We start from the raw sequence: 57,671 nt of genomic DNA, 5'->3' as shown, positions 1-57,671 counted from the left end.
GGTACGAAGGTGCAGAATGAGTTATACTATCACGCCATTTCACTTACGTAATGCAAAGCGAAAAGCTCACCGCTGATAGCTCATAGCTGGTTTTTGGCAAGGTTATTGGAAATTACACTTCATTATTCACCATTTAAAAACACAGCATTATGAGTATGAAGTTAATTTTTGCCTGCGTAGCGGCAGGTGCAGCTGTTGGTATGCTGATGGCACCTGAAAGTGGAAGCTCTATTCGCAACACGATCAATGAAAAATTCAATGATCTGAAAGAACGTCTTTACAAAGTGAGAGGCAGCAGTTCCGAAATAGAAGAACTGAAAGAAGTATTTAAGCATGAAATTGCCGGTTTGAAAGAGGATACACGTAAACGTGTGCTTGAAATTCTGCAGGCAACAAAGCTAACCGGTAATCATATAAAGGAGCAACTGGTTTCTTAAGTTGGTACCGGATGCAAATAAAGGGAGTCGGTTACCGGCTCCTTTTGTATTTTACCCAAGTATTATGTGTATCTCTACCCATTCTTCACCTGTAAAAAGTAATATGTATGTGGATATTCCGGGTCAATCGATTATTCAGAAGTATTATACGTCTCATCAGCATTGTGTTGATCATTTGCAAACATGGTTTGCGGAATGGCATCAATAACAATCGCTTTTTGAGAAGAATAGTTGATCCGAAAGGAAAAAATCTTACCACACGTGCAGAACGTTTGCGTTTAATGATCGAAGACCTCGGACCTACGTTTGTGAAGTTTGGACAGATCGTTGCCGACCGGCCTGATCTTGTAAGCGAACAATTAAGGAATGAATTAAAAAAACTGCAAACATCGGCCAAGCCATTTGATAATGCACAGGCATGGCGTATCATGGAAGAAGAGTTAGGCGATCCCATTCACGAAGTATTTGAACAACTTGATCATACCCCTATTGCCTCTGCTTCCATTGCACAAGTGTACAGAGGCAAATTACGAAGCGGTGAAACAGTGGCGGTAAAAGTGCAGCGGCCGCATATCAAACAAAAAATTACGGTCGATCTTGTATTAATGAAAGTACTGGCTGAGCAGGTGGTGAAGTCATATCCTGAATTAGCCAGTTTTAACGTGATCGAGTTTGTAGAAGATTTCGGGAACATCATGAAGAAGGAATTGGATTTTTCCAATGAAGCTTCCAACATGATGCGGTTTTCGGAAATGTTTAAATACGATGACTACTGTTACATACCAAAAGTGTTTAGTGAGTTCAGTACGCAAAAAATTCTGGTGATGGAATTTGTAACAGGTGTTGAACCCGATGCCAAAGAGGAATTGATCGCAAAAGGATTCGATACAAAACAAATTGCATTGAACGGTACACAGATCATTTTAAAAATGATCATGAAGCATGGTTTTTTCCATGCCGATCCGCATGCAGGAAATTTATTGATCCGGGATAACAACCAGGTGGTGTTGCTCGATCATGGAATGACGGCCAGTTTAAAACCGGCGCAGATACAGGCACTCATCAACTTTATGCTGGGCTTTGCAAGGCAGGATACACACCGCATTACAAAAGCATTGCTGGCATTACTGAATATCAATTTTTATAAAGAACATCTTGACCTTGAATTTGAAATAGGTGAACTGATCCATAAGTACAGTTATATTCCGTATGAAAAAGTTGATATCTCTAATTTGATGGCCGATACGTTCAAAGTGATCTTACGCCACGGATTAAAAGTACCCACCAATCTTTACATGTTATTAAAAACACTGGGTACTATTCAGAAATTTGCAGAAGCACTGGAAGCTGATATTTCGCTCATCAATATGATCGAACCATTTGCAAAAGAAAAGATCAAAGAGAAATTCAGCTTCGATGCCATTGTAAACAAAGTGATGAATTCAGCAGAGGATTATCTCTACATTGTTGATCGCCTGCCAACCGACATTAAAGAGATCGTTAATAATCTTCGCACCGGCGTATTGAAACATGAGATCAACTTCAGAGAGGATAGTTTTACCAACAAAGCACTGCGGCAGAACTTCAATCGTCTTGCCTATGTGTTTATTCTTGGTTTGCTGATGATCTGCGCAACATTGCTCATGATCTATCAACCGGAGAGCGGCGGTATTAAAGTATTATTTTACAGTACAGCAGCTATTCTTATCTGGACAGGGTTTAAACTGTTGTTCAATACGAAATTCAAATGATGAGTGATGAGTAATGAGTTGGTTCATGAACTATGAACATGTGATGGTCTGTGGTCTATCATCATCTCATCAAAATGCGCCACTCCTTCGGATAATAATTATTGATACGGTTTCCGAGTAATTTCATCCAGCCAAGTGGAAAGTTGTTGTACACTGCCAATGCCCAACCTTTATGCGGGCTATCGATGTTGATCTCATTTTTACGCAGGTAGTCTAATGATTGTTCAAGTGTAAGCTCCACTTTTACAACATCATCTTTAAGAATAGTTGATACAGCCAATGCATGTTCAGGAAGCAGATCATTCTTTGCAATGGTTCCTAACTCTACCCCTGCATAACGCACTTTCAATTCCTGCATGAGGTATTGGATAGTTTCGTTCCATTGTGATGGAATGGCTGCAATATTTTGCCCTTGTTTGATGAAGGTTAAACCTTCCTTCTTCTTCAACCAATTTACTGCAATCACTGCTTCCTGCTTTGAAGCAAGTTGTGTGTTTTTTATTTTCAAACGTAATGCATCCGGCGATTCTTTTTTCCGAAAGGCGGCAATAAAGAACCCCTCGCCTTTTACTTTGTATGGCCAGAAACGATAACCATAAGCACCTGCTGTTGATTCTACTTCATCAATACTCCACTCTTCTTCCACTTCCAATTTTATACTTTCCACTTTGCAGTTTGTTTCTATCCAATCCAGTATTTCTTCATCTTCTTCTGATGAATAGGAACAAGTGGAATAAATAAGTACGCCATCTTCTTTCAAACAATTCCATGCATCTGCTAAGATGCGTTGCTGGCGCTGACTGCAAAGCTGTACATTATCTTCACTCCATTCTTTGATGGCTTCTGCATCACGACGAAACAAACCACTACCGCTGCAAGGTGCATCGATCACCAACACATCAAACAAACCATGCAGTTTTGAAAAACTGCCCGGGTCATTATTCGTGACCATTACATTTCCCGCACCCCACTTGATAATATTTTCTTTGAGAATATTTACTCTTGTTTGAATCACTTCATTACTCACCAATAAACTTTCGTTGCTGATGATAGATTGCAGCAAGGTGGATTTGCCGCCGGGCGCAGCACACAGATCCAATACCAGCAGCGGTTGAGTAAGATCAACACTTTGTTTCAACGCCTGTTCTAAAAACATGCTGCTTGCTTCCTGCACATAATATGCACCGGCATGTAATAACGGATCAAGTGTAAACGAAGGACGTTGGCTGAGATAGTAGCCGGATGAGGACCAGGGAACCTGAGAGTGAATTGAGAATGCTGAATAGTGAATAAGTTCCTGATGATTGAAGTCTGCTGACTTTTCATTGCCCATCGACAACTTCAACGGATTCAGTCTCACAGACACCACCTGCTCCCCACTTGTATGCACTTCTTCAAAAGCAGTTTTGTCAAACCCTTTTGTGTGTTCGATCGATTGTAAAAGTAAAGCAGGAAGTTGCATGTTGCGAAAGTACAAACTATATGCTCTTGATCTCAGCGATCAGATCCTGCAATACTTTTTTCGCATCACCAAACAACATCGAGGTTTTGGGATGAAAGAACAACTCGTTCTCAATACCTGCATAACCGGGTTTCATGCTGCGTTTTACTACTACCACATTCTTTGCAAGTCCAACATCAAGAATGGGCATTCCATATATGGGTGAAGAAGGATCAGATTTTGCAGCCGGGTTCACCACATCGTTGGCACCAAGTATCAATACCAGGTCAACTGATGGAAATTCCTCGTTGCTCTGTTCCATTTCCAATAGTTTTTCATAACTCACATCCGCTTCTGCAAGCAATACATTCATGTGTCCTGGCATACGTCCGGCAACAGGATGAATCGCATATTTTACATCCACTCCTTTTGCCTCCAACATTTTTTGTAACTCATGACAAGTATGTTGCGCCTGCGCCACAGCTAACCCATAACCCGGCACGATCATTACTTTACTTGCGTAACTCATTACAACTGCTGAATCGTTTAAACTGATCTCTTTATATGCTCCCTGTTCTTTATTTCCCGCTGCTGCTTTGCTTCCACCAAACGAGCCGATCAATACATTGGTCAATGAGCGGTTCATAGCCTTACACATCAACACAGTAAGAATTGTACCGGCAGCACCAACGAGGATACCACCCGTAAAAACAACTTTATTATCGAACAGGAAACCGCCACAAGCTGCACTTAATCCACTCAATGAATTCAGTAATGAGATCACCACGGGCATATCTGCACCGCCAATAGGCATCACGAATAATACACCGTAAACAAGTGATAAAAGAAATACAGCAGCAAATAACACGGTTGTATTTTCTGATTGCAGATCGGAACTGATATAAACTGACAAGACAATACTTGCAAGCAGTAACAGGATGTTTACAATATGTTGTCCCTGGAATGCAAAGTCTTTTAGCTTACCACTAAGTTTAGCCCATGCAATTAAACTACCGGAGAATGTAATATTGCCGAGAATAATTCCGGAGAAAAGAATAGCCATTGTACCGGGTGTTGATAATTCAGCCGGAAAATTCAGTTCCGCTAAATGATTGAATTCAACTACCGAGATCAATGTAGCACTTGCGCCACCCAATCCATTAAACAAGCTCACCATTTCAGGCATACCTGTCATCTTTACTTTTCTTGCAGCGATCACACCATACAATGTGCCGATCACAATTGCACCAAATATCCAAAGATGATTTTGTAAGCCTGTACCGTCTTCATTTTTGTATAAAAAAATGGTACCGAGAATAGCTGCAAGCATTCCTGCACCTGCAATCATGTTTCCTTTGCGTGCCGAATCAGGATGCGACATCATTTTCAATCCAATGATAAAGGTGATGGCACCAACAATATAAATGATACTTAAAATTGAAACTCCCATTATTCAGTCAGTTTGTATGAATTACTCCGGAACGGATTATTTTTTCTTTTTAAACATTTCCAGCATGCGGTCGGTTACAACAAATCCACCCACTACGTTAATGGCACCTAACACCACGGCAAGGAAACCAAGGATCAATGCGGCATAATTATCAGCATCGGCACGGCCCATTACAATGATGGCTCCAATAATTACCACACCGCTGATGGCGTTTGCATGACTCATCAATGGCGTATGCAATACAGCAGGCACACGACTGATGACAATAAAGCCAAGAAAAATAACCAGCATCAGAATGTAGATCATCTGCTCGTTTGCTGAAATAAAATTGAGAACACTTTCCATACTCGTTGAATGATGTGTGAGTGAATTATTTTAATCGTTCGTGAACCAGTTCGTTGTTGTGTGTAATACAAGAGCCTTCTACCAGATCATCTTCCCAATTGAGATTGATCGTTGCTTCTTTGGTGATGATGAGTTGTAAAAAGTTGAGAACATTTTTTCCGTACAGTTTACTTGCATCTGACGGCATTGTTGCCTGCAGATTTGAATTACCTACAATGCTTACTCCGTTTACAACAACTGTTTCATTATTTTTCGTGAAGGGTGTATTACCACCAGTTGACGCTGCCAGATCAATAATAACTGAACCATTTTGCATCAGTTGCAACATTTCCTCCGTGATCAATATCGGTGCTTTACGACCGGGTATCTGTGCAGTAGTAATAATGATATCTGCTTTTGCAACACTCTCCGAAATTTTTTGCTGTTGCTTTTGTTTGTATTCTTCTGTTTGTTCAACTGCATAACCACCTGCTTTACTTGCATCGGCCGCACCTTCTACTTCTACAAATTTTGCACCGAGGCTCATTACTTCTTCTTTCACCGCTGGCCGTGTATCAAACACTTCCACCACCGCACCTAAACGTTTGGCAGTTGCAATGGCCTGTAATCCTGCAACACCGGCACCAAGTATTAACACTTTAGCAGGCTTGATACTTCCTGCAGCCGTCATAAACATGGGAAAATAACGGGAATAAAAATTCGCTGCTGTCAAGACTGCTTTATATCCGGCAATATTTGCCTGTGAACTCAACACGTCCATTGCCTGTGCACGGGTAGTACGTGGCAACATATCCAATGAAAAGGAAGTTATATTTTTTGTTGCCCAGTTTTTCATGGCATCCACATGCATCAATGGCTGATACACACCAATAAGAATCTTTGCTGACAGTTGATCGATCTCAGCCGGAGTTGGCGCATGGATTGACAGAATAATGTCTGCATCACCGATCACTTCCTGCCGGGTTTTGATATGTGCACCTGCTGCTTCATATGCTGCGTGATTACAAAACGACAGATTGCCTGCTCCGTTTTCCACAAATACTGTGATTCCTTTTTTCACCAATGCCGCAACAGATTCGGCAATCATTGATACTCTTGTTTCGTGTGCCGGTTCTTTTAAAACACCAATAACCATAATAAATCGGGATTAAGCAAGTTTTGCAGTGAGGATGTGAAGTTATTGATTTTTATCAAAGCCAAAATTTTGAAATAAGAATATATCCCGATAAAATTCAGAACCTGATCACAAAATGCTCTTTCGCCTTTTGTTCTTTTCGTAAGAACACCAGTCCAATAAAAAACAGATCAATCGTTAATGTAACCGATGCATGTTGCTTCAAATGCTCCCATGCTTCTTCCATTTCCTTACTCCAGTGAATATCGTCAAAAACAAATACCGTATTACTATCAGCCTTTGCAAGTAACTGTTCAAAATAACGGAGCGTTGGTTCTTTGCGATGATTACCATCGATAAACACAAAGTTGAAAGACTGAGATGCTGAAGCAATTGTTGATGCCAGCGTTTCATCAAAATTGCCGGTAACGATGCGTATATTTTGGAGCAACAGCCTTTGAAAATTCTCTTCAGCAATTTTAGCAATCGTATAAGATCCCTCCATGGTTGTAACAACAGCAGTTGGTTTAGCTTTGGCAAGATAAGCAGTGGTGATACCTAACGATGTTCCCAGCTCCAGTATTTGTGTTGGTTGAAAATAATTTACGAACCTGTACAACAATTGAGCATATTTTTTTGGCTTTAGTGAAGTAGCTGCTATCTGCTGCACCACCCGTTGTTTCGTTAATCCTTTGGTTGAACCTGCACCAAAATCTTCAACGGTGATGATCGTTTCATTGCCTAACAATAAACTCCGTTGTAATTCAATTTCTTTATAGGCAGCATAATTCGTTTTATCATTCAGCACATTTACAACCAGATCAAACACAAACGGCGAATGAATACCGTGCCCTTTGCCGTTAGCAGCAGTGAAATAATAGTTGAGATACTTTTTACCGAGCTGGAAAGATGAATACATCAGGAAATGGAATTAGGAATTTGTAGTTAGGAATTGGGAAATGTAAGCACTCATCATTCATTACTCATCCCTCATTATTTCCTATCCCATTGTTGAATGGAGAATGAGTATGCATGCTTTTCATTCGCTTCAAAATCACTGTTGCGGGTTAAGTTCCACTCGTCAAGAGGAAAAGGAGGAAAGAACGCATCGGCTTCTAAATGCACATGCACTCTTGTTAAATAAATGCGGTTTGAAATGGGCAATGCCTGTTCGTAGATCTGCGCACCACCTGCGATCATGATCTCTTTTGTCTCGAGTTTTTTTGCCTGTTCAATTGCTTCATCAAGCGAAGCAGCAAACCATACATTATCATATTGTGATGTCAAACCTTCCTGTCTTGAAACAATAATATTGGTTCTCCCTGTTAACGGTTTACTGCCAACTGATTCAAACGTTTTTCGCCCCATAATCACAGGTAACGCCCAGGTTGTGTTTTTGAAAAACTTCAGATCGATCGGTAAATGCCATAGTAATTCGTTGTTACGACCGATGGCGTTGTTGGAACTTGCTGCGACGATTAAACTTATAATCACATTTCAGATTTTAGAATGACGATTGCAGATTGCGAACAAATCTAAAATTGAACATCTGCAATCTGAAATCAAACAGCTACCGGCGCTTTAATCGCTCCATGACTTTGGTAATTCTCCAACGTAAAATCGTCGAACTTAAATTCGAAAATATCTTTTACCTCCGGATTCAACTTCATGGATGGTAATTGAAACGGTGTGCGGCTTAATTGCAGATTCACTTGTTCCATATGGTTGCTGTAAATGTGCACATCACCAAACGTATGCACAAAATCACCGGGCTTGAGATCACACACCTGTGCGATCATCATCGTCAGTAATGCATACGATGCAATATTGAAGGGAACACCGAGAAACACATCGGCACTGCGTTGGTATAACTGACAACTTAATTTTCCTTCCGCAACATAGAATTGAAAAATGGTGTGACAAGGCATCAACGCCATCTTTGGCAGATCAGCTACATTCCATGCACTAATAATTAAACGACGGCTATCCGGATTTTTTTTGATCTGATCAATCAAGTCTTTTACCTGATCGATCTCTACTCCATTCGCTCCTTCCCAGCTACGCCACTGTTTGCCGTATACCGGACCAAGCTCTCCATTTTCATTTGCCCACTCGTCCCAGATGCTCACATTGTTTTCTTTGAGATAAGCAATATTTGTTTCTCCTTTCAGGAACCAAAGCAGTTCATGAATTATGCTGCGCATGTGTACTTTCTTGGTCGTGACCAAAGGGAATCCTTCGCTCAGATCAAAACGCATCTGGTAGCCAAACACACTTTTAGTACCTGTGCCTGTACGATCGGTTTTTTCAACACCGTTATCCAATATATGCTGCAGTAAAGAGAGGTATTGTTGCATGGGTGCAAGGTAAAGAAAAGCCACTAGCCATTAGCCGGTGGCCGATAGGTGTGGATTGATTGTGTACAGAGAGAGGCACTGGTGATTTACTTCACTCCTCTTCTAGCCATTTCCTTTTTGATCAAGAGCAGCTCCCGTCCCATTTGTCCGTTCATGGAGCTGTTTTCCTGTGCACGGCGCATCAGATAAGGCACCACATCTTCAAGAGGACCAAACGGCAAATACTTGCTGACTGAATACCCTTGTTTGGCAAGGTTGAACGTGATATGATCGCTCATACCATAAAGCTGACTGAAGTGCACATGCGGATGATTGTGCGGCAAACCTTTGCTATGGAGTAATTCGGCAGCCAACTGATTGCTATGTTCGTTGTGCGATGCAACAATGGTGGCAACACGATCTACATGCTGAATGCAAAACTCAACGGCGGCGTCATAATCACGGTCGCTGCTTTCTTTATCGGGCTGAATCGGTGATTCATAATTCATGTCCTGTGCACGCTTGCGCTCTTTTTCCATGTAGGCACCACGCACAATTTTGATTCCGAGAATAAAATTGCGTTGCTCCGCTGCTTCAAAACAGTCATGAATAAACTGATAACGATCGTGACGATACATTTGCGCTGTGTTGTACACCACAGCGCTTGTTTTGTTATACTGATCCATCATCAACATCGTTAATGCATCCACCGGATCCTGTATCCAGGTTTCTTCAGCATCGATCAGCACCCCAACTTTTTTTGTTGCGGCGGCTGAACATATTTTTTCCATGCGGTTGCATACACGCTGCCATTCTTCCCGCTCTTCTTTTGTTAACTGTTCCAATGCCTGCTCGTAACGGCGAATCAATGTGCCTGTTCCGTTATGCATCAACTCATCCATTTTTTCCAACAGTGCAAACCGTGCAACACCTGTTACTTTCACACTCATGAATGGAATGTTGGCCTGCGTGGCTGCATAGTCGATCACTTTAATAAACTCATCGCAAGCATGGTCTTTTTCATCTTCGCCATAATCACCACCCTCTACACCATAATCAAGGATCACCTGCACATGAAATTTCTCCAGCATATCGGCCACTTTTGCCGTTTGCTGCAAAGTTTCGCCTCCCACAAATTGATCAAATAATGTACTGCGGATAAGACCCTTCACCGGCAAACCGGCTTTAATGGCCCAAGGAGTAAGACGGGTACCAATATTTACCAACCAATTAAACCCCATCGATGAAAAAAGAAAATGGGCTTTCTTCAGTTGCTGGTCGTTCTTATATTCAAATGCGTTAGCTGTATTCTCGAAAGAAACTTTGGAATTGTTCGGCATGCTATCTACGATTAGAGGGAGCAAATATAACTGAAAAACGTTCCTGCCATCATTCCTGTTTTCGATGGAAAAACAACAGCTCATTGCGGGTATAGCCTGGCTGCAGGGTAAATTGCAGCGACTTGCCCTGGAATTTTACATCAAGACGGATGCTTAACTTTTTTTGCGCAACCGATTGACTGATCACGACTACATCATTGGCCCCTGGTGCCAGTTCTTTAAGCCGAACACGGAGTGGAGCTTTTATAAAATTATGATCGGCCGAGATGAGGTTGCCGTTAAAGAACACAGCAATTGAATCATGTACGCTTGCTGAATCAACTGAAAAATCAAGCACAATATCGCCACTGTCAACATAGATATCAGCGACCTTATTACTCATGCGATCTACTACCGGTAACAACACATTGTTCTCTTCGTACATGCGGTACGTTTCTTCAACGTATGCTGTAATTTCATCTTTGGTAACTTCAGAAACACTGTCCTGCGATTTAACTGCCATAAACTGATCGGCTTCCTCGCTCATCCAAACCCACACGCCTTTCAATTGTTCAACGGCGTTTGCTTTTTGTAAACGGAGATCAAGTTCCTGAAACCAAAAACATTCTTCGTTACTCATTCCTACTCCACGCCGTACACTTTTTCGCTTAAGGTTAAGTGTTTGTCCATTTACAGAACCTGTTACCAGGTAATCACAACCATACACTGTATTCTTATCAAACCCTCTTGTATTAATAATGCCGACAAATCCACCTTCCTGTTCCATCAACTCGATCCGCACATTCATTTTTTGCTTTTTATTTCCGTTCACCAAAAAACTACCCTCCCACACACCGGCAGGTGTTTGCCCAAACATGGTTGAACAAAAAAGAAAAGTAAGCAGGAATAAAGAAGCCCGTAATTGCATACTTCCTCAAGATACAATTACGGGCTTAATAGAAAAATAAAGACTGATCTAATTCTGTTAATCCAAACCAAAAATTCCTTTATTCAATATCTGCAAGGTTTGTGTTTTGTATGATGCAGGCACCAACAAGGAAACGTTGTGCGGACTGCCACCGTAGCTCACCATCCGTACAGGAATATCGGCAATACTTTCGAATAATTTGGAAAGGATATGTTCTGTTTTGCCAATTTCATTTCCAACAATACTTACAATGGCCTGGTCTTTATCCAGCTCAACTGTACCGAATGGTTCCAGTTCACGGATAATTTCATCGAGATGTGTGCTGTTATCAATGGTCAACGAAACAGCTACTTCAGAAGTAGTGATCATATCGATCGATGTGCGGTATTTCTCAAACACTTCAAACACTTTGCGTAAGAAACCATACGCCAACAACATGCGGCTGCTCTTGATCTTAATAGCAGTAATGCCATCTTTCGCAGCAACCGCTTTTACACCAACGCTTCCTGCTTCTTCTGTAATGAGTGTGCCTTTAGCATCGGGCTGCATCGTGTTCAACAACTTCACAGGAATTTTATAATGCTGTGCCGGCCAGATGGATGCAGGATGTAAAATTTTTGCACCGAAGTAAGCTAACTCTGCCGCTTCATCAAAACTCAACTGCTCAATGGCAACTGTTTTCTTAACAATACGTGGATCGTTGTTGTGCATGCCGTCAATATCTGTCCATATTTCACATACAGATGCGTTGATAGCAGCGCCGATCAATGAAGCACTGTAATCACTACCACCACGTTTTAAATTATCCACTTCACCTCTTGCATTGCGGCTGATGTATCCTTGTGTAATAAATATTTTTTTGTCTTTGTTCTGATTCAACAACTGGCTCAGCTTTACTTTGATGCTGCCGATCTGCGGTTCTTCATAACTATCAATGGTCATGAAATCCAATGCAGGCAAAAGCATATGATTGATCCCTTTTTCTTCGAGGTAACAGCTGAACATTTTTGTGCTCATCAATTCACCTTGCGCCAGAATATCTTTATTTAATGCTTCGTTGAACGAAATTTTGAGAATGATATTCAGGAATTCAAAATGCTCGGCAATAATTGCACGACATTTTGTTTGTGCTTCTTCTGTCGCAAGCAGATTGCTGATGAAAGTTTGGTAATGTGCATCCAGTTTATCAATTACCTGTTTGGCAGCAGCTCTGTCGCCACTTGCCATGGCCGCACCAATTTCAACCAACGAATTGGTTGTGCCGCTCAATGCACTTAATACCACAATTTTTTCTTCTTCATCACGAGTAATCAGGGTTGCTACATCGTGCATTCTTTCAGGCTTTCCCACTGAGGTACCGCCAAACTTCATCACTTTCATTACCGTAGGTTTATTTATGTTTTAATTTGGTCCACAGTCGATAGACGACAGACGACCAGTTGTTCATTGTTCATGGTTCATAGCTGATAGATGACTACTCATCACTGATCATTCATCACTCATCTTCCTACATCACCTCCCCGACGAATTTCTTCATCATTCCCCCCACCGTCTTATTAAAGTTGAAATAATCTTTAACAGCCGAAGTGCAACAACCTCATTTCAATGCTCAGGTAAAAGAAACACCCGCACAGCAAACCATATTCGAACGGGTTGCAAAATTAAAGAGAGAGATTGAATTTCTGTCCAACTTTTGCTAAATCTTCTGCAACTGTTTCCAATAAAGGGATACCGTCTTTCATTCGTTGAATTTCAAACAAACGTTCGGGATCACCGGGAATGAGCACCTGATCGTATCCTTCAATGGTTTTGGCAGAACGGAAACGTTGGATCCAGTTGTCCATGTCTTTCTTAAAATCATCGGCTTTGCGGAATGCATCGATACGCATCGCCCCAAGAAAATGACCCAATCCTTTGCCCGGTTGATTCTCCGGCATGGGCACGTAAGCCGGGAAGGGCGGCACCCACGGACCATAATTGGCACCGCTCAATACAGCTGAAAAAATATCAACAATACTTCCCAGTGCATAGCCTTTATGACTGCCATGTTCTTTATCGCTTCCCAAAGGCAATAATGCGCCTTTGTTTTTTAGTGCATGTGCATCCGTTGTTGCTTCACCATCTGCATCCTGAATCCAACCGATTGGTGCTTCAAGATTTTTGCGTTGCAGAATTTCAAGTTTACCGTTTGCAGCAGTTGTTGTTGCCATGTCTGCAACAAAAGGCGGTTCGTTTCCACTTGGCACTGCTACAGCAATTGGATTGGTGCCCAGCATACGTTCAGTAGAAAACGTTGGTGCAACTAATGCAGATGCATTGGTCATGGCCATACCGATCATATCATATTGCAAGGCCATCATTGCATGATAACCTGCAATACCAAAGTGATTACTGTTTTGTACACTCACCCATCCGCTGCCAACATTCGTTGCTTTTTCAATAGCCACCTTCATTGCAAACGGCGCAACCACCAAACCCAATCCACTGTCGCCATCAACAACTGCGGTTGATGGTGTTTCATGAATTATTTTGATGTTGGGTGTTGCATTGATCCGCTTTGCTTCCCACAAACGCACATAACCGCTCAGCCTTGCCACACCATGCGAATCGATACCACGCAGATCGGCCGACAGCAATACCGTAGTTGCAATCGTTGCATCAGCTTCGCTGCAACCCATTGAAAGGAATACATTCTTCGTAAATGAAAATAAATGCGGATAAGAAAACACTTGCTCCATATTGCTACACGAAAAGAAATCAACAATTAATGATACAATTCAACATGCGAACGAATGATGATAATTGCATTACAGACGAAGTGATTGCGACGCAACAAATGATGCCATGAAAACCAATGCCGGTATTCATCCACTCATCACTTATTCTACGCTTGCGCAGTTGGCCCACCAAAATTCAACGGTATCTGCATTTCTTCCAGGTCACGGATAGCACCATTCGCAGCTTCAAAGCGATGTATATTTTCCGTGAGCGCTTTCATAAAACGCTTGGCATGTTGCGGTGTAAAAATAATCCTTGATTTTACTTTGCTTTTGGGTGTGCCGGGCATAACGTTTACAAAGTCGATCACAAATTCTGCATGACTGTGTGTAATGATGGCGAGGTTGGCATAAGAACCTTCCGCTACTTCTTCTGTGATCTCGATGTTGAGCTGATTAGGATTTGCTTGTTGTTCGTCCATAAAAATAATTGAGCAGCAAATATACAACAGATAAGCCCTGTAACGAAGGAAAGAAAATCAGAGCTTATCAGTACAATTCCTGCAAATTGAAACGGCGTTTTACCAAAGATGATGCACCGATTGTTTGATATACTTTTCATAAACAGCCTGCACCTGTTGCAACTGCTCGCTGCTGAGTGATGGTTCATTCAATGCCTCAAGATTTCGTGAAACCTGTTCCGGTTTTGAAGCACCAGGGATAACTGTGCTCACCGCATCAAAATCCAATATCCACTTTAATGCCAACGCAGCTAAGGTTTTGCCGGCGGGCACAATTTGTTTTAATTCCTCAACTGCCTGCAAACCTGTTGCATAATCAATACCTGAAAAGGTTTCGCCTTTGTCAAACGCCTCACCATTTCGGTTAAACTGTCGATGATCGCCGCTTTCAAAAACTGTTTGCGAAGTATAGTTTCCGGTTAATAAGCCACTTGCTAACGGCACACGTACAATCACACCAATATTTTTCTTCTTCGCCTGTTCAAAAAATAATTCAGCAGGTCGCTGACGAAACATATTGAAGATAATCTGCACCGTTGTTACATTATCAAACTCAATCGCCTTTAATGCTTCTTCAACTTTCTCTACACTTACACCTAAGTGCCGGATCTTACCTTCTTTTTTCAAGTCGTCAAACAAACCGAAAATTTCCGGACGATAATACACAGCTGTCGGCGGGCAATGTAACTGGATCAGATCAATTGTTTCGATTTGCAAACGTTGCAAACTGTCTTCTACATACTTGCGTAACACGGAAGGCGTATAACCTTCGTTTACGTGTGGTTGAATTTGTCGTCCGCACTTCGTAGCTACAAATAATTTTTCCTTTCTTGTTTTCAGGAAACGGCCAATGGCTTTTTCGCTTTCGCCATCGCTGTATACATCGGCTGTATCAATAAAGTTGACACCGTTATCAACAGCAGTATTTAAAATAGCATCCGCATTCTTTTCATCAAATGTACTACCCCATTTACCACCTACCTGCCAGGTACCAAGGCTGATGGCTGATATATTCATTCCTGTTTTGCCGAGTGTTCTGTATTGCATATATCCTTTCTTGTGATTGTTTAAAATTTATGCGAAGTTACAGCTCCGCCATTGCTTTGATCACTCCATTCTTTGGATCGAGCCAATTTTTGAAATTATCTTTCACTTCATCAAATTGCACTTGATGCGGTATGTAGGTGGCAGGATCAGCCAATTTGTTGCGCATACACATCATCACATGATCAAAATCTTCCTGCGTTCCAGTACATCTTCATTCAATGGGTTGATGGTATGCTGCACTTTCGACTTGTCCTTACAAAAATTTAAACGTGTATCATTTACATCCATGGCAATTATCTGTCCGCCTGCAATACGACCAAATTCCATAATGCCCCCATCTACATGCAAACTAAATACATTGATGGCTGTACAACCTTTAGGTAACCCATTGCGACAGGCAGTGCATTCATAAAACCAATTTTCAAATATTGTTACGATTCCTGAACAATGAAATCTCTTGTTTTTCCTGCTAAAATATTTACCACAGCGAATCCAGAGGATTTGCAAAGCGCTTATGAATAGCAAATCGTCATTTCGTTATCTGTAATTTAACAGCTATTGCCGAATCCACCCATTCACCTGCAATGATTTGACAAAGTAAAGTAAAGATGAGTTTCAATAACTTGATTTTTAAATTACCAACTTTTGAACACATTACACTGGGAAACCGAAAAATTCATTTACTTCGACTTGACGCAAAAAACCACCCATTGCTGAGTGGTTTTTGATACTAAAAATTCAGGAAAAAGTTATCGAAGCTGTTTCTAAAGGTTTTGTATGTTAAACTACTTGTACTTATTCTGCATCTCATCATAGAACGCTTTTAACACATGGAATGCTTTTTTCTTTTTACCGGTTTCAGAAATTAATCCTTTGCGATTCCAATAGTCCTGGAAGTACGGATGTTGACGACGGGGCGAACGGAAGTCGGTTAAGATCCAAGGCGTCATTCCACGAAGTCCGCTGATAGCAGTCAGCATGGCAAATTGATTTTTGTACAACAGTTCCTGGTACTCTTCACTCCATCTTGTTTCATCATCTGCATGATAACCCCCCAACGCATCTGCACCAAACTCAGTGATCACAACAGGTTTGTTATACTTAATGTCGAATTTATAATTCAACATATCTTTTGTATTGCTCCAATACCAACCTGCATATTCATTAAAACTTACAAGATCAAGTTTATCGCCCAACGGATCTTCCACTACTACATTACTTCCATTTCGATGAATTTCTAATGCAGCTGCAACCAATCTTGTATCATCCAATGAACGTGCAGTTGTTACCAGCTTACCCATAAATAAATTACGTGGATCGCTTAAAGGCGTTTCATTTCCTACAGACCAGATAATAACGCTTGAACGGTTCTTATCCCGAATGACGAGATCACTCAATTGTTGCTGTGCATTCGCAAACGTTGCAGGGTTTTCCCAAGAGATGGTCCAATACACAGGCACTTCGGCCCACACCATCAAACCCATTTCATCTGCAAGACGAACCATTTCTTCACTATGCGGATAATGTGCAAGACGCACATAGTTACAATTGAGTTCTTTTGCCCACTGCAACATCATACGCATATCACCTTGCCCTCTTAAGCGACCGGGGATCAATGGATTTTCATCATGCAATGAAATACCACGCAGGAAAACAGATTTACCATTTAATAAAATGTCTTGCCCTTTTGTTTCAATTGTGCGAAAACCAATACGGTCTGTTATCTTATCAGCTGCACTTGAAATTTCAACGTTATACAGTTTTGGATTTTCAGGTGTCCAGTAATTTAATTTCTTTACAGGAATCGTTACTACTGCTCTTCCCTTTGCATCAGTAGTAACCGATTGCTTAATACCTGCTTCAGGAATACTGATGGTCACAGTTTGTGCAGTTTCAACGCCGGCGAGTTGTACAAATCCTTCAATACGATTTAAGTTTCCTTTTGCCAGCTGAATTTTATAATCAGCGATGTAGGAAGTGGGTACTTCAGCCAGCAATACATCACGGGTAATGCCACCATAATTCCACCAATCTGTATTAACAGTTGGTATTTCATCCTGGTGTCGGGTATTATCTGCTTTCACCACCACAAAGTTTTCTCCCTTTGTAAGTTTCCCTGTTACATCAAACTGAAACGGAGTAAATCCTCCTTTGTGAATGCCTAATTTTTTTCCGTTGAGATACACATGTGCTTCATAATTCACTGCACCGAAGTAGAGAAAATATTTCTTATCTGCTTTTGGATCTGCTTTGAATTTTTGACGAAGCCAGATGGTGCCTTCATAAAATTCCAGTTTATCAGCTTGTGAATTCCAATCGCCGGGAATTTTCATGTTAGGCGATAAGGTGAAATCGTATTCGATCAATTCACCTTTATCTTTTTGCTGACGATCATCATAAAAACCGCCTTTGCCTGTTGCTGATTGATCAAAAGGTGTATGGCGGTAATCGTAATAACCCATTTCATAAGGATCAATGATGTAATTCCATCGCCCATTCAAACTGAGATGTGTACGGCCATAAATATTCTGCAGCATATTGTTTTGGCTCATACCCTCAAACAAAAAAGAGCACAAAACAATAGCTGTCAGAAATAAATTCGAAATGCTGTTCTTTCTATTCATAATAAATAATATTATCGCTGTTAATTATTTGCACAAGTGTGCTTGCTTTTTTGCATGACGATAACATCAGCAACACAACGATTGCATAAATAACTCGATTGATTGAATTAAATTTTAGTAACCCGTGTTCTGAATAAGTGCAGGTTGACGGTTAATATCATTTTGCGAAAACGGATAGAGATAATTCCTTGGAAGGAACACTCTGTTCTCTACCTGTAAACGTTCGTATTGCAATACATTGTTTGCATCTTTTGTAATACGCATACCGGTTACAGGAGTATTCAATAACGCTTCACCCAATTTCCAGCGACGAACATCAAAAAAACGATGCCCTTCAAAACACAATTCAATTCGGCGTTCGTTTTGAATACGTATACGCATCTGATCTTTCGTTAAACCGGCGGGCAATGCAGGCATGGCCACACCTGTACGTGCACGAACACGATTTACATTTGTATAAACATCTGCTACCGGCCCCTGCGCTTCATTGAGTGCTTCTGCATAGTTGAGTAACACTTCTGCATAGCGAAACACAACCCACGGACGTCTTGCACTGGTATTCGATGCCTGGTTCCATGTTACCGCTTCACTTAAAAACTTACGCATGTAATAACCTGTGCGTGTAGCATTGGTATTCCTGTTCAATCCATCATTACCTCCAACAAATGTTTCCACTGCACGACCTTTAAAAACACGTGTATTATAATTAACTGTTAATGCAAGACGTGGATCACGTGCATTGTAAGGATTATTGGCATTATATCCTGAAGTTGGATCGGTGATCGCTCTGCCATTCGTCATTTCAAAAGCATCGATAAATTCCTGGATAGGATTTGTACGGCCTCTTGCACCATCGTAGCTGATGGGTGCGTTATTGATCTCAATATCATTTCTGTTAGATGCCTGTGTGGCAAAGATCACTTCGTTGTTATATGCCGCTGCTCCGAAATTGAAGATGTTGGTATAAGGAGAAATGATTTGGTGTTTATTTGAATCGATCAATGCTTTGGCAGCATTAGCCGCCAGTTGCCATTTGCTTGCATCATTCGTTGTATTATACAACGGACTTGCAGCATACAATAACATTCTTGCACGCAATGCCAATGCCGCCGTTTTTGTTGCTCTTCCACGATTGGCAGCATTCCACGATTGAGTCCAGGTTGGAAGTAATACAATTGCAGAATCGCAATCCCTTACCACCTGTGCCACACATTCTTCAAATGTATTCTTTGGCAAATTGAGGTCTTCTGTACGTTCAAAAACTCTTGTGGCCAATGTTACAGCACCGTAACGTTTTACCAATTCAAAATGAAACATTGCACGCAGGAAATAAGCTTCGCCCTGTAATCTTTTTATCTGCGCAACAAATCCTGTATCAGCATTTGTCATGGTGGTTAACTCAGCTGTAGGAATAATTACTGCTGTGGGAATCTTTATCAGAAACAAATTTACTTTTCGTAAACCATCATACATGCTACTGTACACGTTATCGAACGTACGCAGCGAACTCCATGTACCGTTATTGATAATATTGATCGATGAATTTGCATTAGAGTTTACTGCCTCATCACTTGCTGAAGCTAACATAGCACCGTCACCATCCAGATCAAAACCTGAAGGCACATTGAAATAGGCATTGTTCAAGAATCCTCTGGCATAGCTATCATTACCCCACACCTGTTCTTCAGTAATTTCTCCTTCTGTTGTACTGCCGTCCTGTAAAAAATTCTTCTTACAACCTGCTGATAAAGCAAGCAGGATGATGAGACTGAATTGGAAAATATATTTATTCATAATTGACAACGTATTAGTCTTGTTTAGAAATTAACAGTTACACCCGCTGCAAATGTTTTGATGTAAGGATAGTTTGAACCGTAACCTGATGTAGGGATTTCCGGATCGATCGGCAGATCATTCACTTTGCTAAAGGTGAAGATGTTGAATCCTGTTACATAAAAACGACAGTTGGTTAATCGTAAACGTTTCAATAATTGCGGATTCAGTGTATAACCAAGCTCTGCTGTTTTCAAACGCAGGTAATCGCCGGAGCGTAACCAGAAAGTAGAGTTGGCTGTATTATTCCCTCTGTCAACAATCGTTAAGCGTGGATATAGCGCAGTTGATTTATTTGCTTCAGTCCATGCATCCACTCCAAACTGGTTGATGAACCCTGTGTTTACACTTCCTGAATTCACCAAATCGTTGATCTGTATTGTACGACCCATCACACCCTGGAATTGAAGCGCCAGATCAAAGCCACCTGCACTTAACTGTGCACCAAAGCCATAATAGGTGTCAGGAATATCTGAATAATCTGTCATCACGAAATCAAGATTATCAATTACGCCATCATTATTCACATCTTTATAGCGAATATCACCCGGCTTCACACTACCTGCCAATTTTTGTACAGGTGCTGCTGCAATTTCCTGCTCCGTTTGAAAAATGCCTTCTGCAATCAACATTGAACGTACGAGTCCACTGCCCTGTATAACACCACCAATGATGCTGCCCAATTGCTTTTGATAAGCAGGCAAACCCGCTTCTTCATTAATGGCCAACACTTTATTGGTTACATGCGTGTAATTCGCATTAACTGATAAGTGCACTTTGCCAAATGATTTGTGATAAGCAAGCGAACCTTCATATCCTTTGTATTGTGCCGACCCTTCGTTTACACGTACCAGGTCCTGACCGAGAATATTCGGCAACAATGCATTTGTAAGAAGATCAGTGCTCTTCTCATAAAAATATTCGAACGACACATTCAATGACTGGTTGAATAATCTGCTGTCGAAACCAACACTCATCTTTTGAAACCTCTCCCATGTAAGATCTGCATTTGCCAAACTAACCTGTGTAGTATTCGACACTGCATTGTATCCGGTTCCGAATACGTATTGTGCACCACCTCTTGAAAAATAATCTCTGTAAGCATAACGACGTTCATTCACCGCATCATTGCCAGTTAAACCGATCGATCCTCTGAGTTTAAAATAGTCGAGGAACTTAACGGAGCGTAAGAATTTTTCATCGGAAATGATCCAGCCTGCTGATGCTGCGGGGAACCAACCAAATTGTTTGCCGGGTGCAAAGCTTTGCGAGCCGGAATAGGAAGCAACAACATCAGCAAAGTAGCGCTGCCTGTAATTATAAGAAATACGATTGGCAAAATTGGTGCGTGTATTATCGAGCCTTCCCGGTTGGGCACTCACAAAACTTTGCACTCTCGAAGAAATATTGAAACTGTGATTACCGAATGTACGATCGTAATCAAGTCCGCCCCAGAATTCATTGTTACGGAGGTTACCGCTGAAAGTCGTTGATCTGTAATTCAAAGGAACTGCATTACCAAAACGTGTTGCAGTACCTGAAGACGACACTTCATACACTTCATACGATTGTGTAAATCCTGATTGAAACAATCCGGTAATATCATACGTATAAAACGCATTTGCCGATAATCCTTTTGTAATAAAATCAAGTTTATGTTTTACGTTGAGTGTAGCCAATAACGTACGATAGAGATCTGTATAATTTCCATTCTCTGATAACATTGCTTTTGGATTATTACGGAACAATGCACTGCCGCCATAAGTACCATCCGCATTGTAAACAGGAAAGGCGTTAGGTGGCGTACCGAAAATAGTTGACAGGAATGTGGCATTACCTGAGTTGGGATAACGGAGATTCTCCACACGTCCGCCAATATCCATTTGTACATCCAGTGATTTATTGATGTGGATGTCGAGATTGGTTCTGAAATTATAACGAGTGTAATTTGTATTACCGCTGTACTGACTGTTATCAGCTCCTTTATACAAACCATCCTGGTTGTAATAACTAAGCAGGGTAAAATATCGTGCAAAGGCATTACCACCGCTGATGGTTGCAACATAACGTTGTACCGGTGCAGCAGGCTTGATAAAATCTTTTACAAAATTATTACTCGGGTAACGATATAAATCCGTACCGGCTTTGTAGCCATCAAGATCAGCCAGACTATAACGTGGCGTATTCCCATCATTACTTAAAGCCTGGTTATACAATGTTCCGTAGGTATAAGAATTTAATGGACTGGTCATATCCTGTGGTGTTTGCACACCACCCTGCACATCAAACGAAACTTTTGTTGAAGAAGCACTTCCTCTTTTTGTTGTAACATAGATCACTCCATTTGCACCAGCCATTCCATACCATGCTAAAGAAGCTGCATCTTTTAAAATACTGATTCCTTCGATTTCTTTGAGATCCATATTTACAAAATCACGCTCCACACCATCAACCAATACCAATGGCGTTTGACTGCTGTTGTAAGAAGAACGGCCTCTGATTAAAAATGTAGCATCATCGCTACCCGGTCTTGTACCTGTTTGTTTTACATATAAACCCGGAATACGACCTGATAATACATTGTTCAATGTAGAAAGCGGCAACTGCGGTAATTCATCTCCTTTAACAGTACTGATAGAACCTGTAACAGCTCTCTTTTTTCGAATACCAAAAGGGATAAACACATCATCTTTATCAGTTGCCTCAATTAAACTTGGTGTCAATGAAATATTGATACCTGTAATGTCCATTGCAAGTTTTGAAATAGTATTAAAGCCTTGCTTTTTAAAAATAAGAATATCGTTACTGGAACATTCAATGCTGAACGAACCATCTGTTGCTGATTCAACACCTGAAGTTTTTTCCTGAACAAGAATTGAAACACCGGGAACTGGTTTGTTATTTTGATCAACCAGTACACCTGTTGCTTTGATTGGTGTACCCGGCACTTGTGCATAACTGTTTGTTCCCAACAGAACAAAACAGAAGATTGTATATAGAACGTAATATAATTTCATTTGTAGTAGTTGAATGGGGTTACAGCAAAATATTACCATCCCGTGTTTTGCAATAAGATGCCTTTGCTCTTGAATATCTCGTTGCGTGGAATGGGATAACGATGCATATAATCTAAGTACACCTTCTGCATGTTGGCAGGTAACAACTCTTTGTTATACGTAAATGTGCCGTTGCTGTTACGCACTACATTCATTCCATACATGGGTTGCGCAACAATTTCGGGACCTGCTTTCCAACGCATGATATCATACCAACGGAAATCTTCAAATGCAAGTTCCACTGCACGTTCATTACGGATACGTTGACGCATCTGTGCCTGTGTTAAACCTGCAGGCAAAGGCGGCATGGCCACACTTGCTCTTGCACGTATCTGATTAATGACATCGTACACTGAAGCATCAGGGCCTACTGCTTCATTTTGCGCTTCTGCATAATTCAATAAAATTTCTGCATAACGGAAATGAATGTAATTAAGCACAGCAGTACCGGCTACATTTCTGATATAAGGCTCGGGCCATAATTTTCTGCTGTAATAACGGGTAGCAGTGTACGTAACGTTACCGGTAAGATAATCTCTGCCACCGCTCCACATTTGTATTCTTCTTCCCTGCCATGGTGCATCGTTGTATAAGATATTGGCATAAAAACGGGGATCACGGTTGGCATACGGATTTTGCGGATCGTAACCCGATGCAGGATCAGCAGGAAGCAAACCTGTTGGTTTCATTTCGTACAGATCAACATGATTCTGTGTTGGGTTCAATTGACCCTGTGCACCACCGGAACCAGGCGACATTGCAAAGTCTAACAGAAATCCATCAATTGTTCTTGGTCCCCTGATCTTGATCATGATGTATTCAGGAGATGTTGTTACGTTGAGAATATCTGTATACGTTGCCTGTAATGAATAACGATTCAAATCAATCAATGATTTAGCAGCAGCTGCCGCAGCAGCCCACTTTGTGAGATCATTTGTTTCATTATTCAAACGGCTTGCAGCGAATAACAATAAACGGGAACGAAGTGCTTTTGCAGCGCCATTCGTTGCACGACCATAATTTGACTGCGGATAATCATCCGGCAACAATGGCTCTGCCTTTTCAAGATCAGATAAAATAAAATTCACACATTCAGTGTAAGTATTTCTCGGAACATCAATATCCTCATTCGGACCATACACTTTGTCGACAATGATCACACCACCAAAACGCTTGATCAATTCAAAATAAAGAAAGGCACGGATAAAATACATTTCACCTTTAATTCGATCGGGTGATTGATTCACTGTCCATGGCACATTATCCATCTTCGCCAACATATTATTTGTAACACGGATACCGGCATACGCTCTTGACCAAACATCACCTATATCATTCAGCGATGCGCCTCCTCTTTCGTAATGATCATGATATGTTCCGTTCGTTAATGTGCGGATGGAAATTTCATTATTGCCGGAAACAGCTTCATCAGCAGCTTGACCGGTAATCCCACGATGTGCATTAAAACGTGCATATTCATCTATTAAATGATTGTAAGCATTATCAGCATATTGTGATGCCAACACAGGGTCAGCAAATGTTTTTTCTTCCGACAGGTTTACACTTGGTGCCCTGTCGAGAAAATTCTTGGTACAGGAAGCAGAGCAACACAAGAACAAAATGTTCAATGATATATATATAGCAGCTTTCATTTGAACTCGTTTTAAAGTTGAAGATTAACCCCGAAGTTGTAAATTCTTGATGTGGGGTAAATTGACTGTTTAGAAAAATCAGTATTCGAAAGATTGATATTCTCAGGATCTAAGTACATTTTGTACTTGGTCCATGTAAACAGGTTTTGTCCTGTTACATATACACGCAACCCTTCGATCTTCATGGCACTTAACCAACTCTTAGGTAAGCTCCATGACAACTCGATATTCCTGATCTTTAAATACGATGCATCCTGTAAAATAAAATCGTTCAACCGATAACTGATATATGCATTTCCTCTTGAGTGCAATGCAGGCCAGGTGGCTTGTGCTGCTTTATCAGCAGTCCAACGTCCTTGCTGGAATTCATACATCTGTTGACCATTGTTCTGTTCAGATAAAATCACATCCGAACTTACATTAGCTACACCCTGAAACAACACATTTAATGTAAAACCTTTGTAACCGATCGAAGGAGAGAAACTATAAATATATTCCGGCGTACGTGAATAGCCAATTGGCACTACATCATCTGCATCGATCTTGCCATCATTATTGTAATCCTTGTATTTAAGATCACCTGGTATTGGACGACCCAAAGTATTGGTGGGTGAGTTGTTTATATCATCCTGTGATTGATAAAATCCTTCAGTGAGAAACCCAAAGAATTGGCCAACAGGTTTGCCTTCCTGTTTCAAATAATCAGGACGACCCGGTGGCTCATCACGACTGATGATTTTATTTCTTGCATACGAGATTTGTGCAGAAATGCCCCAACTGATGTTGCGTGTATTCCTACGATAATCCACTTCTACTTCATAGCCTCTATTATATACACGTCCGATATTTAATGCCGGATACGTTTGTCCGTATGTTTGAAGACCTGATGAACGATTCGTTAAGATATCAACTCGGTTTTCATCAAACACATCCACGACAATTGAAAGTGCTGAATTAAATAAACTGGCTTCAAAACCAATATTTCGTTTTGTTCCTTTTTCCCATGTTACATCCGGATTACCGAATGAAGTTGGAACAACTACCTGATAATTCACCAACGATGTTGGTAAACCAAACTGTACACCTGTACCGGGTCTTGAAAACACAGGATCGGTTGACAAACCACCTGTAATTTGTGAGTAGTTATCGAGGAATAAAAAACGTGTATTCAGTTTATCATTTCCTACAATACCGTACGAACCACGTATTTTCAAATTGGTAACCCACATTACGTTTTGCATGAATTTTTCATTGCTCAACGTCCAACCTGCAGAGACTGCAGGGAAGAAACCATATTGCTTTCCTTTTGCAAACTGTTCTGATCCGTTATACGCTGCATTGAATTCAACGAAATATTTTTTGCTGAGGTTATAGGTTACTCTTCCCACCAAACCTTGTGATGCTCTTGGTGGCGCATTTAAACCTGAACCCTGTTGATTGATCAATTGACGTGTAGCCAGCAGCAAACCTGTAAATGCGTGCTCACCAAATGTGCGATCGTAATTAAATCCGGTTTGTAAGTTTGAACTGATCAACCCATCATACGAAGAAATTAAGCCACTCAATGGTTCATCTCGTGGTCTGTCGGGCGACAATGTAACTTCTTTCGTTTGACGATTGATGACATAAGCTGCCCAAACTGCGTTTCTTCTTACATTACTGGAGAAATAAGAATCGTAGCCAAACACTGTTTTAAAACTCAAGCCTTTGGTAATTGCATCCAGTTTATAATTTAAGTTGAATGTACTTTCCAATGTATTGCTGTCATCTTCACGTGTTCCCCAGCGGGTGATCACTGCATACGGATTCCAGATATTTGTACCAACGTTTGGATTTTGTGCAATACGTCCATCTGGTAATGTTACAGGATACGCAAACGAAGGTGTCTGCAAAATGCGTGAAATCATCGCCTCAATATTATCATACGAGAACGAACCGGAACCTGAACGTAAGCCAGCCGGTTGATAACGACTGCCGAGCTTCCCACCAAGCCGAACACCGATCTGCAGATCTTTACTCAATGTAAAGTCAACATTGGTTCGGAAATTATAACGGCTGTAAGAAGGTGTTGTTTTAAAACCAAATGGTGATTGAAATTTTTTGAAGATGCCATCTTCAAACAAGTAACCGATCGATGCGAAATACTTGATCACCTTTGTACCACCGCTGATACTCAGATTATGTTGTGTTTGCGGAAATACTTTACGTGTTAAATAATCGAACCAATTGATATCCGGATAACCCAATGGATCAGAACCATCTTTAAACTTTTGCAGTTCATCCTGTGTCCATGTTTCAGTTAAACCATCATTACGGTTGGCTTCATTAATGAGCAATGCATTATCGTATGCACTCATTGCCTTTGGAATACCGGTGTATGTTTGAAAACTTACGTTGCCGCTGTAAGAGATCCGTGGTTTCCCTTCTCTACCTGTTTTGGTAGTGATCACAATTACACCATTCGCACCTTTGATACCAAATACCGCTGTTGAAGCAGCATCTTTCAATACAGTAACCGTTTCAATTTCGTTTGGATCGATATCACCGAAACCTGCACGCTCTACACCATCAACCACAACAATCGCTGCGTTGTTATTGTAGGTGGCAGAACCACGGATATTAATGAGCGCTTCATTGTTACCCGGCTGACCGCTGCGTTGCACAGCTGATAAACCTGTAAGCCGGCCGATTAAACTATTGGTAACGTTTGAAGTGGGTGAACGAAGAATTTCTCTGCCCGATACCGTTGTAACCGCACCCGTTATGGATGCTTTTCGTTGCGAACCGTATCCAACTACCACCACATCATTTAATGTTGAAGGAAGAAGTTTCAAGGTTACATTAATCGCATTCGCATCTTTCACTGTTACATCTCTTGTTTCGAAACCAACAAAACTGAAACGAAGTACTGCGCCTATTGCCACCTGTATACTAAAATTTCCAGTAGCGTTTGTTGCTGTTCCAATGTTTGCACCAACAACAATTACAGATACACCCACAATTGGATTGCTCTCCGCATCTCTTACTGTACCTGTAATGTCAATTTGAGGAATTGGTTTAGGTGCTGGAAAACCTGCCCCATCTGCACGTTTAATTGCAATGGTCCGATCAATGATCTCGTACGTAAGTCCCTGCCCTGCTAAACAGGAATCAAGCACTTGTGTAATGCTTGCATTTTTAAGATTAACCGATACTTTACCGGCTTTTTCAATGAGCACATTCTCATAGAAAAAACCGTAGCCGCTTTGCTTTTTAATAAGCTTGAAGATTTTCTCCAACGGCACGTTCTGTTCTGAGATGTTGATCTTTTGCCCATAGCCGGTGGCACTCACCTGCAAGGCAACAGCAATCATTAATACAATCGTCAGCTTCATAATCAGAAGTAGTTTTGGCGGAATGACCCATGATCTGGGCATGGCATTACTACATACAAAGTTTTGCATACTTTTGTAAGGTTTAGGGTTTGTTAAGCAATCCTGGTCGATTGAGAATGAATACCTAAGCATATTCTCCAGGGGCGTTCCACCGCTCCTGGTTTTTTATGTATACACTCCCGGTTTTATACTTCGTTGCAGTTAGTAAATAACTGATAATTTATTCTGTTCAATTTTAAATTGTATATCTGCTGCATTCAACAATTTCAACACCTGCGACAAACTCATATTCCTCGACATTTCTACAGAGAAATAACGTTTTTTCTCTACTCCGCTATAAGCAACTTCAATATTATACCAACGCTCAAACTGACGCATGATGGTGGTTAAACTTGTGTTGTCGAAATTAAAATTTCCGTTTTTCCAGGCGACCGCTTCATCCACATTACCCGGTCCAGTTTTCATTGCGCCTGTTGAATTAACATCAGCTTGCTGACCCGGTTTTAAATAACCGGAAGATGTACCGGTGTTCAATTTCACTGAACCTTCTAATAACGTTGTGCGGATTGCAGCTTCATTTTCATAAGCCATCACATTAAAGTGTGTACCTACTACTTCAACATCCACATTATTTGCTTTTACATGAAACGGCATTTTTTCATTCTTCGCAATTTCAAAATAACCTTCACCTGTTAATTCAACAGTTCGTGTTTCACCCGTGAATGCAGTCGGGAAACGAAGTGATGAAGCTGCATTGAGCCATGCTTTGCTGCCATCGGGCAACACCACCTGGTACTGTCCACCTTTTGGTGTTGAGATAGTATTGAAAGTAATTTGATCGGCAGATGCAGCATTGCCGGAAGCATCGTACACGATCAGGCCATTTTTATTCTGCAATACCGTACCACCTTGTGCAGCAATGCTGCCTGTTTTTGCACTGTCGAGTACAATCACTGTTCCATCGGCCAATGTAAGTATGGCTTTATCTGTTCCCGGTAACACTTCTTTTGCAGGAGCAGTTGTAACAGGTTTTAAAACAGCCGTATCATTTATTGTTGAAGACTTGTTGAAGTATTGAAAGAAAATGGTGGCGCCGATAAGAAGGATGGCTGCAGCAGCTACCTGCGGCAACCAGCGTTTATAGAAAGGAATAACTTTTGTTTCCACTTGAATATGCTGTAGCAATTCATTGCGAACACGTTGACTCCACTCTGCTTTATTGATTGTTTGAACATCGCCTGTTTGGGCATTGTACAGGTCTTTCATTTCCTGTAAGAGCAAACGGTTGGATGAAGACTGCTGCAGGTAATCGAATAACTCAGTTGCTTCCTGAGGGGTGCAGTTGTTATCGATATAGCGTTTAATTAAACGTTGGTAATATCCGGTTTCTTTATTCATAATGGCAAAAAAAGCAGCTCGCTTATACTATATATCGTTGAATTAAAAAGAAGGGTGGGTCTAAAAAAAGAAAAACTGATTTTTTTTCAGGGCTTTTGCGTAAGCAGGAACAAAAAGAGCAAAGACATATCGCCGTGTTGCGAAAAATACTCCCTGATATTCTTCATGGCCATTACCATATGCTCCTTTACAGTGTTACGGGAAATGCCCAACTCTGTTGCCACTTCCTCATAACTCATGCCTTCCTGACGGCAAAGCTTAAACACTTTCTTTCGTTGAACAGGTAATTGCTCAACCGCATGGTTCAGTAACTTTTCATACTGCTGCCATAATAAACGGTTTTCCGCACTTTCTGCATTACTGCCAAGCTCTGTCATCACTTTGCTGCGAAGTGTTTCATCGCTGGCGATCTTCTTCAATAGTGCAAAAGCCTGGTTGCGGCTTATCTTATATAAAAAGGCGGGAAATGATTGTTCAGGATTGAGGCGCTCCTTTATCTGCCAGATCTTAATGAAAACTTCCTGCACAATGTCTTCAGCTAATTCAGGCACTTTCACCAACTTTAGTACCCAATTGTACACAAGTGGATGATAGCGATCGTACAGGGTAAGAAAGGCTTGTTGGTCGCCCCGCTTCAAACGCTCCATTAATTCTATTTCATCAAAGGGTTTCATCAAGCAGTTCAATCATAATCATTCATACAACCTGCGCAGCAATCGATAAAAAATTTTGGGAGCAGGCATTAACGGTTTAAAAATAGAGATATTAAACGACTTGGCTCAAAAGCAGTGGTTTTACGGCTGAAATCGCACTCAAAAGTATCCATCTCATTAAAACCGAAAGACTATTTTACTACAACCTTGTCGTTACTATTTTCGGAAAGAAAGACGCAATTAAGTAAATTGATTCAGATATAGGTTAAACTACTTCACAAGTTGTAAGTCGAAAAACCCAAACAGATCTGTATGAAACAAATGTCTTTCCTTTCATTGCTCTTTTTATCGATCACTTCTATCATTAACCTTTCCTGCAAAAAAGATAACAACGCTGATAATGGCAGCGGCAATACCAACACTGTACCTGCTGTTTATTTAAAAATATACGGCGCAACAAGTATTACATCCGATGGTACGTTTATTACCATTAAAACAAATGGCAACCCCGATCATAAAAGCGTGTACTACCCCAATGGCAACGCATTGTACGAAACATTCAGCGGCACCACATTTGGCGGCAACACGTTTACAAAAAATCCAAACTCTATTATTACACAGAACTACACGTTCAAAATTCCACTCAATCCAACTGTTGCTGCTACACATGCTGCTACGCCTTTAGGTGCGATGGGCGTTGCAGTAAACGGCATTCCTTTATATAATCAGTATGCAGGACCAAGCCAACCACTTACAAACGAAGTGATGAGTTTTGATCAATACTGGGGGCATCCGACTGCAACAGGCCGCTATCATTATCATGTAGAACCACTTTACCTCACTACTGTAAAGGCAACAAAATCTTCGTTAATGGGTTTCCTGCTCGATGGTTTTCCGGTATATGGCTCCGAAGAAAATGGTGCCGCAGTAACAAATGCCATGTTGGATGCTTATCACGGACATACGCATGCAACAGTTGATTATCCGAATGGTATTTATCATTATCACATCACCAATACAGATCCTTACATAAATGGTAGTGGATATTATGGAACGCCCGGTACAGTTACACAATAAGATCATCTTGCTTTACCTGACCATTAGTTTGTTTGGTTGTTCAACAGAAAAAAAGAAAAAAGAAGAACCTGTTTCTAATCTTTTTTTGAATATGACTGATGCCCGTATTTCAAACAGAATCGGTATCATCTATTTTAATGATCAACTATTCAGCGGAGTGGTCTATTCGTTATACCCCTCAACTACCGACACTGCTGCAAGTGCTTCTTATCTTAATGGGAAAGAACATGGACGCTGGGTAAAGTATTACACCGATGGAAAATTATTTGAACAACGAAGTTTTGACAACGGCAAGAAAACAGGAGTGCTTGAAACATGGTGGCCGAATGGAACTAAGCAAACATATTATCTCTTTACAAATGATGAATACGAAGGCACCTGTCGTGAATGGTCAAGTGATGGATTGCTGGTGAAAGAAATGAATTATCATAAAGGACATGAAGAAGGCAAACAAAAATGGTGGTATGATAACGGAAAGATAAAAGCCAACTACATCATTAAGCAGGGAAGACGTTATGGATTACTGGGCACTAAAAATTGCATGAATGTATCAGACAGTATTTTTAAGAATTAGTTTCTTCTTTTTAATCCTTTTTACTTCGGCTTGTTCACAAAAACAACCCAGAGAACAGCTCCCGTATTATAACAGTCCTGATTTTACGCCGGTGTTTTTACAAGCAAGCGAAGATGTGACTAAAAAAATCCCACATACCATTGGCCGCTTTTCGTTTACCAATCAATCTGGCAATACAATAACAGAACAAACAGTTGATGATAAAATTCATATAGCCAATTTCATTTTTACACGTTGTGCCAGCATTTGCCCGGTTATGATCAAACACATGAAGATGGTTGAGAAAGAATATGCCGGCGATAACAACATTGTTCTTCTTTCTTACAGCGTCACTCCGTGGATTGACAGTGTGAGCCGATTGAAAGAATTTGCTGAACAGAATAAGATCAGCTCAGCAAACTGGCATTTGCTTACCGGTAACAAAGCAGAGATCTACAACTTAGCAAGACGATCTTATTTTGCTGAAGAAGACCTTGGCTTTACCAAAGACAGTTCTGAATTTCTGCACACAGAACATATTCTGTTGATCGATAAAACAAAACGCATCAGGGGAATTTACAACGGCACGCTTCAATTAGAAATTGAACAACTGATCAGGGATATAAAAATTTTACAAACTGATTAATTAGCCAGAAAAAATAATGCCTAACTCCACACTTCGTTAGTGACAATCAAACAACCGCTTTACTTCTTGCGCACTACCTATTGCATCATACTTGGTACAATATTGTTTGAAAATAAATAGTCTGATCCGCTTTTATAAATAAGACCAAACCAACCTCTGTCGTCCCAAGGCGTGAAACTCATTTTTTCTGCTTTACATGTAACTCTGAACAGTTTATAATATCCACGAACGAGATCAGTATTCCTTTCGCCTGTGTTTGATTGTCGCCCCACTCCAAATTCACCATAGTTAATCGGCACATCTATCAGTTTTGAATGAACACCTACTTTTTTAATTGCATTTTCAATACTTGCAGTTCCCGGCCATGCAGCATTGCTGCCTGTTTGTCCGCAGAATGCCCATGGATCGTACGTATGCACTTGTATTGCAAGATATACATCGTTGCCAGCTCCCGGCAGGGTTGCTTTTGTTGGATAAACTTCCTCAATCATACCCTGGTTACCTTGTCCGTTTGGAGAAACCATCACAAGACGTGTTGTATTGTTACCACCGGTTGCACGAATAGCATCATACCCAACTTTATTTATTTTTCGAGTATAGTCAATGGCCTGTGCGTTTGTTGGTAACGGATAACCTGTTCCGCTCCATTGACCCATTGCTCCTTCCGGTTCGTTCAACACTTCAAACAGCAATTGTTTCGGATAGTCTTTAAAAAATGTAGCGATACCGTTCCACAAGGTTGTAAATTTTGTATCGAAAGCTGCAGAGCCATCATAATTATCTTTCAACCAATGTTCATGATGTGTGTTGATGACCACATACATTTTTTTAGCCAACGCATAATCAACGATCTCTTTCAATTCAAGAAGCCGTGGATGACTGACATTCACATTTCCATTAGCATCAGCAAGATTGCTGCTGAAGCCCTGCGCCCATGTAACAGGAATACGCACATGACGCATACCAGCTGAATAATACAAATCAATGATTTGTTTGTTCGTTGCAGGTGCAGATGAATTGATCCCGTTTTCAAACGTATTGCCCAAATTAAAACCTGCAGCCATATCTTCAATGATTTCTTTGGCAGTAGTTGAATTCGTGTTGATTGAAGGGATCGGCGTTACTGTTGGCGGAGTAACAACCACCGGCGCAGGTCCGCCTGATTTCTTTTTACAAGAAAAAAGGAACATTAAAATGAGCACTGGCAGTATTCTGCAAAAAACATTTCGCAACGTTGCGTTTTGTTGATACCGGTTTGTCATGATTATTATTTAGTTTATGATGAAATAAATCTGCTACTTGATCAGTTTGAAATTGAGATAATCGTAATTCATATTCCCGTTGGTTACAGTTTTAATCGTAAGCACATGAATACCTTTCTTCAGTTGAATGGTTGCGAGCTGATCGATCCTGTTCCAATGATGCCATTGTCGCCATGGAATTGTTTCTTTATCGTTTTTTGTTGATGGAATCATAACTTCAGGAATTGTTTCCTTTCCATCGATCAGTAAAGAGATGCTTCCATCGCCGCTTGCTGTGTACATAATGCCGATCGTATAGCTTCCTGATTTAGTTACATTAACGGTATAGTTGATCCACTCACCGGGCTTCGTCCAACCTGCATATAACTCTCCCATTACAGGTTCAACAAGATTATACGGACTGTTATCAATATCCCTTGCTTTGGTATAAGAAATATCAACGGCTTCTTTCATTCTGAATTCATTGAGAAATGTACCGTTTGCAGGATTCAGATTGCCACTGCCGTTGTTCATTGTATCCTTATCATGATAGGCAACTCCTTCTCCACCTAAATCGTAGAACTCGCATTGTACTTTTCCGGGAATTTGTTGCGGCTGTCTATTCCACGGCTTGCCTTTATAGTTGTTGAACACCGACTTAATTTCATTTTCATTAGCAGCAACTTTTGTATACACAGGCGGCCGTTCGTTATCAAAATCATCACTGGTATAATTGACCTTCGTAATTGTATTGCCTTTAAAAATTAATACCTGTGTTGAACGTTGCTGAATAGTATCAGTATAAGTTGCATGTAGTTTAGCTGCAATAGAAAGATTGATGCCGCTTTTTGCATGACTATTGTTGATGCCGTTTAAAAGATAGTTTTTTGTTTCACCAAAGCCACGGTTCATGATCATTACACTTAACTGATCAGCATCCTTTGCAGCATAAACAATAAAATCACTATCAGACGCAGTTCCTTTTACAAATGTTCCGGTGAAATACTTCGCAACAAATTCCATGTGGCGGTATGATGCTCTTGGCGTCATGTTCTTTCCATCAATGAAACTGAAATCAGAACCCTTGCGATCGCCTGCATGTTCAAACATGCTCCAGCTGTTCGCATACATCGCACCATATTCCATACAATAACCCAGCACAGCACCAAACATTTGTCCGTTGCCCCAGGTGTGTACCTGCGGCCCACCTTTTGCATTGTATTCACCAATGCCCCACTGCAATGCATACTTACCTGTGCGGTTGTGCAGTTTATTTACTTCGTCAACTTTTTGTTTTGCTTTTTTGATGCGCACCAACATATCATTGGCTCCTTCTGTAGCACCATCGCCGTTACCTTGCGGATAACGATGAAATGTCAATCCATCGCAATAATAATATGTATGCCCCGGCACTTTGCCTGCAATATCATTCTTACCTCCAAACAGATCATTGTAATAATTCAGATAGTCGCATTCATTTGGCCCATAGATCATGATAGTTGAATCAACTGCTTTCATCGCAGCTGCTCTCGGTTTAAAATAAGCTTCTACTTTTGCAGCAAATGTTGACGCATCGGGTTTGCCTGCCTGTAACCAAGGTTCGTTACCGATGTTCCAGTATTTAACAGGTTTAATCCCTTCATGTTTTTCAACATTAAAGAAACGAACAAGGTCTGCAGCAGCTTGTTCATTTTGATATTGCGATACCTGTATCACAGGTTCTGCTCCCATCGACTGTATATTCCTTACCCAACCTAAAAGCGTTTCATTCGATGGCATCTTTTTATCGTATGAATGACCACCGATACGGATTGTTTTTACAGCTGATTTTTTTGTAAGATCCCACACCATTGGGCGCACATCACTGTACCAAACATTCGTACCAACCAACTGCGGACTTATCTTTTGTGCAGCTGCTTCAAACGAAAAAAACAGCAATAAAAAAATACTTAATCGCATGTTGGAACGTACTATTCTTTTTATGTAATTATAGTTCATCATGTTCTATGATTAAATTTTCACCTTTGGCATTTTAGGCACTAACAAACTAAACAACGACCATGCAATGATGTATGCCAGTGCACAAATAATAAACATGATATAATAGCCTGTTTCAATTTTTCCCAATGCTTTGAAATGATCCAGCAACAAACCTGCTGTTCTTGCAATAATAATTCCGCCAACTGCACCAACCATACCACCAATACCTACTACAGATGCAACAGCTTTCTTTGGAAACATATCAGAAACGGTTGTGAAAATATTTGCCGACCATGCCTGGTGAGCTGATGCAGCCAAACCAATGATCAACACTGCGTACCAATAATTAAATGTGCCCAACCATTGTGCTGCCAACATAGGCAACGCACATAAAGCAAAAATGAGTAATGCTGTTCTGCGTGCTTTGTATAACGGCCAGCCTCGTTGGATGAAATAACCCGAAAGCCATCCGCCTGCAATACTTCCGAACATGGCAATGGTATATACAACAGCTATGGGAAATGCCAGTGCAAGTTTCGTCATGCCGTATTGCTTGTTTAAAAACGAAGGCAACCAGAAAAGAATGAACCACCAAACAGGGTCAGTAAAAAATTTCAACAATGCAAAAGACCATGTTTGCCGATAGCCCAAGAGCTTAACCCATTTTATTTTTGTTGGAGCATCTTCAAATTGTTCATCATCTATATCATCGCTGTGAATATGATTGTATTCTTCAGCCGATATTTTTTTATGCTTATGCGGGCTATCATAAAACAACCACCAAAAGAGTAACCAGATAAGCCCAATTGCACCTGTAATAATAAACGCCCACTCCCAACCAAGTGTACCTGCAATAAGCGGCACAGATAACGGTGCGATGATTGCACCGATATTTGTTCCCGAATTAAATATACCTGCTGCCAATGCCCGTTCTTTTTTCGGAAACCATTCTGCTACTGTTTTAATTGCTGCAGGAAAATTTCCTGCTTCACTAAAACCTAATACAGCTCTTGCGACCATGAAACCTCCGGTAGAGATGGCGAAAGCATGACCGATTGCTGCAAGACTCCAGATAACCAACGCCAACGCATAGCCGAATTTTGTACCGATACGATCAATAATAAAACCCGAGCCGATCATACCCAATGCATAAGTAACCTGGAAAGCAATCACAATATTGGCATAATCCGTTTCCGTCCAGCCAAACAAAGGCTCCAGGTAATCATCTTTCAGCAAGCTGATCACTTGTCTGTCGAGATAATTAATCGTAGTAGCAAAAAACACCAACGACAGAATGATCCATCTGTATTTTTTTACCGGAGTTTTATTGACTGATACACTTAAACTCATGTTACTAATTAATAGTTGATACTTCCACTTCAATACCCTTATCTTCTGCAGAAACATAAGCTGCATAAATAGTAGCAATTACATCTGCTGCCAATTGACTGTTACTTTCGATCGCTTCTCCAAATGCCGCTGTGCGATAAAACGCTTCCATTTCATGCTGATAGCCATTGAACCATGCTTCATCGGGCGATATAAAAGACCAGCCCTGTTTGGTTCCCGTTTTTTCTACCACATAGACATCATTGAAATTTTCTTCAACAGGATTATACGTTTGCATTGCATTGTTCGGTGCGATGTTGCAAATGCTACGATGATTATTTGCATGCACTTCTACGTAATTTTTAACTCCGCCCTGTAACAACTCACTTGCAACAATATCTGCAATGCTTCCATCTTCAAATACCACATGAACCATTGCATAATCTTCTACATCTTTATATGTATCCCTCAAATGATCTTCGTTTATATAACCCGGCATTCTTGTAATAGGATGAGTTCTTGCAGAAACAGTTTTCGGACGAATCGGCTTTCCATTTCTTGCACGCCCTTCAACTTGTTTTAAATAGATAGCAGCCGTTAATGGATGACTACCCTTGCCCATTAACGAACCACCACCTGATAAATGCCATTGTCCATAATCCAACGAATGTGAACCTGAGTGCGATTGCTGCGCCTGTATCCAAAGTATCTGTGCATTTGTTTTCTGAATCAGCTCACGTTCTTTTTGGATAGCCGGAGCATACACCCAATTCTCTGCATACATAATTGATCCTGCACTTTCCTTCTCAGCCAGTAACATCCGCTCAATACTTTTCAAGGCGAAGGCTAATCCATCTTTACGTGGAAACGAATCCCCACTGAAAGTTTTACTGTCATCACCAAAATATCCTGTGAAAGGTTTTTCAACAATTACATGCTTACCTTTCGCTAATACCCGTATCACTATTTCTTCATGTGTGGAGGGCGGTGTGCACACATGCAATACATCTGATGCAGCAATTAATGCCTCGAGACTTTCGAAACTTTTGATTTCTCTTGGTTGAGTAAAAGCATCTAACCGTTCACGGTTGGTAGAAAACGAACCAGCTACTTCCACGTTAACACTATACACACGTTTGAGTGCTTCGTAATGAAACTTTGCAGCGAAGCCTGAACCAATAATTCCGGCACGTATTACATTCAACTTTGGGTTCATGTTATTTCTTAGCCGGTATTAATGCATTCCTGATCGGCTCCACCCATTCATCTTTATTCATATCATACAGAATAAAATCAGAATCGAATTGCCAGTAACTCCAGCTCCAGTTTCTTACCTCGGCTTGTCTTGCTACATAGTTGGTCCACTTGATGCGTGAAGGCATATCAGCTCTTTCATAAGCACCGAACTCACCTAACGTAAGTGGCCGTTTATTTTGCTTTGACCATTGTTGTGCAAAATCAAAATCAGCTTTTACCGAATCTTCCTGCGCCTTGCTTTGTGTCCATTCAATTCCACTCAGGTCTTTATTACGTATCGACCATGGCGCACCCTGATGTGTAAACTGTATGGGACTGTAATAGTGAATGGCGACAATAATATTTCTGTCTTCTTCCGGCAATTTCAAATCCGGTAAAAATTTGATCTGGTTACCATTGATGGTACCGATGATGATCGTCCGGTTTGGATTTGACGTTCGTACAACCTTATATGCTGCAGTTTGAATCGTATTCCAGGTATCAGGTTTCATATTGGGCTCGTTACACAATTCAAACAGCACATCATTGGAATAACTCTTGCAATGCTCTGCAATCTGTTTCCACATCGCCAATATCTTCGGCATATGCCCTAATGGATCTTTTGCAATGGTATTGTGTTCATGAAAATCAACAATCGCCATCAACCTATTTTTCAATGCTTCTTTAATGGCCCAATCAAGTGTAACAAAGAATTCAGGTTTGATGGTATAGGCTGAATCTCCCATGGAGAATTTGAACGGCGCAATCACAATACGCACATTATTAAAACCTGCTTCTTTGATAAGTTTGAAATGCTTTGCCTTCATCCTTGCTTTAGATGAATCTTTCCACAGCGGATCGTAGCCAATAATATTTACACCTCTTCCCATCCGCCTGTTTTGTTCAAATGCATAATCAGCTCCCTGCTTGTTCTGTGCAGAAACAATCGAAACAGAAAAAAAAGAAACCATCAACGTAAGAAACTTAAACGAAGCCATCATGTTTGTTCTCATAGAAATAATTTATTTGTACACTTCTATAATTGCTTTATTCAAATCATTGAGCATTCCTGGAACCAATGCAAATGGATCATAAGGCGTACCCCGCACCAATAATGTTTCAACAGGCAAATAGCCTTTATAACCGCCATCTTTAATGATTTGTACGAGACGCTTATAATCTGTAGGAACTTTACTGCCAATACCAAATACACTTTCTTTGATTTGCCAGTTAACCGCATATGGCACAACCGCTGCAATGTCTTTATAAGGATCTTCTGTTTTAAAATTTCCAACATCAACAATCAATCCTGCCCATTTTGAATTAACTCCTTTCAATACATAAATACATTGATCCGCTGTTTGCAGCATATCACCATGGTTCTGGATACCGATCTTTACATTATACTTTTCACCATAAGCCACACATTCTTTGTAACACTCGATCATCCATCCTGCTACTTCGTTCCATTTATTTTCATAGCCCTTCGGAATTTCGCCCGAGAACAAACGGAGCACCGGTGCTCCCATCTTTGAAGCTGCAACGATCCATTTTTTTGCAAGTTCAACACCTGCTGCACGTACTTTCGGATTGGGGGAAGCAAAATCATTGCGGATACCGGTGCCACTGATCACAATACCCAGCTGTGCTGCTCTGTCTTTAAATTTTTTCAGATATTCATCCGAAGGCACTTCCGGATAAGTAGGAAAGAAATAAGCTGTTGGGTCGAGTGCTTTTATTTTTTTTGTAGCACACCAATCGAGCAGATTAAACAAGGAATAAACTTGCTGCTTATCACGACTATCCTTTGCTGAAAGCAGATCGCTGAATGAATAGGCATTCAATGCAGCAATAACAGGCACTCCGTTTTTCTTCTTCTGTGCAATTGTATTTGAAGCAACAATGCTGAAGCATAAGATCATTACAATACTAAGCCGTCTTATACTCTTTCTATTTGTTGATTCTATAAAGGATGTATGCATGTTTTATTTTTTCAGATTTAATGATTGAATGTTCCGTTACTTACAAAGGCAATCTTCTTACTGTCAGGCGACCAGCTTGGAACGTTCATGGTTCCCTGTCCCCCGTAGAGGTAAGAGATCACTTTTGGTTCGCCGCCTGCTGCAGGCATTAAACGCAAATACACACGTTCATAAAAAGGATGTTTGTCTGCTGGCACTTCCTTGGGGAATGAAATAAACACCAGCCATTTGTTATCGGGTGAAACGTGTGGAAACCAATTGTTCATTTCATCAAACGTTAACTGTGTTTGATTTTTCCCATCAGGATCCATTCGCCACACCTGCATTTTTCCGGTGCGTGCAGAACAGAAATAAATGTATTTTCCATCGGATGAATATTCTGAACCATCATCCAACCCTTTTGCATTGGTTAATCGAATTTCCTTACCACCATCTTTTGATATTTTGTAAATATCAAAATCTCCATTACGTTCACCTGTATACAATAAGAACTGACTATCGGGCGACCATCCATGGAAGTAAGAGGGGCTTTTCTCTGTTATTCGTTTCGGCACACCACCTGTAACAGGCACTGTATAAACCACCGACTGACCTTTTGCTTCAGCCGCATGATGACTGATGCCGATCTGTTTTCCATCGAATGTTAATACATGATCGTTGTTGTTCTTAACAGCAAAATCTGTATTCAACAATGTGGATTCTTTTGTAGCTAAATTGAAATTGTACAGTTTACCGCTTGCATTATAGATGAGTGTTTTACCATCGGGTGTCCAGTTGGGTGCCTGCCATGAGCCTTGTGCACTTGCAACTACTTCACGATGGCCTGTAGTAACATTCAGTACTTCTAATAAGCTTCCGAGATAGGTTTTGTACTGCACCAAACTATCCGGTGCAGTATTGAATATTCTTGTGTTACTGAACTCAGCTTCTTCTGAAAACAAATTACTGTGTGAGCAAATAAATATGCCAGCCATCAAATCAGTTCCAAGATCAATACTATCTAATTGCTGCACCTGATACACTTCACCAAAACGTGCAACAGACATTGTATAAGTGGTTCCTTTTTTCTCCAGTTGTATTACATCAGGTGCGTTTATCGTCATCTTGATTTCTTTCATCGTTCCAACCGGAGTGGTGCGATATTGCAACGACGTAAGTCCATCACCATGTACAGTACATACAACAACCGGAGAATTGGTTGCCAATGAACTTCTGATCATCAATCCTGTTTTTCGATGCAACTCATTCCCTGCGCCAATAAATTTCACCTGTGTTTGCAGAATAAAATCACCGTTCATCTTTTTGCTCACAAATGAAAAACTATCTCTGCCAGCCCAGATATTAGAGCCGGAACCTGACAAGCGATAGGTTTGCGAAGGCACATGATAACTTGCGCTGCCGGCAATTTTTGGTGAACCCACATCGGTAAACACGTCAAATGCTCCAATACTTATTACATTGCTTTGCGCAAACGAAACAGTAAAAAAAGCTGAGCCAATGAACAGGAGTATAAATTGTAGTTTCTTCATTTTTGTTTCTATCGTTGAATTATTTATCCAGGTATCTTATTAACTCATACACATGCGTGTTCAACATGCGCATATTCTCCAGCAAAGGGGAATAAGGAATGAACTGACTATTTACAATTCCTTTGTTTGAATCACGGTTTGATGGATCAGTTGTAAGATCCTGCGGATCATTGTCCTGATAGGTAAACCAATGCCAGCCAACACAGGCTTTGCTTTTCAATAATTCAATCGTGAAATTTTGATAGAAATATCCTCTGTCTTTTTGTGTAGGTACATTCCATCCTGCTCCTGTTCTATTAGGTAATTCAGAATCTTCTCCCTTGGTATACCACTCTGTAATGATAAATGGCTTGCCCGACCATGCTGTCCAGTTTGCCATGATCGATTGAACAGGTTCCCACTTACGGTAATGATTAATCGAAACAATATCCATGTATTGGCCTGCTACTTTAAAAATGGCAGGATTTTGCAACTCCTCCGACTCCTGGTTGAAACGACAACCCAAATACAAATGATTCGCATCGTATTTCCGAACAGCGGCAGCTACCTTCTTCAGATAAGTTTCAAAATAAAATCCGGTGAATGCAAGCCGATCTTCATCTGTTACATCAGCCATTGATGCATCTTTTCCTTTTCGTTCATCCAACCATTTTTTTGCGGCGATATAACCCGCCTCATCTTTCGCAAGAAAATTCAAATGCCGGTCTAATGCATCGTTCTTCCACGGTAGTTCATTGTCAGTAAAATAACCAAGCAGGTGTTTATCGTTCGCATATTTTGCGATCACTGAAATCGTTTTTTCCACATGTGCATCAAACTCGGGATCAAATACCATCGCAAGATCAAATCGGTAACCCTGCCATCCGGCAACTTTGTATTTGCCGCCAAACTTTCGTTGATGCTCGGATTTATAACTTCCCATAGGGCTTACAATAACAGTATAAACCAATGGATCTGCAGTTTGCCTTAGCAGATCAACATTCGACCAAGCACCTGTACCGTTGAAGCCATGTTGCTTCAACATCTGACTTTCCTGCTTCGCCCAATTTTCGGCTATTCCATATTTTGTGGTCATGGCTGTTTTTTGCAACGATGAATTACCTGCCCGATACACAGCCACACCCTTGTGAATAAAAGGATAACCTTCCGGATCAACGATCCACCAACGATCACCCTTTTTCTCAACTCTGAAAAAACCTGTTGCAGTTGATTGATTCACCAACCAGCTTCCATACGCATTGATCTTCGGATCGGCTTTTATTTTAAAGCCGGGCAATTTATCAATCGTCTTTGCAGTGTATGTTTTCCATGTAGTGCTGTTGGCATTGCTTCGTGCTTCGACCTGATAATAAGCAGGCATTGCTGCATCATCTTTCTTCGTTTTTTTTTGCGCCACTAACGTAGTGCAACAAACGCTTCCAATTAAAAATGTACTGAAGGTTATTCGAATATTCATGTACTTTATTTTGTTGTCAGGATAGTATCTGATTTATTTGATCCAGTTCTTCCTTTGTGAATGAATAATTATCAAGGCATTTCAATGAATCAACTACTTGTTCCGGTTTGCTTACACCAATGAGAACAGAACTGATACGTTGATCTTTCAGTATCCATGCAAGCGCCATTTGTGCAAGATTCTGTCCACGCTTTTCTGCCAACACATTTAATGCACGCACTTTATTGATCTTTTCGTCCGATACCTGGTCTTCATCAATAGCACCATTACCACGATGGCTCGCTGCCCTTGAACCTTCCGGAATTCCTTTCAAATACTTATTCGTGAGTAGCCCTTGTGCCAAAGGCGAAAACGGAATACATCCTACTGCATTTTGCTCTAACACATCCAGCAAACCATCTTCGATCCAGCGATCGAACATGGAATATTTAGGCTGATGAATTAAACAAGGTGTTCCTAAGTCTTTTAAAATTGAAATTGCTTTTGCAGCTTCTTCCGGTTGATAACTTGAGATGCCTACATACAATGCTTTCCCTTGCCGCACCATCAGATCAAGTGTGCCCATAGTTTCTTCCAATGGCGTTTCAGGATCGGGACGGTGATGATAAAATATATCAACATACTCAAGCCCCATGCGCTGTAGACTCTGATCAAGACTTGCTGTTAAATATTTCTTTGAACCCCAATCACCATAAGGACCGGGCCACATTCCCCATCCTGCTTTACTTGAGATGATCAATTCATCACGATAAGCAGTAAAATCGTCTTTGAAGATTTTTCCAAAATTTTCTTCAGCTGATCCAGGAGGCGGGCCATAATTATTTGCCAGATCAAAATGTGTGATGCCGTTATCAAATGCAACACGCAATATGTTGCGTGCATTTTCGAGTTGATCAATATGTCCGAAGTTGTGCCAAAGCCCCAATGAAACAGCAGGTAATTTCAATCCACTGTTTCCACATCGGCGGTATTCCATGTTCGTGTACCGCTGCTCATTTGCCATGTATTGCATTCGAAAAATAGTTTAATGTGTTGTTTGAAAATTAAGCCGCTTCTACTGTAGCCAATGCCTTCACTATGATTTCAAGATCGGTTGTACCTCTGAATCCACTGAAGCCAACTGAAAACTTTACCCCATTCTTTAATTCCAATGGCTGACCGCCTTCCCATCCAATTAAATCAGGTGCCTCTATACCGTTTGCGTTTTCACCTACTTCTTTATTAAACACTTTCTTTTCATACTCACCGGTTTTTATTCCCGTAAGCCACACCTGGCTGGCTTTTGTCCACGCTACTTTATACGACTGACGCAATCTTGGTTTATCTGTACCAAACATTTTGCCATGTGTATGTCCGTTTTCATCAATGATGCATGCAGCAACGTTGCCATTGGAAATACAATTGTCCGCAGGGTTCTCCATGTATTCAGGTATCAGCTTTTCAATGGCTTCGAATAATCGATCGACAATTACCGGTATTTCTCTGCTTTTCATATGACTTGTTTTAATGTGTTTGTGATTTCAATTTTAATCGATCAGTTCAAATTTTATTTTTTGATCATTGACGATGAGATAATAATCGCCGCTTTCCAATCGCCTCATTCCGTTTGCATCAGGAAAACTTAAATCACGCATGGGATCAATTTCAAACATGAATGTTTTCTTTTCGCCTGCTTTCAATTCTTTCTTTTCAAAAAACTTTAATTCCTTCATGGGTCTTGTGATCGATGCAACAGGATCGGCAATAAACCACAACACCGTTTCCTTTCCTTCCACAGCACCACTGTTTGTTATTTCAACTGTTGCTGTTAGTTTTTGATTTTTTGAAAAGCGTGTTGTAGATAATTTCACAGCTCCATACGTGAAGCTGGTATAACTTAATCCATAACCAAACGGATATTTTGGCTCTGTAGCAATATCCTGGTAGCCGCCCAACTTTGGACGGGCCGATTGACGCATGTTGTAATAGGTTGGAATTTGTCCTGTTGTTAATGGAAACGTGATCGCTAATTTACCAGATGGATTTAAGCGGCCGGAAATCATTCCTGCAACAGCACTGCCACCTGCGGTTCCCGGTTGCCATATTTCTAAAATGGCATCAGATAAGTTTTCTAAATTTCCTAATTCCAACGGTCTGCCATTTGATAAAATGAGAATGATGGGCTTTCCTGTTTTCTTCAATGCTGTAACCAAACGTTCCTGGATAATGGGTAATGCAATGGTTGATCGTGATGCATTTTCTCCACTCCACTTTTTCATTTCTCCCATGCAAAGGATGATTACATCCGATTGCATGGCGGTATTCACTGCTTCTTCAAACCCACTTTCATCGGTTCCTTCAAAAGCACATCCTTTTGCATAATGTAAACTTGCTTTGCCTTTAAACTCCTTTTCAAATCCTTCATAAATAGTTTCAACTGCTTCGGACACACCTTGTCCTTCCCATGAACCCATGATGTTCACACTATCTTTTACCATCGGACCGATCAAAGCGATCTTTTTAATTGATTTGTTTAAAGGAAGTGTCTGCTTATTATTCTTCAGCAACACCATCGACTCTGCAGCAAGCTGTGCTGCAATCGCCATGCTTTTTGGTTCGTAGTAACGCTCTTGTTCCGGAAGTTCAATTACATATGGTTGTTCGAACAAATCCAATCGAAATTTGATTCGCAAAATTCTTTTTACTGCATCATCAATTTTACTCATTGGTATTTTTTTCTCCAATACCAATTGCTGTAAATTTTCAACATAAAGATTATCCACCATATCCATCTCTACTCCTGCCATAAAACTCATGTAGGCAGCTTCTCTTTTATCCTTTGCAAATCCTTGTGGAATAAGATTTTCAACCGAACCCCAATCAGATACTACAAAGCCATCGTGTTTCCAACGCTTCTTTAATATCTCCGTTAATGTGTATGGATTTGCAGAGGCGGGTATTCCGCTGATATCATTAAAGCTGCTCATGAGTGTTGCAGCACCTGCTTTTACACCTGCTTCGTAAGGAGGCATAAATGTTTCCCACATTGTTTGAGCCGATACATCAGCATAGCGGTAATCACGCCCGCCTTCAGATAAACTGTAACCGATATAATGTTTAATACATGCTGCTATAGAAAATGAATCAGATAAATTCTTTCCTTGATAACCTTTAATGGATGCAACAGCAAACATTGCATTAGCATAGGTATCTTCTCCGTATCCTTCTGCAACTCTTCCCCAACGTGCATCACGTGCCACATCAACCATTGGAGAAAATGTCCAGTCAACTCCTGATAGTTTAGATTCTTTTGCTGCAACAGTGCATGCATCTTTCACCAGATCCGTATTCCATGAACAGGCTTGTGCAAGCGGAATCGGAAAAATAGTTCGATAACCATGGATCACATCAAAGCCCATGAGAATCGGAATGCCGAGTCGTGATTGCTCCATCGCTTTTCGCTGTATCTGATTTTTATAAACCGGGTTGATGCTTCGATAAATGAGTGAACCAATTTCCGGTCGCACCGCTTTCATACTTGCTTCAATATTGTTCGCATTTGCATTCTTGCCGTAGGTCCATTGATTCATTTGAAGAATCTTTTCTTCAAGTGTCATCCGTTTCAATAAATCATCAATCCGCTTTTCAAGGGGTGCATTTTTGTTTTTATACACAGGCAAAGATGTTTGTGCTGACACAAACGACGAAAGTAAAAGAGGTAAGAAATAAAAAAAGAAACGTTTCATTCCGGGTTAATTGCAATAAAATATGAATGATAAAAGCAGGACTGTAGAAATTAACAGTCCTGCTTTTGAAAAGAACATCTTAGTAACCTTGATTTTGTGGAAAGCTCGGTGCCATCAGATCGATCTGATCCTGTGGTATCGGCCAACGCACCATGTGAGGCTGCATTGGAAACACGGCTTCATTTGTACTCGAACTTCCGAATGTATGATATTGATTCACCTGACTAACCAATACACCCATACGTTTCAACAAAAACCAGCGGCCACCTTCAAATGCCAATTCACGTGCCGACTCATCTAAAATAGTTTGTTGATCAAGCGTTGTAAACGAAGGCATACCCGCTCTTGTACGAATTCTGTTGATATACAACAATGCAGTTGGATCGGATGGGTTGCCTGACTTTCTCCAATGCGCTTCAGCACCCAACAATAATGTTTCTGCCAAACGGTATGCAATTACATCTTTGTAACTGCCTGCACGTCCTGCGGGCTTTGTAAAATCCTGGTATTTTTTTACACTGAAAGAATATTGTCTGTAATTACCAAGCTTGTTGTTACCCGGATAAGATGACCTTGGCAACTTCAATCCAAAGTAAGCAGAACCCGGTTTGTTACCGATCACTGTATCAGGATAGAAATAAGTAGTAAAGCGTCTATCAGGAGAAAGACCTGTTGCAGCGTCCCAACCCATTAAACGTTTTAAATAGAAGTTTGGAGTTGTCCATGCAAATGAATTTCCACCCCACGTATTATCCTCGATCATATGGCCACCGGGCATTTCATAATAACGTGCAGTAAAAAATGCACTGAGGTAATGTTGTTCACCTCCGGCAAGTGTACCGCTGTTGTTACTTAATATCTCATCAAACTGATAAGTATAAATTGCCTCCTTGTGATTTACGTTGGCACCAAACACAAGATCCAGCGGTTGCAGACTATAACCACCTGTATTGATAATTGCATCACACTGTGCAGCCATTGTGGTCCAATCACTCTGCCATGAAGCTACCTGCGCACGGATATGCCTTGCCAATCCCTGGCTGATTTGCCCGGGCTTTGTGTTGTATGATAAATTTGCAATTGCAAAATCCAAATCAGAATTGATGAGGTTCAATACATCTGCTTTCGCTGCCGGGCTGTATACAACCGGTTCAAATGCATTTTCAACTGTTGTTGGAATAGTATCGATCAGAATATTGTCATAAAGTTGCCAGAGTTTAAAGTACGTCATTGCACGAATTACTTTCGCTTCTGCAATTACACGGCTTCTGTTTGCAGCCGAAGAAAATGTAACATTCGGAGCTGCAGAGATAATTGCACTGGCTCTGTCAATAAGCTGATAACCTGAATTCCATTTTCCTCTTGGGAAATTGATCGCATTCATATTTGCTTTGTAAACCTGCGCATCATTGAATGTTCTTGTACAACCGAGATCATCGGCACAATAAACCCAGAGATTGTTCTGTTGCAATCCATTGTTATAACTCATAAGTTCATAAGCACGTTGCAAATTATACAACGCACCCAAGCCTACACTTAAACCACCTTCATCCTGATAAATAACATCAGAACCAATTCTCACAAAATTTTCTTCCGTGAGCCATTTTTTGCAAGAGCTGTTGAGAAATACAATTCCCACAACAACAACTGCTATCTTAAATATATTTTTCATTATAATTTTTTTAATCAATTAAAACAATGTGTCTGCTTTTACAGACTTGTTTACGTAAACGGTTACAGACCAAGCTTTACACCAAACACAAAATTGGTTGTCATTGGATAGGCATATAGATCCTGCTCAGGACTGTATGCTTTGTAATCTGTTATTGTAAATAAGTTCTGAGCAGTTGCATATACTCTTAAGTTTGCCAACTTCAACCTTGATACTGTTTTCGGAGAAAAGTTATACCCTAATGAAAGATTTTGTAATCTCCAGAACGATGCATCCTGCAAACCAAGATTCGTCATACCGGGAGGGGATGTACCTGCATTTGGTTGCGGATAAGTGTTTGATGGATTTTCAGGAGTCCAGTAATCAACTTTAATTCCGTTTCTGTTACCACGCAAATCACCACCCGCCGTATAATCATACAGGAATTGATTGTTTCTTGTAATTCCCTGTACGGTATAAATATCCATCGACAGATCAAATCCTTTATAGCTTACATTAATATTGAAAGAACCCATCCAATAAGGATATCTTGATGTGATATAATTATCATTTGGATCGATTTTACCATCACCATTTCTGTCTTCTAATTTTACAGTGCCGGGTACCGGTGTTCTTCCTGTAAACGGATCTTTAATTGGATTACCATCTTTGTCCAATGCTACCGGCGCCTGTGCACCATTGATCTCCCATTTGCCAGTTGCAGTATTGAATGTTGAACCGGGATACACTTCCACACCCTGCCATACACCTAAGTATTTCGGTTGACGGAAAATTTCAATTGGCTGACCAATGAACCAGTTATTCGCAACATCATCATCTTCCACACCATCACCATTCACATCACCATATAATCGTAAGATCTGATTTCGGTTTCTTGAAAACAACAATCCTGTTTGAACAGTTAAATCTTTTGTTTGAACAGGAATGGCATCGATCTGTATTTCGATTCCCTGATTTTGAATTTCGCCAATATTAAACGGCTGCGTTGAATAACCAATCGATGCATTCAACTGACGGTTTACCAACAGATCGGTTGTGTTTGTTTTATAATATTCAACTGTGCCTGACAGGCGGTTTTTAAATAATCCAAAATCAAGCGCCAGGTTTAATGTAGTTGATGTTTCCCATTTCAACCTTGGATTCGACAATGTACTTCCCGGTGTATAGCCCGATACTCTTTCGCCAAGAAATAAATAATCACGTTGATCGGCAAGTGCTAAACTTCCGTATGGAGGAATGGCTTCGTTACCAACACTACCATAACTGGCTCTCAATTTCAAATTCGAAAGCTGTTTGATGCCGCCAAGGAAACTTTCTTTATGGATATTCCAACCAACTGCGATTGCCGGGAAGTAACCCCATTTGTTTTCGGCTCCAAAAACAGAAGACCCATCAGCCCTTGCACTCAGTGTAACATAGTACTTCGATAAATAATCGTATTGAATACGTCCAACACCTGAAATTAAGCGACGTTGATTACCTCCAATAGTCGGCGTATTAATACCGGCTGCTTCCAAACCATAAATACCCAGAATGTCGTTTGGTATTTGATTGGATGAATTTCTGAAATCATTATAGTCTTGCTGTGTTGCACTACCTACCGCTGTGAAATGTAAATTGTGATTCTTGATTCGTGTATGATAGGTAAGAATATTCTCTACCTGCCACTCTACATTTTCCTGAAAGTTGATAGAGCCGTTTGCAAAACCACTTGCTACACCACTTTCTGAAAGCTTGGTGTTATAATTTGTTTCTCTGAAATTCCATGATCTCCGACTTGTATTAAGACGGTAGTTGAAATTTTTAATCGGACTAACATCGAAAAAGATGTTGATGATATCGTTACGGCTTGTTTTGCGGTTTTGTGTTTCATTCAAATTCAACAATGGATTAAAACTTTCCTGATTGCCACCCGGACGAACATTGAATGAACCATCGGTATTATAAATATTACCTAATGGAGAAGCTGTAACAATTTGACGAACAACCCCACCAACACCAGGGTCACTGCTTCCTGAAATCTGGAATGATGTATTTACGCCTGCTTTGAGCCATGCAGTTAATTCCTGATCAAGGTTCAATCGCACTGTACCCTTTTTAATATTGGTTGTTGGTACAATCCCTGTCATATTTTGAAAGTTACCGCCTACATATACTTTTGTTTTTTCAGTGCCGGCTGAAAAACTCAAATCATGGTTTTGAATGGTGGCCGGCTTCAAAATTTGTCCCGACCAATCGATGGAACGGTTTTCAGCAATAGCAGCTAATTCTTCTGCACTAAAGATGAGTGCATCGCTGCGCATAATATTATTATTCACGGCTCTGTCGGCTTCACGCTTCAACTGTGCAAACTCTTGTCCTGTATACACATCAAAATTCCGTTTCGCCGTTTGTGTACCATAGTAGCCGTTATAGTTCACCGTTAGTTTGCCTGCCTTGCCACGTTTTGTAGTAATGAGAATTACACCATTCGATGCTCGTGCACCATAGATGGCTTGTGCCGCCGCATCTTTTAATATTTCAATACCGGCAATATCATTTGGATTCAGATCATTGATCGAACCAATACGAACACCATCTGCAATAACAATGGGACTGTTACCTCCCGAGATCGAACTTCTGCCACGAATGAGGATATCCGATGATCCGCCCGGACCAGCATCGTTTGTAGTTACCTGCACCCCAGCAGCTTTGCCACGTAACATTTCACCAACATCTAATGTGACGTTGCGTGTTGCCTTCTCAGGTTTGATCGATGCAACAGAGCTGATGATATCACTTTTCTTTTGTGTACCATAACCAACCACCACAACTTCGTTAAGACCTGTTGCTGATTCTGACATGCGAATGTTCAACGTTGTTGCGTTGCCAATTTCAAGTTCCTGTAGTTCAAACCCAACATAGGTTACCACCAATATTCCGGACGAATTTTCCGGAACATTAATTGAGAATGTTCCGTTGCTGGTTGTAGTAGTACTGGTTTTTGAGTTTTTTAAAGTAACGGTAGCGCCCGACAATGGAGTATTGTCTGCCGAGGTAATTTTACCTGTTACTGTTTTGGTTTGTGCGAATGCAAGAATGCTGCAAAAACACAAAAAAAGAGAAAGTGTAATTTTCTTTTTAAGCATAACAATCGTTTTAGTTTCGTTAAGACTGGTCGTTTGAGGATGTTAAATTGAGAAAAAGAAAAGGAACAACAAGAGAGATGAAGACATTTATTAGCTACAACGTTTTCGAAAGAAGTAGTACATTTTTATTGAGAAAGCATCCTTTATTTAACGACAAAACAATAGGAATTTTATTCTCTTAAATCAGCTTATTGATTTAAAGAATTGGAGAGATTATCTCCCACTGATATGAAGGTGTACGGCAACTTTTATTTGCTGCTATAATTTTGTTTTGTCGAATTCCGTTCTACTAATCTTGAATTGATCACTGTTTTTTCCTTGAGGAAATGATGCCCTTTCTTTTCAACCAGTTTAAATAATATATCGGCTGCTTCTCTTCCAATTTCAAATGCAGGCTGTGTAATAGTTGTCATGGATGGATTCAGCAGCTTTGCTGTTTTCAAATTTGAAAAACAAATGACTTTCACATCCTGCGGAATCCGGAGCTTTAACTCTTCACAAACTTCATAGGTTGCGATGGCCAGGCTTTCAATGGAAGCAAATATCCCATCGGGTCTATCACTACGTTGCAACAACTCTTTAATAAGATTATAATCTGAGTGATCATTTCCATCACAATTCAATATCATATCTGCATTTTCTTGCACATTATTTTTTCTTAATGCCTCGAAGTATCCGTTCATCCGCTTATTGCTGATAGAAAGTGATTGTGATATGGTGAGAAAAGCAATTTGTTTACATCCGTTATCGATCAAATGCTGTGTTGCCAATGCTCCGCTGTCCTGGTCATCGGTCATAACTTTCGGCACATTGATGTGTTCTGCAATTCTGTCGAAGAAAACAAGCGGAATTTCTTTGTCGTTCAATTCTTCAAGATGAGCGGTATCAGTGGTTTTTGATGATAACGAGATCATCACTCCATCAACACGGCCATTCTGGATCACTTTTGCAATCGCCACTTCTCTTTTTACGTCTTCGTGCGTGAGATAGATCAGTACGTGATATCCTTTTTCCTGTGCGATCGATTCAATACCGTTGATCACCGGACCAAAGAAATCATTCACTACTTCAGGAATGATCACTGCGATGGTTCTGCTCTTTTGCTTTCGTAATCCGCTTGCAAACGGATTTACCTGGTAATTCAATTCCTTTGCCTTAGCGAGTACGATCTTCTTTGTGCCTTCACTGATCTCATGACTGTCACGCAATGCCTTCGACACAGTGGAGAATGATAGATTCAGCTCATTGGCAAGATGTTTCAGCGTCATAGCAAATCATTTATTGCCATAGTCTGTTTCGCAAGAAGCAACCCCACTGCTTTTCGAATAAATGATCTATGTTGATACCCGAAACGTTGAAAAGATGGCTGTTCTGTTCGTTTGGGACTGGCTGCAGTCGGAAAAGCCTTGCCTCTCCAAATCAGCATCCTGTGTAGTATACATTGAAAAACTTTCAGCATATGGCTTTAATAAGAATGATCGTTACCTGATATAAAGCGCTAAAAGCTGGCGGAGGGTGGGTGGTAGGAAAAATAAAGTGAGAGAACGGAAAACTTGGTTTGAATAAACTCCGACAGTTGAAAATATTTGTTTACCTGTCTGCCGGTTGATAGTAAAGCGTTACTGCACCGCCCTGAAAGGTTTTTGTCTTTATGAGTTTAAAAACAAATCTGTCATTTACATTTTCAAATAATGGCAATCCACGTCCGGCAACAACAGGGTGAAAACAGAGTTGATATTCATCGATCAAATTCAGTTTCATTAATTGCAGAATTAAACTTCTGCTGCCAACCAGAATATCTCTCCCTTCAACGGATTGCTTTAATTCTTTCACCACATCTTCGATCGGCCGATCTGCCAGTTTTGCACTATCCCATTCTGTATTTTTTAATGTATGCGAAAAAACAATTTTTGGAATTTTGTCCATCGCCACAGCAAAGTCATCCATTGACTTTTCACCTGAAGGATTTTTTACCAGCTCTTGCCAGAATTGCATCAGTTGGTAGGTTGTTCGTCCATATAAAACAACGTCTGCATTATCTAACAGTTCAGCGTAATGTTGATGTATTTCTTCATCAGCGGCTATTACCGTGTGGTCGCAAAATCCGTCAAGGGTTACATTGATTGCTGCAATTAGCTTTCTCACTGTTTGTTTTTAAATTGTTTGTCCGTTTGCATAACTGCTTACATCCTGTATTTACCGATTATGAACAACTATAACTGTTGGCATAGCATTTTAGGATGTGCCTGCAAAGCCCGGTTTAATGATCGTAACTTATTACTCTTGATATTTTCCATTCATTGTTTGTATGCACCCAAATGTGGACAAATCGGAAAGTTCCATCCAACTGTTCACTTTTACCGGCTTCGGTATAATAAAATTTATGTAACCCAATTTGAATGGCCCCATAATTTGCAATTGGATATACCTCAAGACTTTCTTTTACTAACTCTCTCCTCACTTTGGCTTTATTATTACACCGATATCTGATGGAATTCAGATTTTGATCATAGTTTGTAAGTCCTCCGGCATCATGATAAAATTCCAGATCCTTCGTAAACAATGTTTTTGTTTTAGAAGTATCGCATGCATTAAATGCGTTAAAAAAAACACTATCCATCTTTTGAATTATATTAAATAACGAATCTTTTGACGCAGTGTTCGCACCCGACTGAGCCTTTACTGAAGTTGTTGTGCATAAGAAAATGATACAAGTAACTATTTCTTTAATTAGAGTCATATAGTAGTACTTTTTGAAAGATTGATGAATATGGCATAGTACGTTATCGCATTTTTGTTGTACCGTAATTGGAAGTTCATTTGGCCATTTCAAATGCTGATTAAAAATACAAAAGTTCATTCTGTTAGGCTGAATTCTCTTGCTATGCCATGGGATTTACATGTTCTCTCTCAGAATACCGCTCCAAACGCATTGCAGAAGAAATCAAAAAAAGAAAGCGGCTTGCAATTGTTAAAGAAAACAGGTAGTTTCACCCTACTCAATCTCCACTCACAAAAAACAGTCCATGCAACAAGTGTATCGTAACACGGCCATTTTTATATTCCTTATTTTAATTGCAGTGCAATGGGGCTTTTATCAATCGTATACAAGCCTGTTCCCGCAATTTAAAAATATAACAACGCTGATCCATGTCCACGGTGCGTTGCTGATGACATGGATGCTGTTGCTGATCGTACAGCCTTTACTGATACAATACGGCCGTGCCAACCTACACAGAACAATCGGAAAAGTTTCTTGGGTGCTGGGGCCACTCATTATCATCTCATTGTTCCTGATCGGCAGAGGAGGTTATTATCGGGGCTTGCAGGCAAATGTACCAGAGCAGAATATGCTTGCCTTCATTGTGCTTGATATGAGGGGTTTTTTAACATTTGCAATTTTCTGGAGCCTGGCAATGATCACTCGCAAATCGCCCGACTCACATATGCGGTATATGATTGCCACCGGAATTCTGGCAATCGGGCCCGGCGTAGGACGGGGACTGAGTAGTAGTTTTGGATTAAGCGTTTGGGATGCATTGACCATTACTGATGTGCTGGACCTTCTAATTGTAGGAATTCTTTTGGGCGTTGATGTGTATAGGAAGAAAAACTACAAACCATTTCTCACTGTTTTTCTGATACTACTGATCGGCTCTGTACTTTGGCAATTACGGGATACTGCTTTCTGGCAAACATTTGCCAAAAACTATGTTGAGTTGTTTTACTAATTGATACTGCTGTTGATTTTCCCGGGGGGATACTTACACAGTGTCCTCTGAATTTATATTTTCTGAGCCAGCTTGGCTGTTACAGCAAACAAAAGGCCTGGGAAATAGTAGCTGAGAAGTATGGACCAAGCCTACCGCAATATTAAAAACAGGAACACAGCACCACCCAATAACATCATCCATTTCCCCAATTGTCTGGTCTCTTTATTATAGGCGAAGTATGATTCACCTTCGGGCGTTTTTATTTTTGACTGACTGTAAATATAACCTGCGTAAACCGCCAGCAAGCCACCTAACAACGCCAACACGAAACACAAAAAAATATATAAGGGGTTGCCATCCTTTCCTTCGGCTAGTTTTGCTTTCACTGCTTGCTCAACAAATTCCTTTTGCTTCAAAGAATCATCGAGCTTGATATTACGGGCTTGTAATTCCTGTTCGGCCAGGCGAACAAAATCAGGATTATAATCTCTGGCATGAATAAAGATATCTCTTAGCTCTTTGTCTGTTTTTTGTTTAATCTGATCAGTGAAATCAAGTTGCATAGGCTTTGTTTTTTGATACACAATTTGCCAAATGTAAATTGTCCTGACAATAAATCAATCACCTGATAGCAATGCAAATGTAAACATCCACTTCACCGGGTTTTGCCAATCTTTTCCTTTGAATGTACCAACAGGTGCTTTGATCAACACGGTATTCCATCCTTTCTTTAAGAAAATATTTGTTGGTGTGCGATACTCATATCCTTCATCAGCCAATGGCAATTCGCTGTTTCCTCTTTTCCCTGCATGTTTCCATTGTGGCGCAGAAATTAAATTTCCATTTACCCAAACAGCACTTTTTTTGTTATCCCATGCATTTGCAGGAGGTGGATCAGTTGCAGGTGAGCGTGATAAATTATTAAAGCCGATCCAGAATGGTTGCTCACCCTCTTCATCGCTCCAGATCTTTGTTACAGCATACCAGGTGGTACTGTCTTCCGCATTAGCGATTGCTCCCTTAATTAACGGTGCCCACCAATGACGAAGCACTACTGTTGCACCAACCTGTTCAACCGTTGGTTTTGCTTTGTCTGTATCAAAACCTTTTTGTTCAGGAGCAAATTGTTTGGATAGATCGCCCTTATTATCAAATGGCCCGAATAACTTCCAAACAAGATTTGATTGTTGCACATAAGGAAATGAAAACGTAGAAAAGTATTGTTGCTTATGATCAAGTAATCTGTTTTCAAACTCAGTGAATGCTTTTGTTCTTGCTGCATTCGGTTCACCAATATTTGCAACCCAACCATTAACGCCTCCACCCTGCCAGCTGCGTTCTGCAAATGCCAGCATGCCGGGATAAACAGGATTCATGTTGAGTATATCTTCCTCTTTACTCACTGCCCTGTCGTGCCACATACAAATAGTGCCGCCGAGTGTTGTTGCATCACCTTTTTCTTTATCAGCAATTTTCCGGTTGAAGATTGTTGTTACAGCTTCCAGTGGATCCATATGATTCAGGTACAAATGTCGTGAATCGATAAATTGAATTTTATTACCTGAAGAATGATGTGCATTGTCGTCCATCCAGAGCTGACGGATGGTACTGTTGCTGAAATTACCACTAGGTTGCCAGCCGATCACTTTCTTACCAAGGCTTTCGATGAATGCTGTTACTTCGGGAACAAAATTTTTATTGGTGATCTTTACTTCATCTGCACCAATATGGATGTATGGCACATCGTAGGTTGTACAAAATTCCTTAAGGATATTTTTAACAATCGCCAATCCGCTATCACTTTGCATGTCGGTTTTCATGGCACGTTTGAAGGCTGCACTATGGCCGGGCATATCAATTTCGGGAACAAAAGTGATATGTCGTTCTTTACAGTAAGTAATCAGCTCTTTGATCTCTGCTTCGCTGTAATACATTCCTTTGTTACGCAGCATGTGCTCAGGTGCGGTAAGTTGCGGATATTGCTTAATCGCAATACGCCATGCAATATCTTCTGTTGCATGAAAATGAAAGATGTTGAGTTTGTTAGCCGCCATCACGTCGATCTGTTGTTTCAGCAACGGCATCGACATATAATTCCGTCCCACATCGATCATATAACCACGCCAGCTGAATGCAGGCCAATCAGTAATGCTGCAGGCATCGATCATTGTTCCGCTTCGCAACAATTGTTTCAAGGTTTGAATGCCGTTGAAAATTCCATGCGCAGTATTGGCGACAAGTTTTACGTTTGTTGCATTGACATCAAGTTGATAAGCTTCGTTTTCATTTTGTTCGGCTTTTACTTTATCCAGAGTTAATTCAATAAACGAGTCACCTGCTCTTGCTTTATCAGCCAACTTCATGTCCCAACCGATCGCCTGGAAGTATTGCTGCAGCTGCGTTGCTTC

The 57,671-nt window shown here is 40.6% G+C and carries 46 protein-coding genes (1 of these 46 running past the window's edge); 6 read left to right on the top strand and 40 right to left on the bottom strand.

All coding sequences use genetic code 11. The annotated features are described in order from the left end of the window. Window positions 1-149: 149 nt before the first annotated feature. The gene (locus WG989_RS12430; RefSeq protein ID WP_340429801.1) at window positions 150-437 is read left to right on the top strand and encodes a YtxH domain-containing protein; all 288 of its coding nucleotides are present in this window, start codon (window positions 150-152) and stop codon (window positions 435-437) included. Window positions 438-544: 107 nt separating this feature from the next. Beyond that, window positions 545-2,188, top strand: a complete 1,644-nt coding sequence (locus WG989_RS12425) for an ABC1 kinase family protein (RefSeq protein ID WP_340429800.1) — start codon at window positions 545-547, stop codon at window positions 2,186-2,188. Window positions 2,189-2,249: 61 nt separating this feature from the next. On the opposite strand, the gene WG989_RS12420 is transcribed toward WG989_RS12425, so the two are convergent. The 22 genes from WG989_RS12420 to WG989_RS12315 form a co-directional block, all read right to left on the bottom strand. Continuing rightward, window positions 2,250-3,650: a methyltransferase RsmF C-terminal domain-like protein gene (locus WG989_RS12420; protein WP_340429799.1), complete on the bottom strand. Its 1,401-nt coding sequence runs from the start codon at window positions 3,648-3,650 to the stop codon at window positions 2,250-2,252. A gap of 16 nt (window positions 3,651-3,666) precedes the next feature. Beyond that, window positions 3,667-5,079: an NAD(P)(+) transhydrogenase (Re/Si-specific) subunit beta gene (locus tag WG989_RS12415; RefSeq protein WP_340429798.1), complete on the bottom strand. Its 1,413-nt coding sequence runs from the start codon at window positions 5,077-5,079 to the stop codon at window positions 3,667-3,669. Window positions 5,080-5,115: 36 nt separating this feature from the next. Further along, window positions 5,116-5,424: an NAD(P) transhydrogenase subunit alpha part 2 gene (locus WG989_RS12410; RefSeq protein WP_340429797.1), complete on the bottom strand. Its 309-nt coding sequence runs from the start codon at window positions 5,422-5,424 to the stop codon at window positions 5,116-5,118. A gap of 25 nt (window positions 5,425-5,449) precedes the next feature. After that, window positions 5,450-6,559, bottom strand: coding sequence for a Re/Si-specific NAD(P)(+) transhydrogenase subunit alpha (locus WG989_RS12405; RefSeq protein WP_340429796.1), 1,110 nt, complete (start codon window positions 6,557-6,559; stop codon window positions 5,450-5,452). A 97-nt stretch (window positions 6,560-6,656) separates the two neighbouring features. Next, on the bottom strand, window positions 6,657-7,457 hold the full coding sequence (locus WG989_RS12400) for an O-methyltransferase (RefSeq protein ID WP_340429795.1): 801 nt from the start codon (window positions 7,455-7,457) through the stop codon (window positions 6,657-6,659). A 74-nt stretch (window positions 7,458-7,531) separates the two neighbouring features. Beyond that, window positions 7,532-8,032 (bottom strand): dihydrofolate reductase, encoded by a 501-nt coding sequence (locus WG989_RS12395; RefSeq protein WP_340429793.1) that lies wholly within the window; start codon window positions 8,030-8,032, stop codon window positions 7,532-7,534. A 68-nt stretch (window positions 8,033-8,100) separates the two neighbouring features. Continuing rightward, window positions 8,101-8,895 carry a thymidylate synthase gene (locus WG989_RS12390; protein WP_340429792.1) on the bottom strand — a complete coding sequence of 265 codons (795 nt, stop codon included), beginning with the start codon at window positions 8,893-8,895 and terminating at the stop codon, window positions 8,101-8,103. An 86-nt stretch (window positions 8,896-8,981) separates the two neighbouring features. Then, window positions 8,982-10,214 (bottom strand): proline dehydrogenase family protein, encoded by a 1,233-nt coding sequence (locus tag WG989_RS12385; RefSeq protein ID WP_340429791.1) that lies wholly within the window; start codon window positions 10,212-10,214, stop codon window positions 8,982-8,984. Between the two features lie 49 nt (window positions 10,215-10,263). Further along, window positions 10,264-11,070, bottom strand: coding sequence for a hypothetical protein (locus tag WG989_RS12380; RefSeq protein WP_340429790.1), 807 nt, complete (start codon window positions 11,068-11,070; stop codon window positions 10,264-10,266). A 108-nt stretch (window positions 11,071-11,178) separates the two neighbouring features. Then, window positions 11,179-12,501: an aspartate kinase gene (locus tag WG989_RS12375; protein WP_340429789.1), complete on the bottom strand. Its 1,323-nt coding sequence runs from the start codon at window positions 12,499-12,501 to the stop codon at window positions 11,179-11,181. 281 nt (window positions 12,502-12,782) lie between these two features. After that, the gene (locus WG989_RS12370; protein ID WP_340429788.1) at window positions 12,783-13,859 is read right to left on the bottom strand and encodes an Ldh family oxidoreductase; all 1,077 of its coding nucleotides are present in this window, start codon (window positions 13,857-13,859) and stop codon (window positions 12,783-12,785) included. Between the two features lie 146 nt (window positions 13,860-14,005). Continuing rightward, entirely contained in the window at window positions 14,006-14,320 is a 315-nt protein-coding gene (locus WG989_RS12365) for a DUF3467 domain-containing protein (protein WP_324228874.1), read from the bottom strand. Window positions 14,321-14,419: 99 nt separating this feature from the next. Continuing rightward, on the bottom strand, window positions 14,420-15,406 hold the full coding sequence (locus WG989_RS12360; protein WP_340429784.1) for an aldo/keto reductase: 987 nt from the start codon (window positions 15,404-15,406) through the stop codon (window positions 14,420-14,422). Between the two features lie 37 nt (window positions 15,407-15,443). Then, window positions 15,444-15,572: a hypothetical protein gene (locus tag WG989_RS12355; protein ID WP_340429783.1), complete on the bottom strand. Its 129-nt coding sequence runs from the start codon at window positions 15,570-15,572 to the stop codon at window positions 15,444-15,446. A gap of 8 nt (window positions 15,573-15,580) precedes the next feature. Next, complete coding sequence (locus WG989_RS12350) at window positions 15,581-15,754, bottom strand: hypothetical protein (RefSeq protein ID WP_340429782.1); 174 nt, start codon at window positions 15,752-15,754, stop codon at window positions 15,581-15,583. Between the two features lie 437 nt (window positions 15,755-16,191). Then, window positions 16,192-17,943 carry a glycoside hydrolase family 2 protein gene (locus tag WG989_RS12345; RefSeq protein WP_340429781.1) on the bottom strand — a complete coding sequence of 584 codons (1,752 nt, stop codon included), beginning with the start codon at window positions 17,941-17,943 and terminating at the stop codon, window positions 16,192-16,194. 201 nt (window positions 17,944-18,144) lie between these two features. Next, window positions 18,145-19,824 (bottom strand): RagB/SusD family nutrient uptake outer membrane protein, encoded by a 1,680-nt coding sequence (locus tag WG989_RS12340; RefSeq protein WP_340429779.1) that lies wholly within the window; start codon window positions 19,822-19,824, stop codon window positions 18,145-18,147. A 23-nt stretch (window positions 19,825-19,847) separates the two neighbouring features. Then, window positions 19,848-22,880 (bottom strand): SusC/RagA family TonB-linked outer membrane protein, encoded by a 3,033-nt coding sequence (locus tag WG989_RS12335; RefSeq protein WP_340429778.1) that lies wholly within the window; start codon window positions 22,878-22,880, stop codon window positions 19,848-19,850. Window positions 22,881-22,912: 32 nt separating this feature from the next. Beyond that, window positions 22,913-24,571 carry a RagB/SusD family nutrient uptake outer membrane protein gene (locus WG989_RS12330; RefSeq protein ID WP_340429776.1) on the bottom strand — a complete coding sequence of 553 codons (1,659 nt, stop codon included), beginning with the start codon at window positions 24,569-24,571 and terminating at the stop codon, window positions 22,913-22,915. Window positions 24,572-24,582: 11 nt separating this feature from the next. Continuing rightward, window positions 24,583-27,945 carry a TonB-dependent receptor gene (locus tag WG989_RS12325; protein ID WP_340429775.1) on the bottom strand — a complete coding sequence of 1,121 codons (3,363 nt, stop codon included), beginning with the start codon at window positions 27,943-27,945 and terminating at the stop codon, window positions 24,583-24,585. Window positions 27,946-28,146: 201 nt separating this feature from the next. Further along, on the bottom strand, window positions 28,147-29,343 hold the full coding sequence (locus WG989_RS12320; protein WP_340429774.1) for a FecR family protein: 1,197 nt from the start codon (window positions 29,341-29,343) through the stop codon (window positions 28,147-28,149). 86 nt (window positions 29,344-29,429) lie between these two features. After that, the gene (locus WG989_RS12315; protein WP_340429772.1) at window positions 29,430-30,017 is read right to left on the bottom strand and encodes an RNA polymerase sigma factor; all 588 of its coding nucleotides are present in this window, start codon (window positions 30,015-30,017) and stop codon (window positions 29,430-29,432) included. Between the two features lie 291 nt (window positions 30,018-30,308). On the opposite strand from WG989_RS12315, the gene WG989_RS12310 reads away from it, so the two are divergent. The 3 genes from WG989_RS12310 to WG989_RS12300 are packed head-to-tail and all read left to right on the top strand — an operon-like array spanning window position 30,309 to window position 32,272. After that, window positions 30,309-31,073 carry a YHYH protein gene (locus WG989_RS12310; RefSeq protein ID WP_340429771.1) on the top strand — a complete coding sequence of 255 codons (765 nt, stop codon included), beginning with the start codon at window positions 30,309-30,311 and terminating at the stop codon, window positions 31,071-31,073. Beyond that, window positions 31,045-31,647: a toxin-antitoxin system YwqK family antitoxin gene (locus tag WG989_RS12305; protein WP_340429770.1), complete on the top strand. Its 603-nt coding sequence runs from the start codon at window positions 31,045-31,047 to the stop codon at window positions 31,645-31,647. The genes WG989_RS12310 and WG989_RS12305 overlap by 29 nt, the downstream gene beginning before the upstream one ends. Further along, window positions 31,619-32,272, top strand: a complete 654-nt coding sequence (locus WG989_RS12300) for an SCO family protein (protein WP_340429768.1) — start codon at window positions 31,619-31,621, stop codon at window positions 32,270-32,272. The genes WG989_RS12305 and WG989_RS12300 overlap by 29 nt, the downstream gene beginning before the upstream one ends. A 77-nt stretch (window positions 32,273-32,349) precedes the next feature. On the opposite strand, the gene WG989_RS12295 is transcribed toward WG989_RS12300, so the two are convergent. The 16 genes from WG989_RS12295 to WG989_RS12220 all read right to left on the bottom strand — a co-directional run bounded on the left by WG989_RS12295 (window position 32,350) and on the right by WG989_RS12220 (window position 54,170). Beyond that, the gene (locus WG989_RS12295; RefSeq protein ID WP_340429767.1) at window positions 32,350-33,534 is read right to left on the bottom strand and encodes a glycoside hydrolase family 5 protein; all 1,185 of its coding nucleotides are present in this window, start codon (window positions 33,532-33,534) and stop codon (window positions 32,350-32,352) included. 33 nt (window positions 33,535-33,567) lie between these two features. After that, on the bottom strand, window positions 33,568-35,472 hold the full coding sequence (locus tag WG989_RS12290) for a cellulase family glycosylhydrolase (protein WP_340429765.1): 1,905 nt from the start codon (window positions 35,470-35,472) through the stop codon (window positions 33,568-33,570). A gap of 51 nt (window positions 35,473-35,523) precedes the next feature. Continuing rightward, window positions 35,524-36,843, bottom strand: a complete 1,320-nt coding sequence (locus WG989_RS12285) for an MFS transporter (protein WP_340429764.1) — start codon at window positions 36,841-36,843, stop codon at window positions 35,524-35,526. Window positions 36,844-36,847: 4 nt separating this feature from the next. After that, entirely contained in the window at window positions 36,848-38,038 is a 1,191-nt protein-coding gene (locus WG989_RS12280) for a Gfo/Idh/MocA family protein (RefSeq protein WP_340429763.1), read from the bottom strand. A 1-nt stretch (window position 38,039) separates the two neighbouring features. Then, on the bottom strand, window positions 38,040-39,071 hold the full coding sequence (locus WG989_RS12275; protein ID WP_340429762.1) for a glycoside hydrolase family 5 protein: 1,032 nt from the start codon (window positions 39,069-39,071) through the stop codon (window positions 38,040-38,042). Window positions 39,072-39,080: 9 nt separating this feature from the next. After that, entirely contained in the window at window positions 39,081-40,040 is a 960-nt protein-coding gene (locus WG989_RS12270; RefSeq protein WP_340429761.1) for a sugar phosphate isomerase/epimerase family protein, read from the bottom strand. 17 nt (window positions 40,041-40,057) lie between these two features. Then, window positions 40,058-41,569: a TolB family protein gene (locus tag WG989_RS12265; protein ID WP_340429760.1), complete on the bottom strand. Its 1,512-nt coding sequence runs from the start codon at window positions 41,567-41,569 to the stop codon at window positions 40,058-40,060. Window positions 41,570-41,588: 19 nt separating this feature from the next. Further along, window positions 41,589-43,025, bottom strand: coding sequence for a hypothetical protein (locus WG989_RS12260; protein ID WP_340429759.1), 1,437 nt, complete (start codon window positions 43,023-43,025; stop codon window positions 41,589-41,591). A 16-nt stretch (window positions 43,026-43,041) separates the two neighbouring features. Further along, window positions 43,042-44,037 carry an L-glyceraldehyde 3-phosphate reductase gene (gene mgrA, locus WG989_RS12255; RefSeq protein WP_340429758.1) on the bottom strand — a complete coding sequence of 332 codons (996 nt, stop codon included), beginning with the start codon at window positions 44,035-44,037 and terminating at the stop codon, window positions 43,042-43,044. Window positions 44,038-44,068: 31 nt separating this feature from the next. Then, the gene (locus WG989_RS12250; protein WP_340429757.1) at window positions 44,069-44,518 is read right to left on the bottom strand and encodes a GlcG/HbpS family heme-binding protein; all 450 of its coding nucleotides are present in this window, start codon (window positions 44,516-44,518) and stop codon (window positions 44,069-44,071) included. 33 nt (window positions 44,519-44,551) lie between these two features. Then, the gene (locus tag WG989_RS12245) at window positions 44,552-46,750 is read right to left on the bottom strand and encodes a glycoside hydrolase family 3 N-terminal domain-containing protein (protein WP_340429755.1); all 2,199 of its coding nucleotides are present in this window, start codon (window positions 46,748-46,750) and stop codon (window positions 44,552-44,554) included. 79 nt (window positions 46,751-46,829) lie between these two features. After that, entirely contained in the window at window positions 46,830-48,422 is a 1,593-nt protein-coding gene (locus tag WG989_RS12240) for a RagB/SusD family nutrient uptake outer membrane protein (RefSeq protein ID WP_340429753.1), read from the bottom strand. Between the two features lie 62 nt (window positions 48,423-48,484). Beyond that, window positions 48,485-51,550, bottom strand: coding sequence for a SusC/RagA family TonB-linked outer membrane protein (locus WG989_RS12235; RefSeq protein WP_340429751.1), 3,066 nt, complete (start codon window positions 51,548-51,550; stop codon window positions 48,485-48,487). Window positions 51,551-51,798: 248 nt separating this feature from the next. Beyond that, window positions 51,799-52,818 carry a LacI family DNA-binding transcriptional regulator gene (locus tag WG989_RS12230; RefSeq protein ID WP_340429749.1) on the bottom strand — a complete coding sequence of 340 codons (1,020 nt, stop codon included), beginning with the start codon at window positions 52,816-52,818 and terminating at the stop codon, window positions 51,799-51,801. Window positions 52,819-53,140: 322 nt separating this feature from the next. Then, the gene (locus WG989_RS12225; RefSeq protein ID WP_340429748.1) at window positions 53,141-53,695 is read right to left on the bottom strand and encodes a dihydrofolate reductase family protein; all 555 of its coding nucleotides are present in this window, start codon (window positions 53,693-53,695) and stop codon (window positions 53,141-53,143) included. Window positions 53,696-53,810: 115 nt separating this feature from the next. Continuing rightward, window positions 53,811-54,170: a nuclear transport factor 2 family protein gene (locus WG989_RS12220; RefSeq protein WP_340429747.1), complete on the bottom strand. Its 360-nt coding sequence runs from the start codon at window positions 54,168-54,170 to the stop codon at window positions 53,811-53,813. Window positions 54,171-54,576: 406 nt separating this feature from the next. Between WG989_RS12220 and WG989_RS12215 the strand changes: the two genes are divergently transcribed. Then, window positions 54,577-55,281, top strand: a complete 705-nt coding sequence (locus WG989_RS12215) for a hypothetical protein (protein WP_340429745.1) — start codon at window positions 54,577-54,579, stop codon at window positions 55,279-55,281. Between the two features lie 131 nt (window positions 55,282-55,412). On the opposite strand, the gene WG989_RS12210 is transcribed toward WG989_RS12215, so the two are convergent. Together WG989_RS12210 and WG989_RS12205 are read right to left on the bottom strand one after the other, a co-directional pair. Beyond that, window positions 55,413-55,826 (bottom strand): hypothetical protein, encoded by a 414-nt coding sequence (locus WG989_RS12210; protein WP_340429744.1) that lies wholly within the window; start codon window positions 55,824-55,826, stop codon window positions 55,413-55,415. Between the two features lie 54 nt (window positions 55,827-55,880). After that, window positions 55,881-57,671: the 3' portion of a family 20 glycosylhydrolase gene (locus WG989_RS12205; protein ID WP_340429743.1), read on the bottom strand. It continues 795 nt past the right edge of the window; 1,791 of the gene's 2,586 nt are visible here — the last part of the coding sequence; the start codon falls outside the window, past its right edge; its stop codon occupies window positions 55,881-55,883.

It is taken from the genome of Lacibacter sp. H407 (assembly GCF_037892605.1).
Classification (GTDB): Bacteria; Bacteroidota; Bacteroidia; order Chitinophagales; family Chitinophagaceae; genus Lacibacter.
The sequence above is the reverse complement of the archived record's forward strand: the minus strand, read 5'-3'. Positions and strand labels throughout refer to the sequence as shown.

Excerpts from the sequence above, each read along its gene's own strand:
- WG989_RS12295 (WP_340429767.1), bottom strand. The coding sequence starts at position 33,534 with ATGACAAACCGGTATCAACAAAACGCAACGTTGCGAAATGTTTTTTGC.
- WG989_RS12330 (WP_340429776.1), bottom strand. The coding sequence starts at position 24,571 with ATGAAAGCTGCTATATATATATCATTGAACATTTTGTTCTTGTGTTGC.
- WG989_RS12340 (WP_340429779.1), bottom strand. The coding sequence starts at position 19,824 with ATGAATAAATATATTTTCCAATTCAGTCTCATCATCCTGCTTGCTTTA.
- WG989_RS12230 (WP_340429749.1), bottom strand. The coding sequence starts at position 52,818 with ATGACGCTGAAACATCTTGCCAATGAGCTGAATCTATCATTCTCCACT.
- WG989_RS12320 (WP_340429774.1), bottom strand. The coding sequence starts at position 29,343 with ATGAATAAAGAAACCGGATATTACCAACGTTTAATTAAACGCTATATC.
- WG989_RS12275 (WP_340429762.1), bottom strand. The coding sequence starts at position 39,071 with ATGAGAACAAACATGATGGCTTCGTTTAAGTTTCTTACGTTGATGGTT.
- WG989_RS12375 (WP_340429789.1), bottom strand. The coding sequence starts at position 12,501 with ATGAAAGTGATGAAGTTTGGCGGTACCTCAGTGGGAAAGCCTGAAAGA.
- WG989_RS12335 (WP_340429778.1), bottom strand. The coding sequence starts at position 22,880 with ATGAAATTATATTACGTTCTATATACAATCTTCTGTTTTGTTCTGTTG.
- WG989_RS12250 (WP_340429757.1), bottom strand. The coding sequence starts at position 44,518 with ATGAAAAGCAGAGAAATACCGGTAATTGTCGATCGATTATTCGAAGCC.
- WG989_RS12280 (WP_340429763.1), bottom strand. The coding sequence starts at position 38,038 with ATGAACCCAAAGTTGAATGTAATACGTGCCGGAATTATTGGTTCAGGC.
- WG989_RS12415 (WP_340429798.1), bottom strand. The coding sequence starts at position 5,079 with ATGGGAGTTTCAATTTTAAGTATCATTTATATTGTTGGTGCCATCACC.
- WG989_RS12390 (WP_340429792.1), bottom strand. The coding sequence starts at position 8,895 with ATGCAACAATACCTCTCTTTACTGCAGCATATATTGGATAACGGTGTT.
- WG989_RS12420 (WP_340429799.1), bottom strand. The coding sequence starts at position 3,650 with ATGCAACTTCCTGCTTTACTTTTACAATCGATCGAACACACAAAAGGG.
- WG989_RS12235 (WP_340429751.1), bottom strand. The coding sequence starts at position 51,550 with ATGCTTAAAAAGAAAATTACACTTTCTCTTTTTTTGTGTTTTTGCAGC.
- WG989_RS12300 (WP_340429768.1), top strand. The coding sequence starts at position 31,619 with ATGTATCAGACAGTATTTTTAAGAATTAGTTTCTTCTTTTTAATCCTT.
- WG989_RS12210 (WP_340429744.1), bottom strand. The coding sequence starts at position 55,826 with ATGCAACTTGATTTCACTGATCAGATTAAACAAAAAACAGACAAAGAG.
- WG989_RS12405 (WP_340429796.1), bottom strand. The coding sequence starts at position 6,559 with ATGGTTATTGGTGTTTTAAAAGAACCGGCACACGAAACAAGAGTATCA.
- WG989_RS12310 (WP_340429771.1), top strand. The coding sequence starts at position 30,309 with ATGAAACAAATGTCTTTCCTTTCATTGCTCTTTTTATCGATCACTTCT.
- WG989_RS12430 (WP_340429801.1), top strand. The coding sequence starts at position 150 with ATGAGTATGAAGTTAATTTTTGCCTGCGTAGCGGCAGGTGCAGCTGTT.
- WG989_RS12370 (WP_340429788.1), bottom strand. The coding sequence starts at position 13,859 with ATGGAGCAAGTGTTTTCTTATCCGCATTTATTTTCATTTACGAAGAAT.
- WG989_RS12285 (WP_340429764.1), bottom strand. The coding sequence starts at position 36,843 with ATGAGTTTAAGTGTATCAGTCAATAAAACTCCGGTAAAAAAATACAGA.
- WG989_RS12400 (WP_340429795.1), bottom strand. The coding sequence starts at position 7,457 with ATGTATTCATCTTTCCAGCTCGGTAAAAAGTATCTCAACTATTATTTC.
- WG989_RS12220 (WP_340429747.1), bottom strand. The coding sequence starts at position 54,170 with ATGGATAGTGTTTTTTTTAACGCATTTAATGCATGCGATACTTCTAAA.
- WG989_RS12270 (WP_340429761.1), bottom strand. The coding sequence starts at position 40,040 with ATGCATACATCCTTTATAGAATCAACAAATAGAAAGAGTATAAGACGG.
- WG989_RS12385 (WP_340429791.1), bottom strand. The coding sequence starts at position 10,214 with ATGCCGAACAATTCCAAAGTTTCTTTCGAGAATACAGCTAACGCATTT.
- WG989_RS12425 (WP_340429800.1), top strand. The coding sequence starts at position 545 with ATGTGGATATTCCGGGTCAATCGATTATTCAGAAGTATTATACGTCTC.
- WG989_RS12290 (WP_340429765.1), bottom strand. The coding sequence starts at position 35,472 with ATGCGATTAAGTATTTTTTTATTGCTGTTTTTTTCGTTTGAAGCAGCT.
- WG989_RS12245 (WP_340429755.1), bottom strand. The coding sequence starts at position 46,750 with ATGAAACGTTTCTTTTTTTATTTCTTACCTCTTTTACTTTCGTCGTTT.
- WG989_RS12380 (WP_340429790.1), bottom strand. The coding sequence starts at position 11,070 with ATGTTTGGGCAAACACCTGCCGGTGTGTGGGAGGGTAGTTTTTTGGTG.
- WG989_RS12325 (WP_340429775.1), bottom strand. The coding sequence starts at position 27,945 with ATGAAGCTGACGATTGTATTAATGATTGCTGTTGCCTTGCAGGTGAGT.
- WG989_RS12215 (WP_340429745.1), top strand. The coding sequence starts at position 54,577 with ATGCAACAAGTGTATCGTAACACGGCCATTTTTATATTCCTTATTTTA.
- WG989_RS12240 (WP_340429753.1), bottom strand. The coding sequence starts at position 48,422 with ATGAAAAATATATTTAAGATAGCAGTTGTTGTTGTGGGAATTGTATTT.
- WG989_RS12260 (WP_340429759.1), bottom strand. The coding sequence starts at position 43,025 with ATGAATATTCGAATAACCTTCAGTACATTTTTAATTGGAAGCGTTTGT.
- WG989_RS12360 (WP_340429784.1), bottom strand. The coding sequence starts at position 15,406 with ATGCAATACAGAACACTCGGCAAAACAGGAATGAATATATCAGCCATC.
- WG989_RS12410 (WP_340429797.1), bottom strand. The coding sequence starts at position 5,424 with ATGGAAAGTGTTCTCAATTTTATTTCAGCAAACGAGCAGATGATCTAC.
- WG989_RS12315 (WP_340429772.1), bottom strand. The coding sequence starts at position 30,017 with ATGAAACCCTTTGATGAAATAGAATTAATGGAGCGTTTGAAGCGGGGC.
- WG989_RS12365 (WP_324228874.1), bottom strand. The coding sequence starts at position 14,320 with ATGGACGAACAACAAGCAAATCCTAATCAGCTCAACATCGAGATCACA.
- WG989_RS12355 (WP_340429783.1), bottom strand. The coding sequence starts at position 15,572 with ATGCGCAACAAATTGGCTGATCCTGCCACCTACATACCGCATCAAGTG.
- WG989_RS12305 (WP_340429770.1), top strand. The coding sequence starts at position 31,045 with ATGGAACGCCCGGTACAGTTACACAATAAGATCATCTTGCTTTACCTG.
- mgrA (WP_340429758.1), bottom strand. The coding sequence starts at position 44,037 with ATGCAATACATGGCAAATGAGCAGCGGTACACGAACATGGAATACCGC.
- WG989_RS12345 (WP_340429781.1), bottom strand. The coding sequence starts at position 17,943 with ATGCTGCAGAATATTTATGGCCGTACACATCTCAGTTTGAATGGGCGA.
- WG989_RS12265 (WP_340429760.1), bottom strand. The coding sequence starts at position 41,569 with ATGAAGAAACTACAATTTATACTCCTGTTCATTGGCTCAGCTTTTTTT.